The following is a 57,671-nucleotide window of genomic DNA, read 5'->3' as shown; positions in this document are numbered from 1 at the left end:
GAAAACTGGAATCGTTTTAAATACACACAATATTCCTTACGGATCTAGTATTTTTGTTAAGGATGGTGAATCAGTTACTAAAGGATCTGTGATCTGTAAGTGGGATCCATATAATGGTGTAATTGTTTCTGAATTTACTGGTAAAATTGCTTACGAGGATTTAGAGCAAGGACAATCGTTCATGGTTGAAATCGATGAGCAAACAGGATTCCAGGAAAAAGTAATTTCTGAAGCCAGAAATAAAAAATTAATTCCAACTTTATTGGTTTACGGTAAAGAAGGTGAATTGATTCGTTCGTATAACTTACCAGTAGGAGCACACCTTATGGTTGAGAACGGTGAGAAAATTAAAGCAGGTAAAGTATTGGTTAAAATCCCACGTCGTTCTTCTAAAGCAGGCGATATCACGGGAGGTTTACCAAGAATTACTGAGTTGCTTGAGGCTCGTAACCCTTCAAACCCAGCAGTTGTTTCTGAAATTGACGGTGTTGTTTCTTTTGGAAAAATCAAAAGAGGTAACCGTGAAATTGTTATCGAATCTAAATTTGGTGAGATTAAAAAGTATTTAGTTAAACTTTCTAGCCAAATCTTAGTACAGGAAAATGACTTCGTAAGAGCAGGAGTGCCATTGTCTGACGGTGCAATTACACCAGATGACATCTTAAGAATTCAAGGTCCGGCTGCTGTTCAACAGTACTTGGTAAATGAAATTCAAGAGGTATACCGTCTACAAGGGGTAAAAATTAATGACAAGCACTTTGAGGTAGTTATTCGTCAAATGATGCGTAAAGTAAGAGTTCAAGATCCAGGAGATACACTATTCCTAGAAGATCAATTGATTCACACTAAAGATTTCATCGTTCAAAACGATAAATTATATGGTATGAAAGTAGTTGAAGACGCTGGAGATTCTGCTGTATTGAAACCAGGTCAAATTATTACACCTCGTGACTTACGTGATGAAAACTCATTGCTTAAACGAAATGATAAAAATCTGGTTGTAGCCAGAGACGTAATTACTGCAACTGCAACACCAGTTTTACAAGGTATTACAAGAGCTTCGCTACAAACTAAATCATTCATCTCTGCTGCTTCTTTCCAAGAAACAACAAAAGTACTTAACGAAGCTGCTGTAGCTGGTAAAGTAGATGATTTAGAAGGATTAAAAGAAAATGTAATTGTTGGACACAGAATTCCTGCAGGAACTGGTATGAGAGAATACGATAATACTATCGTAGGATCTAAAGACGATTACAATGAAATGATGGCAAATAAAGAAGAATATATTTATTAATTAGGAAACTATGAGTAATCCGAAACAACAACAAGAGCAAATTAATATCGAGTTGGATGAGACCATTGCAGAAGGAATTTATTCTAATCTTGCAATTATCAATCACTCATCATCAGAGTTTGTTTTAGATTTTGTGAGCATTATGCCAGGTATTCCTAAAGCCAAGGTAAAGTCAAGAATTGTCCTGACACCACAACATGCTAAAAGATTATTGAAGGCTATAGGTGAAAATATTCATCGTTTTGAAGTCGCTCATGGCGAAATTAAAGACACTGAACAAGCACCAATTCCGCTTAATTTTGGTCCGGCAGGACAAGCATAAATTAGAAAAGCCCCAGTAATGGGGCTTTTTTTTTGCTTGAAATCTAAAATTAAATGCAGTTTAACCGATTTAATTTTACTTTCATCGACTAAATTTCCTTGCTAGATGACATTATTATAAATTAGTAGTTCCTAATAGAAAAAAATTATTTTTTGGAATATAATGACTTAGTAAGGTTGGTTTAATTCAAATTAAAAAAAAGCGCTAATTGTATAATTAGCGCTTTTTTTATGATATTATTTTGAAGAATTTAATCAAATTCAGAAGTGAAAAATAATTTCACACTTGGATATTTATTTTGAGTCATTTGAATTGTAAAGTCAGAATCAGCTAAGAATACCAATTGGCCATACTTATCGTGTGCTAAGAATTTTTGTTTGATTCTTTTAAATTCTTTAAACTCGTCATTTTTCGCATCGTCAGGTTTTACCCAACAAGCTTTATGAACTGGGAAGTTTTCATAAGTACATTTTGCTCCGTACTCATGTTCTAAACGATATTGAATTACCTCATATTGAAGTGCTCCAACTGTTCCGATAACCTTACGATTGTTCATCTCTAAAGTAAATAACTGAGCAACACCTTCATCCATCAACTGATCTACACCTTTGTCCAATTGCTTGGCTTTCATTGGGTCAGCGTTGTTAATGTATCTAAAGTGTTCAGGAGAGAAACTTGGAATTCCTTTGAAACTCATTATTTCTCCTTCTGTTAAAGTATCTCCAATTTTAAAATTCCCTGTATCGTGTAAACCTACAATATCTCCTGGATATGAAATGTCTACAATCTCTTTTTTCTCTGCAAAGAATGCATTCGGACTGGAGAATTTTAAATTTTTCTTTTGACGAACATGATAGTAAGGTTTGTTTCTTTCGAAAGTACCTGAAACAATTTTAATAAAAGCCAAACGATCTCGGTGTTTTGGATCCATATTAGCATGGATTTTAAATACAAAACCGGTCATTTTTTCTTCTTTTGGATCAACTAAACGAGTTTCTGAATCTTTTGGTCTTGGAGAAGGAGCGATAGTAACAAAACAATCTAACAATTCACGAACTCCAAAATTATTTAAAGCTGATCCAAAAAATACAGGCTGAATTTTTCCATCTAAATAATCCTGACGTTCAAATTTTGGATAAACTTCATCAATCAATTCTAATTCTTCACGAAGTTTTTCGGCTGCTTTTTGACCAATAATTTTATCTAATTCGGGATTGTTTTGAACATCAGAAAAAGCAATTGTTTCTTCAATATTTTTACGGCTGTCTCCGCTAAAAAGATTGATGTTCTCTTCCCATAAATTATAAATTCCCTGGAAATCATAACCCATTCCTATAGGGAAACTTAGAGGCGTAACTGTTAAACCTAATTTCTGTTCAACTTCATCCATTAAGTCAAAAGCATCTTTTCCTTCACGGTCTAATTTATTGATGAAAACAATCATCGGAATGTTTCTCATTCTACAAACTGCAACAAGCTTTTCAGTTTGTTCCTCAACCCCTTTTGCAACGTCAATAACGACAATAACACTGTCTACAGCAGTTAAAGTTCTAAATGTATCTTCGGCAAAATCCTTGTGTCCAGGTGTATCAAGAATGTTGATTTTTTTGTCTTTATAATTAAAAGCAAGTACGGATGTAGAAACTGAAATACCTCTTTGGCGTTCGATTTCCATGAAATCACTCGTTGCTCCCTTTTTTATTTTATTATTTTTTACCGCACCAGCTTCCTGAATTGCACCTCCAAACAACAGTAATTTTTCAGTTAAAGTTGTTTTACCGGCATCGGGATGCGATATAATTCCGAATGTTCTTCTGCGTTGTATTTCTTTTAAAAAGCTCATATTTTGTATAAATAGGTTTGCAAAAGTACTATTAATTACGGCTTAATAAAAATATTCACTTCTATAATTTAGAAGTCATTACTTTATAAATAGAAACTTTTAAGCAAAAAAAAGACTGTTTTTTTAAAACAGTCTTTAAATTATAGTTTTGGAGAATTATTGATTAATAGACCAAACTGAATATCCTTTTGGCGGACATTGAATTTTCACCCATTTATCTGCTTGTGTAGTTGGGTACCAAGTTGAATTTCCAGTAAAATCTTTGATTTGAGTATTCGCCCAATTAGTCTGAATCCATCTTTCTTGCCAAGCAGTTGAGTTGTTAATATAAACTACTAATCCGGGATTTCCATTATAACCATTTCTTCGTGCTACATATTCATCATTATCTGAATATAAAATAGAAGTGTTTCCAGTGGCTTTATTGTTGTGAATCCAAATCAAGTTATTTAACTTGTTTTTGTCTAGCCATTCTTCGTAATCTCGGTAGAAGATTGTTGGATATCCTTCATGGGTTAGAATGTATGAATAGGCCAATAGTTTATTTGAAATTTCGTCAGTATCATGATTTGCGACAAATGTTACAGCTTTGTATGGATTTCTTTTCCACATCATATCATCATTCAAAAGGGCTAAATTATTTCCGTCAAAAGCATCATTCATTTTGTAATAACAAGCAAAATCAAATACAGAACTGTTAGCACTATTAGCCCAGTTATTTAATATGTCTACGTTAGAGTCCCATAATTCACCAACAGAAAACCCACCAACGTTTGCATTCCAATCGTAAACAACCCAAGGAGCAAAACCTTTCACGTAGTCAAATCTCCAGCCGTCAAATTTCATGGTGTTTTTGTAATATTTACCAACTCCATCAGCTCTTTTCCATAACCAGTCTTGCACATAAGGATCTGCATGACATAAATCCGGGAAACCTCCAAAGGAGCCTTCGTCGTTATTACCGTAACTATTTTTATAAAAATTCACATAAGTACGTTTGAATTTTCCAGAAGAAACTCCATTAAAATTAGTCCAAGTGTTTGTTCCTGTAAACGGATTTGCTTCTGATTGTCCTCCGCTGTTGTGATTAATTACAATGTCTGCATATACTTTCATGTTTTCAGTATGCGCTTTTGTAATTAAACTTACTAATTCTGTTTTCGAACCAAATCGGGTTTCTGTAGTTCCGTTTTGATTGTAATCTCCAAAATCAAAATAATCTGTTGGATCGTATCCCATAGAAAATGCTCCATTTTGAGCTTTTGAAGCTGGTGGTAGCCAGATTGAACCAATTCCGGCATTCGACCAGGCCGTTACTTTTCCACTTACGGTATTCCACCAAGTTCCTCCGGCAGGCACATCCCAATAGAAGGCTTGCATCATTACGCCACCGCCAGGATTATCGACATATTTCCCTGTTAAGGATGATTTGGTCCCGGTACTAAAAGGCTTTCCATCATGATGTGTGACATTAATAATTTCAAATTGTTGACTTTGAGCTCTTGAGTCTACTTCATTAGTTTCATTAGACGAACACGAATAAAAAAAGGCCGTGATTGCCGTCATCAAATAGATTTTTACATTGTGGTTTTTCATAATTTAGATTTGGTTATGGGTTAATAAAGTTTATAATTGTCGATTTTTAAGTGTTTAAAAGAAATATCCTCAATTTTATAACATAAAAATTATTAATTACGCATCTAAAGTATATGTTTTTTAATTCGGTTTACTTTTATAAGAAAATAATTATACCGCGAAAACGTTGTAGTGTTTAAAACTTTTTTTTATTTGCTTGAAATTTAGTTATTTGTCTTTTGTTGATATTCCGAATAAAGTAATTCCTAAAAAAAAATGAGAATAAGATTTAATCCTCTTTTTAATGAATAACCATTAAGAAACTGCTTCTATTTGTGAAATTGAAATGCAAGCCATATAATTTTTTGTTAATAGTATGGCTGATAGTTGTATTATGTGATTGAATTGTTATTTTTGTTCGTTATAAGTTAAAAAGAACTAGATCTTTATTATTTAGTGATTCTTAGTTTAAAAACGAAGTACGAAGGCAAGATCTTTACATTCAAATTAAATTTAAAATAATGTTATTAAAAAAATTACAGCTAAAAACAATTGATTACAAACTAGTGTTGACAATGTGTTTTTTACTTTTTTTCAACTCAGTTGTTTCAGCTCAGGAAATCATTCCGGATGTTGTAGCTCAAAAACCAGTTGAAGTTCCTACTGGACAGAAGCTTAAAGTTGACGGTATTATTGCTACTGTTGGAGATTATATTGTTTTAGATTCAGATATTGATAAAGGATTTTTAGAAATTGCTGCTCAGGGAGGGAATGTGAAAGATATTACAAGATGTCAGATGCTTGGTAAACTTTTAGAAGATAAACTATATGCGCATCAGGCAATTCAGGATAGTATCATAGTAAGTGATGCAGAAGTAAGGGGAATGATGGAAGACCGACTGAACTATATGGTAAAACAAGTTGGTGATATTAACAAAGTAGTTGAATATTATAAAAAAAGTTCTGTAGAAGAGTTTAAAACGTATTTTGCTGATATTTTGAAAGAACAAAAATTATCTTCAGAGATGAGAGATAAAATTGTTGATGGAGTAACGATTACTCCAGAGGAGGTTCGTAATTTCTTTAAAAAAATACCAAAAGATGATTTGCCAACTTTTGGCGCTGAGATGGAAGTAGCACAGATTGTGGTAGAACCAAAAGTTTCAAAAGAAGATGAGCAAAAAGTAATCGACAGGTTAAATGCTATTAAAAAAGACGTTGTTGAAGGTTCAAGTTTTGCAACAAAAGCAGTTTTATATTCGCAGGATCCAGGATCTTCATCAAATGGAGGTTATTATAAAATGACAAGAAAAACTCCTTTCTTAAAAGAGTTCAAGGATGTCGCATTTAGTTTGCAGGAAGGTGAAATTTCAGATCCTTTTAAAACTATTTATGGCTATCATATTATAATGGTAGATAAGATTAAAGGACAAGAAGTTGAATTACGTCATATTCTGATCTCACCAACTGTTTCTGAAGATGCTTTAAAAGAGGCAAAAGAAAGAATTACTAATATCAGGAATAAGATAGTTGGTAATGAAATTTCTTTTGCAGATGCGGCAAGAACCGAATCTGATGAAAAAGAAACAAGAGCAAATGGTGGTATCCTGATAAATCCTAATACACAAGATACACGTTTTGAGTTGACTAAAATGGACCCAACATTGTACAGTCAGGTTTCAAATTTAAAGGACACTGAAGTTTCTCAGCCACTTTTAAGTACAGATGAAAAAGGAAAAAAAACGTATAAATTAATTACTGTTACAAATAGAATTGATGAGCACGTTGCTGATTATGCTAAAGATTATACAAAAATTAAAGATTTGGCATTGAAAGAAAAACAGATTGAAGCAATTGGAAAATGGTTCGATACTAAGATTAAAGATACGTACATTAAAATTATTGGAGAATACAGAGATTGTGCTTTTGCTAACAATTGGTTGAAAAAATAATTTTTATTAAATAAATAAAAAGAGTTAGTTTTATGAATTCATAGAGCTAACTCTTTTTCAATTTAAAAACATACTTAAATGTCTGACGTAACAGCAATTCATAATTTAGTTCAAAAGAGAAACGAATTAAAATCAGAAATAGCAAAAATTATTGTAGGCCAGGATGCAGTTGTAGATCAAATTTTACTTTGTATATTTTCAGGAGGGCACGCTCTCTTAATTGGAGTTCCGGGTCTGGCAAAAACGCTAATGATAAACACTTTGTCTCAGGCTTTAGGATTAGATTTTAAAAGAATTCAGTTTACTCCAGATTTAATGCCTTCGGATATTTTGGGAAGTGAAATTCTGGATGAAAACAGACAGTTTAAATTCATCAAAGGTCCTATCTTCTCCAATATTATTTTGGCTGATGAGATTAACAGAACTCCACCAAAAACTCAGGCAGCTTTACTTGAAGCAATGCAGGAGCGTTCGGTAACTATTGCAGGACAGAATTACAAATTAGATTTACCATACTTTGTATTGGCAACTCAAAACCCAATTGAGCAGGAAGGAACATATCCGTTACCTGAAGCGCAATTAGACCGTTTTATGTTTGCTATAAAATTAGAGTATCCAACTTTTGAAGAAGAAGTTCAGGTTGTAAAACGTACAACATCTGATGCTAAAACAACGATCAATCCATTGTTTACTGCGCAGGAAATTATCAATTTTCAGCATTTGATCCGCAGAATTCCTGTTGCCGATAATGTTATTGAATATGCTGTGACTTTAGTAAGCAAAACTCGTCCAGATAATAAATTATCTAACGATTTTGTAAAAAACTATTTAGACTGGGGTGCAGGTCCGAGAGCTTCTCAAAATTTAATATTAGCTGCAAAAGCACATGCTGCTTTTAATGGTAAATTTTCTCCCGATATTGAAGATGTAAAAGCTGTTGCAAGCGGAATTTTACGTCACAGGATTATTAAAAATTATAAAGCAGATGCTGAAGGAATATCTGAGGATATTATTATTCAGAAGTTGTTGTAAAGCAATATAAAATGCAATAAAAAAGCCTGACAATATTTTTAAATTGTCAGGCTTTTTTTGTTTCTGTGAGTTTTAATATTAATGAAGAAAAAGAAGTTTAAAAAGAAAGAAAAAACGCAACTATAACGTTATAAATTCTTATTTAGAAAGATTCTTAGTGAAAAACGAGGTAAAATCTCACTTCGTTTCTAACAACAAATTTCGACTTTGTTAAAGAAAAGATTTTAAAATACCAATAATTCATTATTTTAATATAAAATTGAGGTTTTGGCAAAAACAGGCGGTCAAAATCGTTTTTTAACAATAATAATTTTTGAAAAGGCGACTTCTATTATATTTTTTTTAATTCTCGGCTTTAATAGCTAAATTTGCGAACAAAAAAATAAAAATACCTAGAAAATACCTCCATTATGAACATTTATAAGGATTACATCCAAGAAATTGGAGAAAGAAAAACACAAGGGCTTCACCCAAAGCCAATCGATGGTGCAGAACTATTAAGTGATATCATCGAGCAAATTAAAGATTTGAATAATGAGTACAGAGAAGATTCTCTTAACTTCTTTATTTATAATGTGGTACCAGGAACTACTAGTGCTGCTGGTCTTAAAGCTAAATTTTTAAAAGAAATCATTCTTGGTCAATTCGAGGTTAAAGAAATAACACCTGCTTTTGCTTTTGAATTATTATCACACATGAAAGGTGGGCCTTCTATTGAAGTTTTATTGGATTTAGCGCTAGGTAATGATGTTGCTATTGCAAAAGAAGCAGCAAATGTTCTTAAGACACAAGTTTACCTTTATGAGGCAGATACAGATCGTCTAAAAGAGGCATTTAAAAACGATAACGCAATCGCTAGAGAAATTCTTGAAAGCTATGCCAAAGCAGAATTCTTTACTGCATTGCCAGAAGTAGTTGAAGAAATTAAGGTGGTTACTTTTATTGCTGGTGAAGGTGATATTTCAACAGATTTATTATCTCCTGGTAATCAGGCTCACTCGCGCTCTGATCGTGAACTTCATGGTAAATGTATGATTACTCCTCAGGCACAAGAGGAAATTCAGGCATTACAAGCAAAACATCCTGACGCTAGCGTTATGTTGATTGCTGAAAAAGGTACGATGGGTGTAGGTTCATCAAGAATGTCAGGTGTAAACAACGTGGCACTTTGGACTGGTAAGAAAGCAAGTCCATATGTTCCATTCATTAATATTGCTCCAATCGTTGCAGGAACAAATGGTATTTCGCCAATTTTCCTAACAACTGTAGATGTTACAGGTGGTATTGGTTTGGATCTTAAAAACTGGGTTAAAAAATTAGATGCAGATGGTAACGTTATTCGTAATGAAAATAACGAGCCAATTCTGGAAGAAGCATATTCTGTTGCTACCGGAACTGTACTTACAATAAATACAAAAACAAAGAAACTTTATAACGGAGACCAAGAGCTTATTGATATTTCTAAGGCATTTACGCCTCAGAAAATGGAATTCATAAAAGCTGGTGGATCATATGCAATCGTATTTGGTAAAAAACTTCAAACATTTGCAGCTAAAGTTTTAGATATTGAAGCTCCTCTTGTATTTGCTCCGTCAAAAGAAATTTCTATTGAAGGACAAGGTCTTACAGCAGTAGAGAAAATCTTTAACAGAAATGCTGTTGGAATAACTCCGGGTAAAGTATTACACGCTGGTTCTGATGTCCGCGTAGAAGTAAATATTGTAGGTTCGCAAGATACGACTGGTCTTATGACTGCTCAGGAATTAGAATCTATGGCTGCTACAGTAATTTCTCCAATCGTTGATGGTGCATACCAATCTGGTTGCCACACAGCTTCTGTATGGGATAAAAAAGCTCAGGCCAATATTCCAAAATTGATGAAATTTATGAATGATTTCGGATTAATCACAGCTCGTGACCCGAAAGGCGTTTATCATTCAATGACTGACGTAATTCACAAAGTTTTAAATGATATTACAATAGATGAATGGGCTATCATTATTGGTGGAGACTCTCATACAAGAATGTCTAAAGGTGTTGCTTTTGGTGCCGACTCAGGAACTGTTGCTCTTGCACTTGCGACTGGTGAGGCTTCAATGCCAATCCCAGAATCAGTAAAAGTGACTTTTGTTGGAGAAATGAAGGGCTATATGGACTTCCGTGACGTAGTTCACGCTACACAATCACAGATGCTTAAGAAGTTTGGTGGTGAAAACGTATTCCAGGGTAGAATTATTGAAGTTCATCTTGGAACTCTTACTGCTGACCAGGCATTTACTTTTACAGACTGGACTGCAGAAATGAAAGCAAAAGCCTCTATTTGTATTTCTGAAGATGATACTTTGATTGAATCATTAGAGATTGCAAAAGGAAGAATCCAGATCATGATTGACAAGGGAATGGACAATCATAAACAAGTTCTTCAAGGATTGATCAATAAAGCAGATAAGAGAATTACGGAGATTAAATCAGCAGAGAAACCGGCCTTAACTCCAGATTCAAACGCTAAATATTACGCTGAAGTAGTTGTTGACCTTGATCAGATTATTGAACCAATGATTGCTGATCCAGACGTGAACAACGTTGATGTTTCTAAAAGATATACTCACGATACTATCAGGCCTTTATCTTTCTACGGAGGAGATAAGAAAGTAGATCTTGGATTTATTGGTTCTTGCATGGTTCACAAAGGAGATATGAAAATCCTTGCTCAGATGCTTAAAAACATAGAAAATCTACACGGGAAGGTTGAGTTTAAAGCGCCACTTGTAGTTGCACCTCCAACCTATAACATCGTAGATGAGCTTAAAGCTGAAGGTGACTGGGAAGTTTTACAGAAATACTCAGGTTTCGAATTTGATGACAATGCTCCCAAAGGTGCTGCACGTACAGAATATGAGAAAATGTTGTATTTAGAGCGTCCAGGATGTAACCTTTGTATGGGTAATCAGGAAAAAGCTGCAAAAGGAGATACTGTAATGGCAACTTCTACGCGTCTTTTCCAAGGAAGAGTTGTTGAGGATACTGAAGGTAAAAAAGGAGAGTCATTGCTTTCTTCAACACCAGTTGTAGTATTGTCTACAATCCTAGGAAGAACTCCTACTTTAGATGAGTATACAGCTGCAGTAGATGGTATCAATTTGACCAGATTTGCACCTTCTCATAAATTATTAGTTATGTAATCATAAGATTAGTTAATTATATGCAAAAGCCCGAGTTATTCTCGGGCTTTTTCTTTTATGGCTACTCTATTTTTTGTATCTTGTCATGTTCAAAATAAAAAAAACAAAAACAATTATACTTATGGCTTTTGATATTGAAATGATTAAAAAAGTGTATGAGAACATGCCAGGTCGTGTTGACAAAGCACGCGAGATTGTAGGTCGTCCACTTACCTTAACGGAGAAAATTTTGTACAATCACCTTTGGGATGGAAATCCGACGAAGGCGTTTGGAAGAGGAGTTGATTATGTTGATTTTGCACCGGATCGTGTAGCATGTCAGGATGCAACTGCTCAAATGGCATTATTGCAATTTATGCACGCTGGAAAGCCTAAAGTAGCGGTTCCTACAACAGTTCACTGTGATCACCTGATTCAGGCAAAAGTAGATGCTGCAACCGATTTGGCGCGAGCAAAAACACAAAGTAACGAAGTTTTCGATTTCTTATCGTCAGTTTCTAATAAGTACGGAATTGGTTTCTGGAAGCCAGGAGCCGGAATTATTCACCAGGTAGTACTTGAAAATTATGCGTTCCCGGGCGGAATGATGATTGGTACCGATTCTCATACTGTAAATGCAGGTGGTTTAGGAATGGTAGCAATTGGTGTTGGTGGAGCAGATGCCGTAGACGTTATGTCGGGTATGGCTTGGGAGCTTAAATTCCCTAAATTAATTGGAGTAAAATTAACTGGTAAATTATCAGGATGGACTGCTCCTAAAGATGTTATCCTTAAAGTTGCTGGTATTCTTACGGTAAAAGGTGGTACTGGTGCAATCGTTGAATATTTTGGTGAAGGTGCTACTTCTATGTCTTGTACCGGTAAAGGTACTATTTGTAACATGGGTGCTGAAATTGGGGCTACAACTTCAACTTTTGGTTATGATGATTCTATGAGTCGTTATTTACGTTCTACAAACAGAGCTGATGTTGCTGATGCTGCAGATAAAGTAGCTTCTTACTTAACTGGAGATGCTGAAGTTTATGCTAATCCGGAAAAATATTTTGATCAGGTGATCGAAATCAATTTATCTGAATTAGAACCGCACTTAAACGGTCCTTTTACTCCGGATTTAGCTACTCCTATTTCTAAAATGAAAGAAGAAGCAATCAAAAATAACTGGCCATTACAAATTCAGGTTGGTTTAATTGGTTCTTGTACAAACTCTTCTTACGAAGATATTTCTCGTGCGGCTTCTCTGGCGAGACAAGTAAGTGCTAAAAACTTAAAAACTAAATCTCAATTCACCATTACTCCGGGTTCTGAAGTAGTTCGTTATACAATTGAAAGAGATGGGTTCATCGATACTTTCGAAAAAATTGGTGCTACTGTTTTTGCTAATGCCTGTGGGCCATGTATTGGTATGTGGGACAGAGAAGGAGCAGAGAAAGAGGAAAGAAACACGATTGTTCACTCTTTCAATCGTAATTTCTCAAAACGTGCAGATGGTAATCCAAATACTTTAGCTTTTGTTGGTTCTCCGGAATTGGTTACTGCTATGGCAATTGCAGGTGATTTAGGTTTTAATCCGTTAACTGATACTTTAATCAATGAAGATGGAGAAGAAGTAAGGCTTGAAGCTCCAACAGGAGATGAATTGCCTCCAAGAGGATTTGATGTTAAAGATCCAGGTTTTCAGGTTCCGGCAGAAGATGGATCAGGAGTTCAGGTTGTTGTGAGTCCGACATCGGACCGTCTGCAATTATTAGCTCCCTTTGATGCTTGGGATGGTAAAAATATCACAGGTGCAAAATTATTAATCAAAGCATTCGGAAAATGTACTACTGACCATATTTCTATGGCTGGGCCATGGTTGCGTTTCCGTGGGCACTTAGATAATATTTCTAATAATATGTTGATTGGTGCTGTGAATGCCTTCAATCAAAAAACAAACTCGGTTAAAAATCAATTAACAGGAGATTATGATGCAGTTCCTGCTGTGGCTCGTGCTTATAAAGCTGCCGGAGTTCCGTCAATAGTTGTGGGAGATCACAACTATGGAGAAGGTTCTTCTCGTGAGCATGCTGCAATGGAACCACGTTTCTTAGGAGTAAAAGCGGTATTAGTGAAATCTTTCGCTCGTATTCACGAAACAAACCTTAAAAAACAAGGTCTTTTAGGATTGACTTTCGCTAATGAAGCGGATTACGATAAAATTCAGGAGAATGACACTATTAATTTTACTGATTTAACGGAATTTGCTCCAGGAAAACCATTAACATTGGAGTTTCTTCACGCAGATGGTAGCAAAGATATTATTTTGGCAAACCATACTTACAATGCTGGTCAAATTGGCTGGTTTGTTGCTGGTTCTGCATTAAACTTAATTGCTGCTGGAAAAGCTTAATCTTTAAAATTCAATTATAATAAAACGCTCTGTGAAAACAGGGCGTTTTTTTAATGTTAAATTTGAATCAAATGCCACTGCGATGGATTTTTAAATTTTAAAAATAGATCAGCTAATTAGTGTTTTTTGCTAAATTTAATCCTCTTGATAAAACTTTAATCCGATTTGGTTTTGTAGTGTCAAATTCATCAATATTTATGCTGTATACATTTGCAGTAGGAGCTGTAGCATAATTTATAAATATGTTTCCTCCTGCAATATATAATTTATTGTCAAAAAAATAAATTGCCGAAGATTTCATACTTAGTTCAACTAAATATTCTTTAAGTTGTTTTGAATTTGTATCATAAACACACATTTTTCGATCTTCGAAGAAATAAATGATGTCATTATTAGATGTAACAGCTGGATTGTCATAACCAGAGAACAATTCTCCTTCAGTTTGCCATTTTTCAGTTGTTAAGTCAAAACTTTCGATATCTACTAACGATTTACCATTGTTTCCTCCAATAAGATAAATTTTATCATCAATTATTGTTCCTGATGTTTCTTTTGCAATTGGCATATCTGGAAGCTTGTACCAATAGCCAGAAGTTATATTGTAAAGATGTACTTTGTTTGTAAAATCTTTTTGCCCTTTTTCTGTTGCTTTTATAGAACCTCCTAATACGATAATGTTGTCTTTGTAAGTAAAAGAAGCAGCATTCGAAGCTTGATGCGGATAAGTTTTGTCAATAGTAATATTTTGTTTATCCAGATCAAATACTTCGATTTCATTTTCCAGATATTGAAATTTCCCATTTTTAGAAACTCTTTTACCTCCTAAAACATAAAGGTTATTGTTGTAATAATTAAGGTTATTAAAAGCCCTTTTTTTAAATTTAGCTTCAGATGATGTCCAGGAATTTTTTTTAATATCGTAAATTAACAAATCGCCTTTGTAAAATGTTGATGAATATTGAGCTGCAAGCTCATCAAGATATTTTTGCAAAAATCTAGGATCTTCAGAGTTAATGTTTTTTGCTTTTAGAGCTTCTAAAGCATTAGATTCATAACTATCACTTCCGCCTACAATATAAATTTTATCATCTTTAATGCAAGATCCAAAAGAAAAAATGGGATTTTTTAAAGATGATAATTTATTGAAAGCAAGTTTTGATTTCAATTTTAATCCAGCATTGGCAGTAATTGTCAATTCTGATAAATTTTCGACTTGATCGGAAAGAACTACTTTGTAATTTATTTTGTTTAAATCTTCTAAGCTAATTTTTAAAGTTGTAAAGCCAACATGAGAAAATTCAAGACTATCTTTTGCTTTAAAATTTGAAGGCAATTTTAAGGCAAACTCACCGTTTTTATTAGTTAATGTAAAGGCATTAGAATTTAGCGCAGTTATATTTACGTCTTCTATTTGGAGATGTTCTTTTTCAGAAATAACTGTGCCTTTAATATTTTGTCCAATTGAAATTAGAGGTGTCAAAAGAAGTATTATAAATAGTTTTTTCATAAAAATGGTCAGATTAAAGTTTAGCTTAGGTTCTTAAAAAAGACAACTTTTCGTATAAAAAAGAGTATTTGGAAAAAGGTTGAATCAACTTTTATGCCGAGTCTGTTAATTTCAACAAAATAAGTTGTTAAAAAATGTGCTTTTTGTGCTTAAAAAAGTTAAATTCGCTTTCCCCCAAAACACAATTCGTTTTTTTAGTTTGAAATAGACAGATTGAACTTAAGATTACGAAGGATTAAATTGAATAAAATGGTTTTTAGATTAATATTAGTATTGTTTTTTTTTAGTGTCTGTGCTTTTTCTCAGGAGAAATATATTAAACACAAAATTTCAAAAGGAGAAAATCTTACAGTAATTGCTAAAAAATATGGAGTAAAAGCTAAAGATATTACAGAGGCAAACCCAAATGCTCCTAAAGTTTTAAAACTAAATTCAATCTTATTAATTCCAAATATAAATCAGGTCTCTGAAATGAAACCCGCTGAAACGGTTTCAAATACTACTACGGGTTTGCATGAAATTCAGGCTAAAGAAACACTTTGGGGAATATCAAAAAAATACAATGTCTCAGTCGAAGATTTAAAAAAAGCAAATCCTTCATTAGAGACAGAAGGGCTGAAAATTGGACAGCAAATTACTATACCGTCAAAATCAATAGCAGTTTCAGAAAAACCAATTGATGATCTTAAAGTTGTAAATGATGTTGAGGTAGTTGTTGAGGTCCAGCCTAAAGAAACGAAATATGCAATTGCCAAAAGATACGGATTGACAGTTGCAGAATTAGAAAAGCAAAATCCGTTTATAAAAGGTAAATTACCAGTTGGGTATGTTTTAAAAATTCGTACTTCTAAAGAAAAAGCTGATGCGGCTCAGGTACTAATGCAGCCAACAAGTCCAGTTTTAAAAGATTCCTTATCGGTTCCGAATCAAAATGTGCAAATTGCTGAAAATTCAGAAATTAAAAAAGATTCTTCTACAATTATAAGAGTAAGTAATCATTCAGATTTAATTAACCAATTGGTAATGAATGCTACTGAAAATATTGGAGTACGATATCGTTCTGGCGGAACTACAAGAGCAGGTTTTGACTGTTCGGGTTTAATGATTTCTACTTTTAGCAATTTTGATATTAAACTTCCAAGAAGTTCTATTGAACAATCTCGAATTGGTGTAAAAGTTAATTCAGGAGAAGCTCAAAAAGGAGATCTTATCTTTTTTAGAACCAACGGCAGGCGTCAAATTAACCATGTTGGGATGGTAATTGAGGTAGCTGATGGGGAAATTAAATTTGTTCACTCTTCTACTCATGGAGGTGTTATAATCTCTTCGACTAAAGAGCCTTATTATGAAAGGACTTTTTCACAGGTAAACCGTGTTTTAGAAAAAATTTAGCCGTTCAGATAAATTTTATTTCTAAATTCTTCAATCGGGAAAGGTTTGCCTAAAAAATCTGTAACATAAATGCTTTCGCTGATTTCTTTAATTTCCTCAGGATCTAATGTAGAGGAAAGTACATAAATTTGATTATCTTTTTTTAGTTCGCTATCTAGTTTAGCATACGCGTTCAAAAATTCAAAACCATTCATAACAGGCATTTGTACGTCGAGAATAATAATAATCGATGGATAAAGTTTTTTGTTAGCAAGAAGCCACTCAATGCCTTCTTTGCCATTGTTGGTTATATGCACTTCTTCGATACAAAGTACCTTTTTTAGTAATTGTTTGATGACAAGCTGATCTATAAGATTGTCTTCAATTAGTAAAAATACATTTTTAACTGGCATAGGCGTATGGGATTGTTACAATGAATTTACTTCCAATATTGCTTTGCGAGCTTACTGAAATGTTTCCTTTAATATTTTCTACCGCCTCTTTGACTATATAAAGACCTAAGCCTGATCCTTTGTTTTTGTTGGTACCAAAGTACATTTTAAAAATATTGTCTTTGTATTCATCATTAATTCCAATTCCGTTGTCAGCCACTTCAATTTTATGAAAACCATCTATATAATAGGTTTTGATGGAGACATTCATTTCTTGCTTATTGCTGTCTGCATATTTAATGGCATTTGAGATTAAATTAGAAATGATGATTTTTAGACGTAAATTATCACTTTGAATTTTATCTATTAGCAATTCTTTGGTAAACTTAATTCGGTTTGCATTTTCGATATGCATCAGCTGAGAAATAGACTCGTCGAATATTTCCATTAGGCTTACAGGTTCCATAACGACTTCGTATCGTTTGTTTTTAGAGTAATCAATGATGTCATTAATAAAGCGATCTTGTTTGGCAAGACTTTGATCCATTAAGTTGAGATATTTTTTAATTTGATTTGGATCATCCTCTAATTGTGTTATTTCTATAAGTCCTTTTAATGATGTAATAGGGGAGCGAAGGTCATGCGATGCGCTGTAAACAAAGCGGTCAAGTTCATGATTAACAATCATTAAGTTTTCATTTTTAACTTCGATTTCTTTTTTAGAAACGATAAGACGTTTTACCATTATAGAGTAATACAAGCAAACGCTACAGACAATCATTAGGATGAAAAAAATGTTTGTTATAATAAGTAAACTTTTTATTTGTCGAGTTCCTTCTCCTAAGGTATTAGAGAAGTTACGTTCGTTAATGGTAAGTTTATCACTAATGCTGCTAATTTTCTGAAGATATTTTTGTTGATCAGTCTGGGTTAGCATGTTTCTCTTTATTTTGGCATTAATTTGTTGGCCAATAATAAATAATTCAGAAATCAATTTATCACCTTGTTCCCATTCTTTTATCGCTTTTGCCAGGAATGAAACATTCTTAAAGTTTTCAAATAGCCATATAACATCATCTAAGTCCTCTTCTTTATTTCGTCCTGTAAGTAATCCTTTTCGGGCTACTTCATTATCACCTACTTTTAAAAGTGTTATTCTAGCGATTCCGTCACCTTGAGGTACTTTTAGTTCTTCCAAGTATAATTTCCATTGATTTTGGTCTTTGTTGTACAGATAGGTAATCAGATGGCGCGAAGCATCTTTTTGCCCTTTGGAATAGTGTGATTCACCATTTATGTAAGCTCTGTTCGCAGACAGGGTTTTGATAGTAAAGTAATTGATGCATATTAAGAGAGCACAAGAAACAAATACAATCAGTAACAGAATGAAAACATTCGCAAAGCGTAATTTCTTTAAAAAAGGGAACTTCAGCATAGTTTTGTATTTGTTGGTTAATAATTTGATTTCCTGAATCCTTTATGAACATCTTACAATTTTTATATTTGAAATAATCGTTCGGGGTAGATGATTTCTTTTTTAAAAAATAAACAATTGTTAATGAAATATCTGAGTTTTGAAGACTTTTGACATCTCTTTCAAATTTAATAAAAAAAAGTGATTTAGATTGAAATAGTGAGAATTTTCTTTTTTGTCTTGTTTTTTAGGTTTCAATAATCTGATAACTAAGTATTTGAGCGATGTTTTGTTCTGGTTGTAAATTCTCTGAATTCAGAAAAAACTTCCTTTGAAATTTGGATAAATCTTATAAAAGTAAAAAAAGACATTCTAAAAAGCCTTTTTTTGTTTAACTATTTCAGTGGTTGAAAATTGTTGGAATTGTCACATACAACATCCTTGTTATGTAGATATAAGGATGGTTATTTATATATGGAATAACATCTCAGGTACAATTAAATCTGAAATCAAATGTTATTTATGTAATATAGGATTTTGAGAAAAGATACTTTTCTGGTTGCTTCGATGAAAAAAAATAGTAACGTTCTGCAGCTATATTTAAAAGCTTATTTTGGTAAATATTGACTGGTATCGTCTTTGTTAAATTTATTAGTTATAATTTCTTCTTTAGCAAAACTTACTTTGGGATCCGTATCAGTTTCTTGAAATTGTGAGTTTGAAATTGTCTAATTTTTAATTTTGTTTATTGCTTTCTTTTGAATAATTAGTTTAGATTTCGTTGAAAACTAAGAATTAACATTTATCAGTCCTTTAAAAAACTGAATACCGCCAAATAAAATGGCGCCCCAAAAAATAAAGCCAATGTCAGCTAAGGTTAAAATGGTGCCACCACAAAACCACAATGCACCATAAACCATATCTTTTCTGGCTTTTTCGTGTTTTGCTTCCTGTATTTCGATTTCTACGTTTTCTACTATCAATTCTGCAATTTCATTGCTTAGTCCTTGCGCGACAAGCTGGTTTTTAGCTTCGTGAGCTGATTTGTTTTCGTTTAAAAGTAAATTTGCTACATAATTGTAATGATGATTTGCTACATCTGGTATTTCTAAATTGTTGGTTTCCATAAAGTGGTTAGTTTTGGTTGGTTAAGTTTTATAGTTTTGATTTTCAAATATAAATAGTTGAAATTGTATAATGTTACGGGAAGACGTAAACTGTTAAAATTTTATTCTTCAAGTTGACACTAACCCAATGCTACGTTATTTTTGAGCATAAAAAAACTGCAATTTTTAGATTTGCAGTTTTTTGTTAGCTAGCTTTGTTTTTATGTCTATTCTATTCTTTCGAATCCGCTACCAATACCATCGTAGTTATTATCATCAATCGAAAGTTTATTTTGCTCATAAATTTTAATGATACCGTTTGTCACAAAATATCTGCCGTCTGGGTTATTGCTCATATCGCATGTTATGTACTTTTCCATCTCTCCGGTATAAATTGATTTTATCGTGGTAAGTTCATATTTTCCAATCATCACTTCTTTTCCATCTTTAAGTATAGTAAAAGTGTAATTTTTCATTAAATTCAATTGAAGAGTAGTTTCGGTCGAGGCAGGTGTTTCGTGTAAATGATCGGCAAAACCTCCGTGAGTTCCGGTCCATTTCCATTTTCCAACAAAATCGGAGTTTTGAACTTTATTTTCACTTTCGGCACCGCAGGAAATAAATGTAATTGCAGTAATTAAGATGGCAATAAACTTTCTCATGATCTTTGGTTTATTATAAGATGAAAGAATTTTGAATTGGTTGCGTTTGTAGCTCTACTATTTTGAAAATAAATGAGTTGAAGCCTAAGGTCTGTTTAGTTTTTTAATAAATTTCATGCCAAAAGTGCCCACAACCATTTTTGCACTCAGTATTTCTTCTTTCCGTGTCTGTAATTTTAAAAATCCAAAGCAATGCTGTTATTGTTTTTATATTTTCTCTTTTAGGAAGTAGAGGTAACTTGCTCATTGCTATTTTAGCTGGATAGGTCTTTAGAATTACAATGGGAGTATAAGTCGGCTTTAACGGAATTGTTGCTAATGCATTTTGGTACGCTTCTGTATTATAATCTGTTTTATTTGGAATAGAATTGATTATATAATTATTTAGAGTCACAAAAAGTTCATCAAAATTATATGGTAATAATTGTTGAAGACCGATTTTAAAATCTAATTTATCTTGTGCAATTTTATTGATTATTTCTTCCATTTGGAGTTTACTTTTAATTAAATTTTTTAAAAATAAAAGAATCAATAAGAATAGGTAAGAGCATTGTTCCGATTGATATCACAAAAGTATATAGGTAGTCAATTTTATATTTTGGAAATTTTCCAATTTCTGGTTCTCTATTGAATATTTTGAAATAAATATTTCTTGTAATCTTCTGAAGAATTAGAAAAATAAAAAGCATTTGGGAACCGAAATAACTAATATTTCTCATTTCATTATTAGAGTTGTCTTCAATTAATATTCCAGTAATAATTAATAGAATTGCAATTGAAATCCAAATGGTAAATATCTTTTTCTCGTTTAATCTTTCTATTTGAAATCCCACAATAAGAAGAGGAATTGTAAAAATTATAAAAAGTAAAATATCAATATTCATTTTTTTGTTTTCGAATTATTCTAGCTAAAGTATGAAATATCCTTTTAAATTTTAAATAGAATATCTTCTTATGAAACTGAAACCCGCATGAGAGATAGATGCGGTATCTCCCGATTTAGAAAGACAAGGCTTTTGAGCCGTAGTTTTTGTTAATCGGGATTATAGCTGCCCGACCCGGAGGGACATGCCTAAATTATTATATTAAAGATTCTTATTTTTAATTGGAAATTGGAATTTTCAAAATTTGGAATTCGAAATCATGAGATTTCAGAAAAAAGTATATCTTTAACCAACCCAAAACCAATAAAATGCAAGAAAACGAACAAGACCAAGAACATTTTAAAAGAGAACTCGGATTACTAGACGGAACCATGCTTGTCGTGGGCTCTATGATTGGCTCCGGGATTTTTATCGTAAGCGCCGATATAGCCAGACAAGTAGGATCTGCAGGCTGGCTAACTTTAATTTGGCTAATCTCAGGATTAATTACCATTATTGCTGCTGTAAGTTACGGCGAGCTAAGTGCCATGTTTCCAAAAGCTGGTGGACAATACGTTTACCTGAAAGAAGCTTACAACAAACTAATTGCGTTTTTGTATGGCTGGAGCTTTTTTGCCGTAATTCAAACCGGAACAATTGCTGCCGTTGGGGTGGCTTTCTCAAAATTTGCGGCTTATATTTATGAACCGCTAAGTGACGAAAATATATTATTCGAATTAGGTTCTTTTAAACTCAATGCAGCACAATTAGTTTCTATTTTTACTATTATTTTATTGACTTATATTAATAGTCGTGGAGTGAAAAACGGAAAAATTCTGCAAACTGTTTTAACGATTATCAAAATTTTATCATTGTTAGGCTTAATTGTTTTCGGATTAACACTAGCTGCAAAAGCTTCAATTTGGGATGCCAATTGGGCGGATGCGTGGACAACTCGTTCATATAATGCTGAAAGTGGATCATGGCTTCCTATAAGCGGAACAGCTTTGATAACCGGAATTTCGGCTGCGATGGTTGGGTCTTTATTTTCAAGTGATGCATGGAACGGAGTAACTTTTATTGCTGGTGAAATTAAAAACCCAAAACGTAATGTTGGTTTCAGTTTATTCTTAGGAACTTTTATTGTAACAATAATTTATGTTTTAACGAATTTGATGTATTTGGCCGTAATTCCGCTTGACGAAATTGCAACTGCAAAATCAGATAGAGTAGCGGTTGTGGCTTCACAATATATTTTTGGAAATATCGGAACATTGATTATTGCAATCATGATTATGATTTCGACTTTTGCCTGCAACAACGGATTAATTATGGCCGGTGCAAGAGTTTATTATACAATGGCAAAAGATGGTCTGTTCTTCAAAAAGGCGGCTGTGTTAAATGAATCTAGTGTTCCTGCGTGGGCACTTTGGGCACAATGTATTTGGGCTTCGGCTTTGTGTCTGACAGGAAAATACGGAGATTTATTAGACTTCGTAATCATCATCGTATTGATTTTCTACATTCTGACTATCTACGGAATTTTCATTTTACGTAAAAAAATGCCAGATGCCGAAAGACCCTATAAAGCTTTTGGATACCCGTTTTTACCTATGTTATACATTATTATTGCAACAGCAATTTGTATTTCATTGTTATTAACTAAATTCTCAACTTGTGGTTGGGGAGTGTTGATTATGCTAACAGGAATCCCAGTTTATTACTTAACGAAACCAAAGGAATCATAGAAGTTGCTAAGGTACTAAGATGCTAAGACTCTAAGTTTTTTTGTAAATATAGAATACGCCTTGTTAATAGCAAGGCGTTTTTTTTGTATCGAAAAACTGGTAAATCTGCGTGAGAAAATAATCTCCCAGTCAGAAAGAAAAGTAAACTTTGTGTCTTTTCGTCTTCGTGGCAAAAAAAACTTGCGAACCTTGAGTAAATCCTTGCGCCCTTTGCGGTTAAGTTTCAGCGCATTTCAAAAAAATTATACATTTTGAAAATCAGCATTAATCTTATCTTCAGTTGGTCTTAAAAAGATAAGATAAGCTATAGCAATTAATCCAAATAGTACTAAATCAGGTTTTGAAAATAAAATAACAAAAGCAACTCCTTCAAGAATTGCCCAACGGATAATGGAAGCAGTTTGATAAACAGGCAGTTTTTCTTCGATTTTTAGATTTTGATCCGCTTGTTTTAATTGCGATTTAAATAGAAAGTTACCCACAAAAATGGCTAGGAAAGGTAAGACTGCAAATACAATTGAAGAAGAATCAAGAATTGGAATTTTTAATGTTTCCATTGAGAAGCCTCCAAGCATGATGTAAGTAATAATTACCCCTGCACAGATAGCAAGATGAATAGTTTTAAGAATTTTGATTTTTTCGTTCATTAGTTTTTTGATTTTATAAATGCGAATATAGAATTATTTCTGTTGAAAAATCAAAATTTGAATATGAACTAAAAACGAATATGGAAAGGTCTGGAGGGAAAATAATATTGTAAAGTCAGAAGGAAAAGTAAACTTTGTGTCTTTGCGTCTTCGTAGCAAAAAAACAAAAAAAAAGACACTGCTTATTTCTAACAGTGTCTTTTGATTTAAATAATCCAGAAAACAATTTGGTGATTAAACCATTTCAGTTTCTACAGAAGATTTTATAGTTGAATTAATAATATTCAAAGTAAGAGGATCGGTTTCTCCAGAGAAAAAAGCATCTAATATTTCCTGAAATACGGGATTAGTGTTTTCTGCCAAAGAAAAAAGTGTCATCGACGAACGTAATTTACGAGCGTCTAAATCTCCTAAAATTCCGTCAGCTGATTTTCTTTTAAAAGTCAAAAACAGTTCAGAAATTTCAATAAGATGTTTCCCTAAAATAGGATGTTCTAAAAATTCAGTCGCTTCTTTTAGATCATTAATAGCATAAAGATTCGCTGTATCACTACTTCCTAATCCTTTAATCTGAGGAAAAATGAACCACATCCAGTGTGTTTCTTTTTTTCCTTTTTTGATTTCAGAAAGAGCAGTAAGATAAAGTTTGTTTTGCGCATCTAAAAAACGCGATAAATCATTGTTTGAGTAAGCCATTATGGTATTAAATATTAAAAAAGGGTTGCAAAAATACTAAAAAAGATAAGGTCTGCCTAATAAAAGGTTCACGCAATGAGTAATTTAACTTTTTGTGGAAGAATTTTCCTTATGGTTACGAAATAGAAAACAATGTCATTTTCAGACCTTTATAAATCATAAACTTCGATGTGTTTGCCTAAAAGTTAAATTAATTCTTGGCAAAACATCCCGCGCCGTTTTAGGAACCTGATGCTGCCAAAAACTATTTGTTGTGCCGGACATCAGTAAAAAGGAACCATGGTGCAGCGGAATTTCAACCTGCGGAATTTCTTTACTAAATTTATGACGAAGCCTGAACATTCTGGTTTCTCCAAAAGTCACTGAAGCAATAACAGGGTTTGGCCCCGTATTATGCTCTTTGTCGCTGTGCCAGCCTACGCCGTCATTTCCATCTCTGTATAAATTAAGGAGTACACTATTAAAATCACGTTGTGTTTCTTTTTCTACACGGCCTCTAATGGTAAGCAATTCGTAATTCCAGTCAGGACCGTTTTGATCTGCTCCGGGATTATCTTTGTCTTCATACCAGGAAATCATTCGGGGAACGGTATAAACCTTATCGTAAATTTCCATTTCATATTCTCTCCATTTGGTCTTGCGAAGTAATCTCTCATAAAAATGATCAGACTCTTCTTTTGTGAAAAAATTATCAATCAAAATCAATTCAGAATCAGGAATATCAAACACTTTTTTTCCTGCCAAACCAGTTGCAAATAATTCGGTGTCGTTAAATAATGTCATTGTTTTCTCCTTTATTTTTTGTCAATTTCAATCCATACTGGTGCATGATCGCTTGTTTTTTCCCAGCCTCGAACGTGACGATCAACGCCGCCCGAGCGCAAAGCTGCAGCTATTTGCGGACTCAGTAAAAAATGATCAATTCGAAGTCCCGCATCTCGCTCGTAAGCATTTCTGAAATAATCCCAAAAGGTGTAAATTTTCTCATCAGGGTATAATTTTCGGATCGCATCTGTCCATCCTTGCGAAACAATAGCCGCAAAAGCTTTTCTAACTTCAGGTAAAAAAAGAGCATCTTTAACCCATTTTTCAGGTTTATAAACGTCCAATTCTGTTGGCATAACATTGAAATCTCCAACCAATATTACAGGAGTATTTAAACTCAATAAGGTTTTAGCGCGATGAGCCAAGCGATCAAACCATTTCAACTTATATTCTAATTTAGGTCCCGGCGCAGGGTTTCCATTTGGCAAATAAAGACAGGCAATTACGATTCCGTTTATCAAAGCTTCAACATACCGACTTTGAATATCTTCTTCATCTCCCGGAAGAACGCGCGTTACTTCTTCAATTTCCATATTTCGGGCAAGAATAGCAACACCATTCCATTGTTTTTGTCCGTGCCAAATAGCGTTGTAGCCTGCATCATTAATCGCTTTAAGAGGAAAATTATCCTGAGGCGCTTTTAATTCCTGCAGACAAACAATATCAGGTTTGGCTTCTTCCAACCAGCGCAGTAATACATTTAATCTTCCGTTGACTCCGTTTACATTATAAGTGGCTATTTTCATAGTAGATTTAATTAGTTGTGCTATTAAATTTACAGCTTTTTAAACATATATATTTACACAGTTTCCTATTCTTATTTCAAGAACTGTTTGTTAAAGAATACTTTACCCGGATATTTTTCTGCGTAAGCAAAAATTAACTGCACCATATATTGATTGCTTTTATACTGTGTGACATAATTTTTTACTTCGGATGGATCAGTAATTGCCACATCTGACGGAATATAACCCATACCATAAAAATGACCATTTTCAACCCAAATACAACTGCGTTCCTCTTTTGACCTTCCTTTATCTATAATGGCAAAAGTAGGTCTGTTGCTTAATAGAAAAGCAATTGCATTGTCTACTTGCTCGTTGTGAAACAAAACATCTGGCAGACTTTTGATTTCATTATTTTGAAAAAATTCGCCTTCTTCCGGTCTGGAATATTTGCAGAATCTTTGGTCAATTTCAAATTGCTCAGAAAGGCTTCTCAGTAAATCTATCGCATTATACAAACTATTAAATTCATGAATACAAGTCTGAAATTTGCTTAGTTTTCCAACAGCCAAATATTTATATCCGTTTCTTGCTTCATATTGATAAATGCCGAATTTCGCTTCAAAGCGTTTTAATGCTCTATTGTAGGTTGGCCAAAGTTGTTTTATTTCGGTACATTCTAACAAAAGCGCCATTAATTCGGTAGGACAGATTTCAAAGGAAATACTATAGATATCTCTTAAAAAATGCTGTCTTTGCGGATTGATTTTATGACCGGTAAAATGAGAAGCCACACGTTTTTTTAAGTTGATCGCTTTTCCAACATAGATTACCTTATTCATTTGATTATAAAAATAATAGACACCGGGTTTTTCGGGTAAATTATTAAAATCTTCTGGAGGCAGGTTAGGTGGTAAACGCTGATCTTGTGAGGTCATTTTAACCATTTTTGCTATTTCACCTTCCTCGTCCCATTCGAGTAATCGGGAAAATAATATTGCCGTAGCATCTGCATCCCCGCCAGCACGATGTTGATTCTCTAAAGGTATGTCTAGTGAATGGCAAAGTTTTCCCAAGCTGTAGGATGCCAATCCCGGTTTTATTTTTCTTGCTGCGCGGACGGTGCACAATTTCCTTGCAGTCCATTTAAATCCGGCTTGTTCCAATTGATGGCGTACAAAAGAATAATCGAAGTTGACATTATGTGCGACAAAAATACGATCGGTCAACATCTCTAACACTTTCTCTGAAATAGCATCGAAGATTGGAGCATTGGCAACCATTTCATTGTTTATACCAGTCAAACCAAAAATAGAAAGTGGAATTTCTTTTTCAGGGTTAACAAGCGTTTCGAAGCGGTCGATAACCTTTTCGCCGTCATGAATAATGATGGCAATTTCTGTAATACGACTGCCACTAGCGTTTCCACCTGTGGTTTCGATATCTACTATGGCATATTCCTGCTTTTTCATCTCTTTACTATAACGCAAAACCTCTTTTTGTTCTTGTAAAATCATCGGTGGTTATTTTTGAAATTTCATTCGGTGTCTTGGTAAGTTGATTTCATGTCCCTGCGGATACGGTTCGCGATGCGTTGAACTCACATCTTCTTTAATCTGCCGTTGTGTTTTAAACTGATCTTTAGCATCCATATAGCGTGGATCTGGAATAAAAGGCATTTTCGCCATTTTAATAATAGTAATTGTTGGAAAATGATAATCAACTTCAACATTTCCTAACAAAAGATAACAGCCTCCGCCCTGAAAAGGGTATTGTGCCAGACAATCCGGAAAATGTGCCGTATCAAAATAAGTACCTTCATGATCGATCCAGGTTCCGAAATACATGTTCCCTTTTTTGGTTGGGACTTGTTTTCTGGAAATTAAATACGCCAGCATTTTAACCTGTTTTTTATGATACGTTACTAAATCCTTAGCCATAATATCGCCACGGTATTTAATCTGAAGCAAATCAAAAACAGTACACGAAACTGGAAAACTCAACAATTCAATTTCATCAAAAGCATCTTCAAATAAAGAACGTTCCAAAACAGGAAGTTTGTATTCTTTAACTGGTTCCTGCAATAGCATTAAATTTCTGTTTTCAGGTTTGAAGTTGTTTAAAAGCAAACTGGCAATCACTAAAAGTTGATTTTTAGTTTTTCCTGTAAAACGAAAAGCACCAATAAAAATCAATATTTTGATGCTTTCAATTCCAATCGGAATTCGGTTGATGAAATTTTCCAAAGAAAGATACTCGCCATTTTTCTCTCTTTCTGATTCAATCAAATGAGCTGTTTTCGCTTCCAGACTCTGCAAATGCATAAATCCCAAATAAATGTCAGTGCCATAAACGGTAGTTTGATATTCACTTTTGTTCACACACGGATTTAGGATTGTACCGCCAGACATGCGTGCTTCGTGTACATATACTTCGGTTCTGTAAAATCCGCCCTGATTGTTGATGACCGCCACCATGAACTCAACAGGATAATTAATTTTTAGATACAAACTTTGGTAACTCTCTACCGCATAAGAAGCCGAGTGCGCTTTGCAGAATGAAAATCCGGCAAAAGATTCAATCTGGCGGTAAATTTCCTGGCTCAGCATTTCAGGATGTCCTTTTTGTGCGCAACAGAGAAAGAAATTGTCTTTTACTTTTTGTAAAGCTTCTTTAGATCGCCCTTTTCCGGACATGGCACGGCGCAATACATCACCGTCTGCGGCAGGTAATCCGCCATAATGTAATGCGATTTTGATCACATCTTCCTGGTACACCATAATGCCATAAGTTTCACCAAGATGCTCTTTGAAAACCTCATGGAAATACTCGAATTGATTTGGATTATTATGACGAAAAATATATTCTTTCATCATTCCCGACTGTGCTACGCCGGGACGAATTATTGAAGATGCGGCAACGAGAATTTTATAATTATCACAATTCAGTCGGCGTAATAAACCGCGCATGGCTGGACTTTCAATATAAAAACAGCCAATCGTTTTGCCTTGTGCCAAATGAACATTACATACTGCTTCATTTTTAGAAATGGAAGTATCACGAATATTTAATTTAATTCCTCTGTTTTTCTCGATCAGTTTTACACTGTCATCAATATGACCAATACCACGCTGACTCAGGATATCGAATTTCTCAAAACCAATTTCTTCTGCAATGTGCATGTCAAAAAGCACAATTGGGAAACCTTTTGGAGGCATTTCCAGAGGTGTATAATTGGTAATGGGTTCTTCAGAAATAATAATTCCACAGGCATGCATACTGCGTTGGTTGGGATATTTTCCGAGCATCATTCCATATTCCTGAACCAACTTTACAATAGAATTAGTCTGGTGTAATTCCATCGGATTTTTGGCCAGCATATCTAATTCTTCTTTCGGAAGACCAAAAACTTTTCCGACTTCCCTAAAAATAGAGCGATATTTAAATTCGACATTGGTTCCGCAGAAAGCAACATGATCACGACCGTATTTATCGAAGATATATTCTAAAATGGTATTACGTTCTTTCCAGCTCCAATCGATATCAAAATCGGGTGGACTTTTACGATTTAAATTCAAAAAACGCTCAAAATACAAATCCAATTCTAATGGGCAGATATCTGTAATTCCCAAACAATAGGCGATAATACTATTGGCACCGCTTCCTCTGCCAATATGCATAAATCCCTGACTGTTGCTGTAGCGAACAATATCCCAAGTGATTAAAAAATAACCGCTAAATTCTAAATGGTCAATTACTTTAAGCTCTTTTTCGACACGCTTTTTTGCCAATTCATGATTTTTGCCATAACGCCAAATCAAGCCTTCCTGAGCCAGTTCGGTTAATTTTTTTATATCGCCTTCACGGTTTTCAGTAAAGAATTTTTTGTTTTTTGGCGTCTCAAAATCGTATTGAAAATCGCAAGAATCGATTATTCTCTGTGTGCTGGCTATAATTTCAGGATAACTTTCATAAAAAGGTAAAAGCGATTCTAAAGGCAGCATTTTCTCTGAAGTTCTACAATAATCAGCCTCTGTTAGTTTTGATAAAATAATATTAGTGTCGATAGCACGCAGAATTTTATGCAGATTAAATTCTCTTTTATTACTAAAAGTTACGGATTGCAGCACAATCATTTTAGCAATTTTAGTTGTATGTTTCGAAGTAAGAAGCTTTAAAACTTCGTCTGGACGAACTCCGATAAATTCATTTTTCCCAAGAGTTTCTGGAGTATTTTCTAAAGTATAAATGACATAAACCGATTTGAATTGAGGAGCAATTACAGGCAAAGCTTCTCCGCTGAAATTATGGTTTGTTAAAAACCGATTCATTTCGCCTAAACCTTCAGCATTTTTAGCCAGGCCAATATATCGGAATTGATGATGGCAACGAAACTCCATTCCGACAAGCGGTTTGATTCCCACTTTATCGCATTCTCTTATAAAATCATAAATTCCCGTAACGGTATTAATATCAGTCAATGCCATCGCTTTTACACCATGTAAAACAGCATCTTTAACCAATTCCGTAAGCGGAATGGTGCCGTAGCGTAATGAATGATAAGAATGACAGTTGAGGTACATGATTATTTATTGCGTTTTAGAATTTCGTCTTTATTGTTAGGTTTGAAATGAGCTCCGGCACAACGCATTACGGCATCAAAACCATAACGACTTTTCATTTTGTCCATTGCGGCGTAGAGCGACAACATTTCCTCAGTATCTTCAAAAAGATTAATTTGATACGTACCGCGAACCAGTCCGCTAAAGCGAATACCAATTAAGCGCAATCGCATTCGACGTTGATATACTTTTTCAAAAAGCTCCATTACACTTTTGGTCAGAATATGATCTGCTGAGGTGTAGGCGATTTTACATTGTTTGGTTTCGGTATCAAAATTGGCGTAGCGTATTTTAACCGCAATTGTTGAGGTTAACCATTGCTCAGATCGAAGCTGGAAAGCCAGTTTTTCAACCATTCCTATCAGTAATCTTTTGAGTTTTTCGATGTCAATTGTATCCTGAGAAAAAGTATGTTCAGTCGAAATTGATTTTCTTTCCGTATAAGGTTCTACGGGCGTATTATCGATTCCGTTGGCTTTTTTCCAAATATCCAATCCGTTTTTGCCAATCATCTGCTGTAAAACTTCAGGAGGCATTTCAGATAAAGTTTGGATTTTGCGAACGCCAATTCGCGATAAAAGTTGAAAAGTCACTGTTCCGACCATCGGAATTTTTTGAATCGACAACGGATTCAAAAAAGCCTGTACACCATTTTCCGGAATTTCTAAATTCCCTACTGGTTTGCCTTCGCCGGTAGCAATTTTAGAAACGGTTTTATTGACAGATAATGAAAAACTAATTGGCAATCCGGTTTCCTTAATAACAGATTGTGCGAGTTCATTTGTCCATTTATAACTACCGTGAAATTTATCCATTCCGGTAATATCAAGATAAAATTCGTCGATGCTGGCTTTCTCCATAATTGGTGCTTTTTCCTGAATGACCTGCGTAACATCATGTGATAATTGTGAATATAATTCCATATCGCCTTTAATGATTTTGGCTTGCGGACAAAGTTTCATCGCCATGTGAATAGGCATCGCAGAACGCACTCCAAAGTAGCGTGCTTCATACGAACAAGAGGCTACAACACCGCGATCGCCACCACCAATAATCAACGGAATGCCGTTTAATTCTGAGTTAGTTAGCCTTTCGCAGGATACAAAAAAGGTATCCAAATCCATGTGTACAATTGCCCTTGCCATTTCCTTTGTTTTTGTACAACAAAATTAATACAGATAATAACAATTTTTTGTATATTTGGTGTTCCAAATTATAACAAATTAATTATGTCCTTATTTTCAGATAACATTAGAGCACTAAGGGTTAAGCATAAAATATCACAAGAGAAATTAGCTGGAAACCTTAAAATTACACGAGGAAGATACGTTAAGTACGAAGACGGAACTTCAGAAGCACCGTATGATATTTTAAAGCAGATTGCTTTATATTTTCATATGAGTATTGACTTGATATTGTCTGTCGATATACGCAAAATAGATGTGGAAAATTTGATAAAACTAGAAGGAAACCGACTCATTTTACCCATACAAGTCGATAAATTCGGAGAAAATTTTATCGAAATTGTAAGTCAAAAAGCAAAAGCAGGTTACCTAAACGGCTATGCCGATCCGGAATATATTGAAAGTTTACAGCAGGTTTCACTTCCGTTTTTAGGACCAGGTAAACACAGAGGTTTTCCTGTAGAAGGAGATTCAATGCCGCCACATGAAGACGGTTCTATTATTATTGGTCGTTATGTAGAAAGGCTGGGCGAGGTTATGGATGGAAAAACCTATATCCTAATTACCAAAAATGAAGGAATGGTTTACAAACGTCTGAATAAAAATAAAAAGAATGCTTTAGTGTTAGAATCAGACAATCGTTTTTATCCGAATTACGAAGTTAAAGCCTCAGATATTTTGGAAATCTGGGAATACGAATGTAATATAGGACGAAGCGATAGACGTCATGAGCAGACAGAATCTCAAAGTATGAAAGATTTGCTTTTAGAAGTAAAAAGAGAAGTTATGGAGATTAAGAATAATACTTCGAATACATAATTTTTCAATTTCAAATTTCAATTTCAATTGCAATATAAAAGTCCCAGCGGGACGATATGTTTATAGAAAAATTTCATCACATTTTAATAAACCCCATCGGGGTGGCATGTTTATAATCAAGATGATGTCGCTCCGACGAAGCTTTAAATAGGGAATGTATAATTATCTATAAATATTACGCTCCGCTGGAGCTTTATTTGAAAATTTTTATCCCAATGGCACATACTTTGTGTGAACTGGACTGAAGTCCAGCCCTACAATATAATTTGAGCCTATGGCTCTTTTTACACTTTTAGTGCAAACCAAAACGTACTTCCCAATCCTAAATTACTTTCTACGCCAACGCTTCCGTTTTGAGCTTCAATAAATTCTTTGCTGATCGCTAATCCCAATCCGGTTCCGGACTTTTGACTTCCGGGAACCTGGAAATATTTATCAAAAACTTTTTCTTTATATCTGGCATCAATTCCTTTTCCGGTGTCGATAACCTGAAAAACAACTTGATTATTTTCTTTTTTTAATTGGATGAAAATGGTACTTTTTTCTGAAGAATAGCGTATTGCATTCGACAAATAATTAATCAAAACCCAACCTGTTTTTTCGCTGTCGGCTTTTACGTCTTCCAGATTTTCATCGGCATTAATAACCAATTTAATTTGCTTTTGATCTGCCTGAACTTTTACCGCTTCCACAGCGTAATTTACAATTTCATAGGGGTTGCTTTTTTCGATATTTAACTGAATATTTCCGGTTTCCAACTGCGATAAATTCAGCAATTCACCTGTGATTTTTAATAATCTTTGACTATCATCTTTTATACTTTCAACCAATTGTTTTTGATCGTCATTCATATCGCCGGTTTTGGCATTTTCAAGCAATTTAAGACTTAGTTTTATAGACGCAATTGGGGTTTTTAATTCATGCGAAACAGTCGCAATAAAATTGGTTTTGGCAAAATCAAGTTCTTTAAAAAGCGTAATATTTCGCAGAATAATCACATCGCCAATATTGATTTCTTTTTCTTCGCCCGTTGGGATTATCGTAATATTTAGAATTTCTTTTTCGAAATAACTTTCTTTAGCGTTAGCGAAAATCTTCATTGGTTTCTTTTTTTGAGAATCGGCATCTAACTCTTTCAAAATTAAAGATCGCATTAAATCATTCGACAAAGCTAAAGTCGAAGCGGATTTTCCGATAACATCTTCCAATTTCAAACCAATAATTTTCAAAGCTTCATCATTCGCAAACAAAATAATTCCATCATTATCCAAACCTATAATGGGATCGTGCATATTGTTGATAAGAGTTTCCATTCTTTTCTTTTCAAATAGCAATTTTGATAAATTACTATCGTGATATTCTTCTAGCTTTTGCGCCATCGTATTAAACGATTTGGCCAAATCACCATATTCGTTATGATTGGTAAAATGCACACGTTCTGAATAATTTTTATTAGCAATTTCTTTAATACTTAACGTCAATTCCTTAATTGGGTTCGCAATATTATTTGGTAAATTAACGAGTAAATTAAAAGCAATTAAAAAACATAAAGTTCCCACAATAGCAATCCATAAATTGGCAGTTTCAGCGGTATGTTTGGCGATATCACTTTTCTGTTTTATGGCATTCATATTGAGTTTCATAATCCCAAAAATATTTTGCCTGATCTGCATTTTTAAAGTTTCATCAGAGCTGTTTTTTTCTAAAAGAGCAAAATTGCTTTTAAGATTATCGGTTCCTTTTTTCTCACCGGCTTCCGTAACGTTCTGTGTTTGCTTTTGCAGATTTTCTTTAAAAGTAGTAATAGCTTTATCTTTATTGGTGCCAATTTCATCTAATGCCAAAAGCATATTTCTGGAATATTCAAGCGTATTGTAATTTGCTCTCAGAATGTTTTCAGTGTCTTTTTTTATCGAAAAAATATAAAAGGCACTCACTAATGTTAGTATTATTATTAGTACGAATAATAACCCAACGCCTAGATTTAATTTAGTTTTAATTCTCATGATGTTTGTTTTAAAAACATTTTATTTTTTTGAACCATATAAGTAATATAAGAAAATATAATAATGCGCAATAGCGATGCAAAGTATAGAAAATATAAGAAAGCTTTGTGTACTTGCGCTCGCGAGCAAAAACTTTAATGAACTTTGCGGTTAAAATTCAACGTCCCGAATTAAAATGAACTTATATAACTTATATGGTTTAAATAATTTTACTACGATAAAATAACAAGGTCGACATTCGATAAAGACAGGCGATTTAATAAACGTCTGAAAATCGTTGTAGACAAAATTACTTTAAATAAATTCAAATGCGGTTTTCCGATGCAGACAGTTGTAATTTGTTTTTCTTCTACCGCAATTAAAATCGCATCGGCAATATTTTTATGCTCTAATTTGATAACTTCCGCGCCTAATTGTACGGCCAGTTTAAAGTTATTAATTAAATGTCTTTGTTTGTCTAATGCAATTTTGGTACTGCTTTCTTTTGGTGTTTCTACATACAAAACATACCAGCTTCCGTTATAATAACTCGCCAGTCGAGCCGCTTTTCTAATTACAATTTTTGCCGTTTTATCATTACTGCTAATGCATGCCAAAAGCTTTTCATGGCGCAAAGCATGAAGTTGAGGTACTTCATTTTCGACTTTCCGAACTACCTGACTTGCTACTTCTTTCAAAGCCAATTCGCGCAATTGTAAAATTTGTTCCGATTTAAAAAAGTTCGTCAAAGCGGTCTGAATTTTATCCGGAGTATAAATTTTACCTTCTTTCAAACGCGCAATCAAATCTTCCGATGTCAAATCGATATTCACCACTTCATCAGCCAGACGCAAAACATTATCCGGAATTCGTTCCTGAACATCAATTCCTGTAATCCGTTTTACATCCTCATTCAGACTTTCAATATGCTGAATATTAACCGCAGAAATCACATTGATTCCCGCATCTAAAATTTCTAAAACATCTTGCCAGCGTTTTTCATTTTTGCTCCCTTCAACATTCGTGTGTGCCAATTCATCAACAATTACAACTTCAGGTCTGAGGTTGATAATTGCCTGTACATCTAGTTCTTCCAGCTGTTTCCCTTTATAGAAAATGGTTCGCCGTGGAATCACAGGCAAACCAGCTAAAAGTTCATGCGTTTCCTTCCGCATATGCGTTTCAATGTAACCAATTTTCACATCAATTCCATTCTTCAACAACGAATGCGCTTCCTGAAGCATACGAAAAGTCTTCCCCACACCGGCACTCATCCCAATGTAGACTTTAAACTTTCCTTTCCGTGATTTCTGAATTAAATCGAGAAAGTGCTGTGCGTTATTTTCTTTTTTCTGTTCCATATAGTTTTGCCACGAAGGCACTAAGTCGCAAAGTTTTTTTTATTTTACCATTAAGATATTAAGTTAATAAAGTCAAAGCTTAATGTTTCTCAGCAAAGGCCCATTAAGGCAATGCTTAACTTTCTTAATATCTTAATGATAAAAATCAATTTTTAATAATTAAACCATTAAGATATTAAGTTAATAAAGGCCAAGCTTAATTTTCTAAAATAGCTCATTAAGATAAAGCTTAACTTTCTTAATATCTTAATGGTAAAAAAAAAAAATTTAATGTTTAAAAACTAATCGCCAAAGATGTCGTTACAAACGTATTCGTATCCGTCGGAAGATTGTCTTTTGTAAATATTTCATCTTTACTCGAAAGATTTCTGGCTTCAATTCTAAACATTACATTATCAGTAACTAAGTAATCAAAGTTAGCCGAAAATCCGTAAGTTTTAAAACCGTTTTCAGTTTCTGTTGCGATAATTACACCTTTTTCGTCACTATAATATTCGCCTCTTACTGCAAGTTGAATTTTGTCAGCTGGTTTGTATTGTAGAATCAAAACTGGCGAAAACCAAGTATCATATTTGTTACTGCTTTTAGCCGATTGTTGCGAACCAACATCAACACCAGCCGTAATATTTGTTTTGTCTGTTACTTTAAATTGTCCGTAAAAGTTGTTGAAGTAACGCCATTTTTTGTCGATGTCCGGCTGTTCATTTCCAACATACGTACTCCAGTTCAAAACCACTTTATCAGTTGGTTTATACGTAATTTGCGTTCCAAAAGCAGGTGTATGATTTCCGTCTACTTTCTGAATACGTTGCCAGCCATTCAAATACATTCCGGCCAAATACCATTCTCCAGATTCAGAGGTGTAACCAATTTTTACTCCAGCTTCATAATAAGGAGAATTTTCAGCCAAAATGCTTCGGGTCAAAGTTTGGCAATCTTTTCCAATCGCACTTTCAAAACCAATATGTGCAGGCATAATTCCCGCATCAATCCACAAATTATGACTTTGCGAGATCTTTACACCAACATTGGCTTCATATACATTTTTCAATAAATCCTGTTCAGCCGACATATTGTATTGTGCATAAGTTCCAGCCATCAAAGCAAAATTCCCGCGAATATTATCTTTTGTATAATTCACTTTTGCCATACCTAAATTCAAGTTGACTTCATTACTACGGTTATAATTATAAAAAAATCCGGGGCGAGTATGATTATCCGGTTTCCCGAAATCATAACTGTAATATGTTTCTACATAACCTGAAAATGTCAACGGACTTTTTGATTCTTCTTGTGCTTGTAAATTGCTAAAACCGAATGCGATTAAAGCAGTAAGTATTATTTTTTTCATTTTTGTTTGTCATTGCGAGGAACGAAGTAATCTCGTCCTCATTATTTATTTAGATTTTTTTAGGGTAAAAAAGGCATTTTATTATCCTAACAGGTTTCTAAAACCTGTTAGGTATTATTAATTTTTCTTAGTAGGTTTTTAAGGAGCTATTTCCCGCTATCCGTTCCAATCTTTTGTGTCTCGTTAAAGAAACGAGACACAAAAGGATTTCCACTCCTATCGGGGCTAGGGCACTCAGGGTAAAAGGACGCTTTTCGTTCTAATTTTTCCATCCAGTTTGTCATTGCGAGGAACGAAGCATTCTCACTAATAATGGAACGTAAAGTTGATTTTGTAAATGTGGTTGCTTCGTTCCTCGCAATGACCAAAATTGACGAAAATCTTTGTCATACCTACAAGGTTTTGAAAACCTTGCAGGAAAAAAACCTTAGAACCTTAGCGACTCAGAACCTCAGAACCTTGTTTTAGCGAAGCTCATCCAAAGCCATATTCAATTCCAAAACATTAACTGTTTCAGGACCAACAACAGCCGTATTAATTTTAGATTCAACCAAAGCTTTTACTTTAGCTTCGGCTAATTTTCGTTCTTTAGCAACACGTTTTACCTGAATCAAAGCACCTTGCGGAGAAATATTTGGATCCAATCCACTTCCGGAAGCCGTAACCATATCTGATGGAATATCAGATTTTTTCAAGTACGGATGAACTAGTAAAAGTGTATCAATTCTTTTTTGAACCAAAGCTAAATAATCAGCATTGCTTGGTCCTTTATTGCTTCCTGCACTTCCTGCAGCGTTGTAATCAACAGCCGAAGGTCTTCCCCAGAAATAATTCGACTTATCGAATTTCTGACCAATTTTTTGGTAACCAACCACTTTTCCGTTAACCGAAACAGTTTCTCCTTTTCCTTGATTCGGAGCAATTTGTGCGATTCCGTAAATCGCAAGAGGATAAATAACTGCAAATAGAATAACAATAAGCAGCGTCAATTTTAATAGTGAAAATATATTTTTCATCTTTTTTCTTTTTAGAGGTTCTATGGGACTAAGGTTCTGAGGGCCTAAGAAAAAAACTTAGCACCTTAGCGTCTCAGAACCTTAGCAACTTTTTTTTTTACATAAATAAAGCAACAAGTAAATCAATCAGTTTAATCCCGATAAATGGAATAATCAATCCGCCTAAACCATAGATCAAAAGATTTCTTTTTAGGATCGCGCTTGCTCCGATTGGTTTGTAATCAACACCTCTCAATGCTAATGGAATCAAGATCGGAATGATAATCGCGTTAAAAATTACCGCAGATAAAATGGCACTTTCCGGGCTATGTAAATGCATAATATTTAAACCTTGAAGCGCAGGAATCGCAGTAATAAAAAGAGCAGGAACAATAGCAAAATATTTCGCAACGTCATTTGCAATAGAAAAAGTAGTTAAAGTTCCACGAGTCATTAAAAGCTGTTTTCCAATTTCAATAATCTCAATAAGTTTCGTTGGGTCATTATCAAGATCGACCATGTTTCCGGCTTCTTTGGCCGCCTGAGTTCCACTGTTCATCGCAACACCAACATTGGCTTGGGCAAGGGCAGGAGCATCATTCGTTCCGTCTCCCATCATGGCAACCAATTTACCAAGATTTTGCTCATTTTTGATGTAGTTCATTTTATCCTCAGGTTTTGCCTCGGCAATAAAATCATCAACTCCGGCAGCTTCTGCAATAAACTTAGCTGTTAACGGATTATCACCAGTAACCATTACCGTTTTTACACCCATTTTTCTCAATCGGTCAAAACGTTCTTTCATTCCGGTTTTAATGATATCCTGTAATTCGATAACACCCTGAACCTGATTGTTTTTAATAACCACTAATGGCGTTCCTCCGTTTGAAGAAATGTCGATTACTTTTTGTGCAGTATCTTCAGGAAAACTATTTCCTGCCTGAGCAGCAATATTTTTTGCAGCATCCTGAGCACCTTTTCTAATATTAGTTCCGTCTTTTAAAACAACTCCGGAAGTTCTGGTTTCTGCGGTAAATTTTATTAAAGTAGCACCTTCAATTGATAATTTATTGGCCGTTTCGGCTCCTGCCAATTCCACGATACTTTTCCCTTCCGGAGTGTCATCTGCTAGTGAACTTAATACAGCAGATTTTATAAAATCTTCTTCAGAAACGCCTTTTGTAGGATAAAAACTGGTCGCTTTTCTGTTTCCGATAGTGATGGTTCCGGTTTTATCCAAAAGCAATACGTCAATATCTCCAGCAGTTTCTACCGCTTTTCCAGATTTTGTAATTACGTTGGCACGCAAAGCTCTGTCCATTCCGGCAATACCAATTGCAGAAAGTAAACCTCCAATTGTAGTTGGAATCAAGCAAACAAAAAGAGCAATAAAAGCCGCAATCGTGATGGGTGCATTTGCATAGTCGGCAAACGGTTTTAGCGTAACGCACACAATCACGAAGATTAAGGTAAATGCGGCTAATAAAATGGTTAAGGCAATTTCGTTTGGCGTTTTCTGACGGCTTGCACCTTCAACTAAAGCAATCATTTTATCTAAAAAGCTTTCACCAGGTTCAGAAGTTACGATTACTTTTATTTTATCAGACAGTACTTTTGTTCCTCCGGTTACAGATGATTTGTCACCTCCAGCTTCCCGAATTACGGGAGCACTTTCTCCGGTAATGGCACTTTCGTCAATGGTTGCCAAACCTTCGATAATTTCTCCGTCAGTTGCAATTAGATCACCTGATTCGCAATAGAAAATATCTCCTTTTTTTAATTGCGAAGAACTGATATTTTTGATTTCTCCGTTTGGTAAAATCTGTCTTGCAGGCGTTTCTTCACGTGTTTTTCGTAAACTGTCGGCTTGTGCTTTCCCTCTGGCTTCGGCAATAGCTTCGGCGAAATTGGCAAACAAAAGTGTTGCTAGTAAAATTAAGAACACAATTAAATTATAAGTAAAACTGCCCTGATCTGTTGCTCCCATCAAAATGGAAACACAAACAGCAAACATAATGGCAGTTCCAATTTCTACGGTAAACATTACCGGATTTTTGATCATCAATTTTGGATTAAGCTTCACAAAAGACTGCGCTAAGGCTTCTTTTACCTGTTTGCTTTCAAACAATGATGCGGATTTATTAGTTGTCATTTTTTTGAATGTTATTTATTAAGCTAATATTTGTTTTAAACACATAGAGACATAGATTTTTACTTTGAGAGTTAGGCGTTTCACTTGCATGTAAACACATAGCTATGTGTGAAAAACTAGTTTTTTTAATACTCTTTCTGTCTGTTTTGTTTTGCTATGTTTCTATGTGTTTAAAATATTCAGCATTTTTATTTTAGTGTGAAATATTCAGCCAATGGACCTAGAGCAAGTGCTGGAAAGAAGGATAAGGCAGCAATAATTGCGATCACGGCAAAAACCATTACTCCGAAAATTGTTGTGTCAGTTTTTAAAGTCCCTGCGCTTTCCGGAATGTATTTTTTATTAGCCAATAATCCGGCAATTGCCAATGGCCCAATAATCGGAATGAAACGGCTTAACAGTAACACAATTCCTGTAGTGATATTCCAAAACGGATTATTATCTCCTAAACCTTCAAAGCCAGAACCGTTGTTGGCAGCGCTCGAAGTATATTCGTATAACATTTCTGAGAATCCGTGATTGCCAGGATTGTTCAGCCAGCCTGTTGCGTTGCCGCTAAACCAGTAGCCCATTGCAGTATCATGCGCAGCAAAATAAGAAGCTATCGCTGTTCCTGCTAAAATCAATAAAGGATGAAGAATCGCAATAAAAGCAGCAATTTTAACTTCCCGAGCTTCGATTTTCTTTCCTAAAAATTCAGGAGTTCGACCTACCATTAATCCGGAAATAAATACAGCAAGAATAATGAATACATAAAAATTCAGGATTCCAACTCCACAACCTCCGTAAAAGGCATTTACCATCATAGCAAGTAATTGCATCGCTCCGGAAATCGGCATAGAACTATCGTGCATACTGTTTACCGAACCTGTAGAAATTACGGTTGTAGCAATACTCCAGAATCCGGAAATCGCTGGACCAAACCGAACTTCTTTTCCTTCCATCGCCCCGGTTGCCTGGGCAATTCCCATTTTTTCTATCGCTGGATTTCCGTTAAGTTCACTGACAACAGTCGGAATAACAAGGAGTAAAAAACCAACTGTCATTACGCCAAAGATTACGTAGGCTAGTTTCTTTTTCTTTAGATAAAAACCTAAAGCAAAAATCATCGCAAATGGAACTATCAATTGTGCCCAAAGTTCAACAGCATTAGTAAAATAAGTAGGGTTTTCTAATGGATGTGCTGAATTTGCTCCAAAAAATCCACCACCATTTGTACCGATATGTTTGATAGCGATAAAAGCTGCTGCCGGTCCGCGAGAAACTTGTACTGAATCGCCTTGTAAAGTGGTAATGGTATCTTTTCCTTCAAACGTCATAGGAGTTCCGCTAAATAATAGCGCAACTGCTACAATAGCTGAAAGTGGCAACAAAATACGAGTACAACTTTTGATGAAATAATTATAGAAATTTCCTAGTTTTTCTGTAGTTCTTTCTTTCATTGCAGTAAAAATCATTGCTGCGGCAGCCATTCCGACACCAGCGGAAACAAATTGCAGGAACATTAAAGTTATTTGTGACAAATAAGAAAGTCCGGTCTCGCCTGAATAATGCTGTAAATTACAGTTTACTAGAAATGAAATAGCAGTATTAAATGCCAAATCAGGCGTCATAGATGGATTATTATCCGGATTAAGGGGTAAGGAACCTTGAAACAATAAGATGAAAAAGCAAAGGAAGAACCAAATCATATTTACACTCAAAAGTGCTTTTAGATGTTGTTTCCAGTTCATCTCTTCAGTAGAATTAATTCCGCTGATTTTAAAAATAAATTTTTCAATTGGATTGAAAATCGGGTCAAAAAGGGTTTTATCTCCCAAATAAACTTTAGCAATATATTTTCCTATCGGAATTGCTAAAACTATCGAAATGATAAAAATGCTAATGACACCAAATAACTCTGTGTTCATATTTTGTTTGTTAGAAATTAATTAAAATTGGGGCTTTTACAAAAACGCGATAAGCGTTATAAAGGCTAATGTCCAAGCCACAAAAACATATAATAGTAGCTTTTTTCCTGACTGTGACTTTTTCATTTTTTTAGAATTTTTCTGGTTTGATTAATACATAAACCAAATAGCCAAAAACAGCGATAGAAATAATAAATAGTGCAATCATGATTTAGATTTTTTCAAAGAATTCAACTGATTTAAAACAAATGGCAAAAAGCACAACGGCCAATGCGAGTAAAAGAAAAGTGATCATAATGTTATTTTAGATTTAAGAGTTTAGATTTTAGATTGTCATCCGATTAAACGATTAAACAAAAAACCGATTAAACATTTTTATACGCCTGAAGCATTAATCTGCTTGATATATTCCGCTTTAAGCGTTTGTGGAAAAAGATGTGAAATGTTGCAGTGACGTACTTCCATAAAAGAAGAAACGGAGAAAACATACACATTAGAAATAGCATTTTTAGTTTCGATGCTTCCGCTAATGAATAGGCGTTCAGCAAGTGCCAGACATTTTTTTGCACGAACTATATTTCCAGAAATAATAGATTTTTTGGTTATCTCGGCAAAGCGTTCCGCTTGTTTGTAGATTGAGGTTACTTTATTTTTCATGAGAATGAATTTTTATGTTCTTCCTCCTTATGCCAAAATATGTTCCGAAAAAGTTGAGGTATAGCTAAAGTGCTGTCAATAAAAGGAATGTAGTTTTGTGCCAAAAATCAGGCATAAAAAAAGCCTATCAAAATGATAAGCTTTTATTGAAATGATAAGGTCTGTTTCAGATTCCTGCAAGGTTTTCAAAACCTTGTAGGTATTATATTTAAAGTATTTAAAATTTAGACCTACAAGGTTTTGAAAACCTTGCAGGACGGCGTTCTATAAGTTATATTCCTCCAATTTCCTATACAACGTCGCAATCCCAATTTCAAGCAATCGCGCTGTCTCGGCTTTATTGCCTTTGGTATAATTTAAAACCTTCTGAATATGGAGCTTTTCAATACTCTGCATAGAAAAAGCCGACATCGATTTTGTTGCTTTTTCAGGTTGATGTTGCATTTCGTAAGGCAGAACATCAGAGGTTAAAGTATCACCATTACTCAAAATAACCGATCTTTCGATGATATTTTTAAGTTCACGGATATTTCCAGGCCAGGAATAATTTTCTAATTTCTGAAGAAAATCATCTGCAATATTTAAGGCTTTTTTATTCGTTTTTTCAGAAAACTGTTTGACGAAATAATGCGCCAATACTGAAATATCTTTGATTCTTTCTCGCAAAGACGGCAATTTGATTTCGAAAATATTCAATCGAAAATATAAGTCCGAACGAAAACGATGTTCATCACTTTCTGTTTTTAAATCACGGTTTGTAGCAGCAATCAATCTGAAATTTGATTTTTTTGGAGTCGTATCGCCAACAGGAATATATTCTGAAGTTTCTAGAACGCGTAATAATTTGGCTTGAAGATCAATTGGCATTTCTCCAATTTCATCTAAGAATAAAGTGCCGCCGTTGGCTTCTTCAATAAAACCTTTTTTATCTTTTAAAGCTCCGGTAAAAGCACCTTGTTTGTGACCAAAAAGTTCGCTTTCTAAAATTTCTTTGCTAAAAGTACTGCAGTTCAAAGCCACAAAAGATTTTCCAACACGATTACTATTTTCATGTATGGCCTGTGCAAAAACCTCTTTTCCGGTTCCGGTTTCACCCGTTAATAAAACAGTCGAATCTGTTTTGGCTACTTTTTGGGCTAAATCAATAACTTGTTCGATTCCTTTAGATTTTCCAATAATGGTATTAAAAGAATATTTATCTCCAATACGTTTTTCGAGTTGCTGTACTTTTTTCTGCAATTGTACTTTTTCGACAGCTTTATAAAGAAGCGGAATAATTTTATCGTTGTCATCGCCTTTTACAATATAATCAAAAGCGCCGTTTTTCATGGCTTGTACGCCGTCAGGAATATTTCCGAAAGCAGTAAGTAAAACAACTTCTACAAAAGGAAAACTGCTTTTTATATTCTGAACGAAATCAACACCATTTCCGTCAGGTAATTTTACATCACACAGAACGACTTCAATATCAGTTTGTTCTAGTTTCTTAAAACCTGATTTTAAATCTTTGGCTTCAAAAACTTCAAATCCTTCCGATTTTATAATACGTGCCAGAAGACTTCTAAGTTTTTCTTCGTCGTCTATAATTAAAATTTTGTGTGTCATTTGAGGGAAAGGCTAGAATCGAAATTTATTTTCGTGATACAAATTTAGGTTTTAAATCATTTGCCTTTTTTGATTTATCGGAAATTCTCTTGAAAATTCAATTTTTAAAATAGTTCCATTATTATTTTCCATTGTAAATTTTGCTTCCAAATCATCACTTAAACCCTTTATCAGACTCATTCCGAATGAGTTCGCTTTTTGATCAGTAAAATCAGTTTCGGCTCCAATTCCATTATCTGAAATTGTCAGCAAGTAGCGGTTTTCTTCAAGTGTTTCAAGTTTAATGAAAATCATTCCGGTTAGATCATTTGGGAAAGCATATTTTATGGAATTTGTAATAGCTTCATTCAAAATAAGACCAAGTGGTACAGCCTGTGCAACATCTAATTCTAAAGGGTCAATTTTTACCTCAAAACGAATTCTCTGTCCAAGCGAAAACGAATCTTTTAAATATTCGACCAATTCTCTGATATAATTCGGCATATTAATCGTCGCAATATTCTCAGAATTATATAATTTTTGATGAATCAATGACATCGAATGAATCCTGTGCTGACTGTTTTTTATAGCTGATAAAGCCATGTCATTATCCAAATAAGCAGATTGCGAATTCAGCAGACTAATTACGGTTTGAAGATTGTTTTTTACTCGATGATGAATCTCTTTCAAAAGCCATTCTTTCTCATCTAATAAATGTCTTAGGTTGAGGTTTTTTTGATTGATTTCTTTTTCTTTTAATTCTAATTTAGCATGATTTCGCTGTTTTAAGCGATAACGATTGTAAAGCAAGCCAATCGTAATTAATAGCAAAATCAAACTCCCAATCGCTAAATTATTTAAGAGTTTTGATTTTTGTAATTCACTTTCCTGAAGTTTAGACTGCTCGTTTAAAAGCGCAATTTTCTGTTCTTTATTTTTGGTTTCATAAGCTATTTTCAATTCTTCAATTTGTTTGTTTTTAGCAGTCCCATTAATTGAATCGCTTATTCTTTTAAAATTTTTAAAGTGGTCTAATGAACCTTTATAATTGCCATTAATAGAGTCAATTTTGTATAATAAACGCTGAAATGCTTCTGAATTATAAGTTGCCTTATTGATTTTAAAAAGTGCAAATATTTTATCTGTATACAATTTAGCTTTCTGAACTTTATTTATATTGATATAAAATAAAGACATCATGGTATATTGGTGGGCAAGTTCCCTAAAGGTTTCAGGAGTATTTAATTGTTTGGCATAATAATCCGTTTCATTAAAATACTTTTCAGCTCGAACATTATCTTTAAGTGCCTCGTAACAATTGGCTTTTATATATGCCACAGACATCTTATCAAAAGTAGTTTTTGGTGGATATTTTGCTGTTAGCGAATTTATGTAGGCAATGGCTTCTTTATTTTTTCCTTTTATTGATAAAGCAGCAACAGCACCATAAAAACTTTTATACCAAGTACCGCTATCTAAGGTTTGCTGTCCAATTTCGATACTTTTTTTATATAGTTCTAATGCTTCTTCACTATGGCCTATAAAATTATAAACATCACCTAATCGCATATAGAAAATATCTCCAAAAGTGTAGTCCTTCTGGGCTTCCATTCTTTTTACGCTTTTTAGCGCATAATACATAGCACTTTTCATATTGTGCTGATACAAGTTAATATAAACTATTGTGGTTTCTGCAAATTGCTGATGCGTGAAATTAATTTTTCGTAAATCGATTAAATTTTGATAAAGTCTTTTTTCAGCTTCATTGATTCTTCCTGTCCAAAAACAGATAGTCGTAATTTTCATATAAGACTCTATCCTTTTTTCTTCTAGTCCTAGAGCTGCATAAAGAGAAACAGCTTCCTGCAGCATTTTTTCTTTCTCAGGATCTAAATTTGACAAGAGTGTTGCGTACGCATCCAGAGCATCAGCAAGGCCACTTTTGTCGTTTGCTTTTCGGCATTCGCTTATAACATGCAAAAAATAGTTTTTACCTTCAATTTGATTATTGGCCTGAAAACAATATTTACCTAATAGTAAGGAACTTTGATACTGCCATTTTTTTATTTTAAGCTGATTACTCAAATCAACGGCCTGCTTAATATATAAGGAAGCATTTTGTAAATCTTCTGGTTTCGTTCCGGGTTTGAAAAGAAAAAAGTTTCCAAGTTGAAAGAGTAATTTAATGCGGTCTTCATTTTTTGTTTTTGCTAAAAGACGAATGGCAGAATTGGTATTTCCTTTGTCAATCAAATCATTTCCAATTAAACTCGAGCCATCGTTAAAACCTTCGTCATAAGCTAAAGAAACAGGTAGCTTATAAGCTTTGCAGGCCAAAACCACAGAACTGTCTACATCGATAGCACCTTGATTGGCATTATATAGATATATTGACGAGCATTGTATGAGTAGCCTTTTTTTCTTTAAATCATATTTGGCAATAGAAGGCGAAATTTGCGAGTAAGATTGCAATACAATTAACAATAAAAAAGAGATAGAATACAATTGTTTCATATTGGCTTGGAGATTAGATTATTGGTAAACAAATATAGAAATAAAGGTTTATGGTTCTTTAGAATAATATCAGGAAAATTCACATAAAAGATATTTTTTTTGATTTAAATTTTGAATTTTTCCTGTTTTAGTTCTAATAATTAACTAATTTTATACCAATCTATTACGCTAGTTATAATACTAAAAATACCACATTTATGGAAACGGTTTTTGACCAACACCTCAAATCCTCTGAAACCACTTTAAAAAAACGAATTTTAATCGTTGAAGATCAATTTATTGAAGCACATGATTTGCAATTAATTCTAGAAAAGGCAAATTATGAAGTGATGGGAATTGCACGTTCAGTTGATCAGGCTTTGGAACAAATTGAGATTGAAAAACCGGATTTAGTTTTTCTGGATATCATGCTGAAAGGAAATCGTAACGGAATAGAATTAGCCCAAATTCTCAAGGAAAATTATATTGGTTTTATATTTATATCAGCTAATTCAAGTAAAAATATTTTAGATCAGGCGAAAATTACACAACCGTACGGATTTATAGTAAAACCTTTTAGAGAACAAGATGTTTTAACCACTCTTGAAATCGCTTTTTACCGTCAGGAATATAGTTTAGAATCGCAATTAATGCAGCAAATGCAGTTGCAAAAAGATATGAATGAGATTTTAAATTCAAATCTTAAATGGGAAAACGCATTATTAGCATTCGGAAGAATGATACAAAATTATATTTCGTTTGATTATGCAGAAGTTGGTTTTGCGAACACTACTCATTATGCGAATCTCGGAATCATGCGTAGAAATATAGACGATTATCAAATCATCAGCGCAGAAAAGTTCTCTAAAATAGCAGATATTTCAATTAAGGAATTAAATGAAACCTATAAAAAATCGAAAATAGATGTAGAACCTGTAATCTATAGTGAAGAATCTTTAATAAATAATTTTCAGGTAGCGCCAATAAAAAGCCTGATTTCGCATAATTTCGGAATTAAATCATACTTGGTATTTCCGGTTCCAATTGAAACAATTCAAAGATTTTATTTTACTTTCTATAGCAGAAATTTTAATGTTTACTCCGCAGAAAATTTAAAAATTTTGTCGAATCTCGAAAACACATTTGCGCAATTTGTTACCAAAATGTATCCAACAACAGTTTCTGGGGCAGACCAAAAAGAAGCTATTACTAAAGAAGTAAAACCGTTGCATAAATCAATTGGTTTTGAAGGTATTATTGGTAATAGTCCGCAAATGATTACCGTTTTTGATTACATTAGAAAAGTGGCGCCATCAGATACATCAGTTTTGGTTTTAGGTGAAAGTGGTACAGGAAAAGAGAAAATAGCGCAAAGTATTCATGCTTTATCACCAAGAAAAGACAAACCATTGATTATTATCAACTGTGGTGCGATTCCTGAAAACCTGGCTGAATCCTTGCTTTTTGGTCATGAAAAAGGAGCTTTTACAGGTGCAGTAGAAAAGCGAATCGGTAAATTTGAATTGGCTGACGGAGGTACCATTTTTCTGGATGAAATAGGAGAGATGCCTCTGGAACTTCAGGTGAAATTGCTACGTGTTTTGCAGGAAAGAGAAATTGAACGCATTGGTGGAAGATCTTCGATGAAAATTGATGTTAGAATTATAGCCGCAACTAATAAAAATCTTGAAGAAGAAGTTGCAGCCGGAAGATTCAGAATGGATTTGTATTATCGTTTGCATGTTTTTCCAATTTTAGTTCCATCATTAAAAAAACGAAAAGAAGATATTCATGACTTAGCACATCATTTTATAAAAGTATACAGCGAGAAAATGGGCCGAAAAGCACCAAATCTTTCCGATTTTGCTTTGCAGCAAATTATAAATTACAATTGGCCGGGAAATATTAGAGAATTAGAACACGTAATCCAACGTGCCATTTTATTAACTGACGGAAATACAATCAAAGAAATCGAACTTTCGACATCTTCAAAAATGCATGCAGAACAAGCCAGTGAATCGTTTTCTATAAAAACCATTCTGGAAAACGAAAGAGATTATATATTGTATATTCTGAAAAAATGTAACGGAAAAATTTCTGGAATTGGAGGTGCAGCAGAGATTTTAGACATTCATCCTTCTACTTTAAATTCAAAAATCAAAAAACTAGAAATTAAAAGAGAATTAAATTAATTGATTTTTTCCAGCCAATTGGCAATAAATTCGGCTCCTTCTTTCCAGTCAATTTGCCCTAAGACAAAATGGTTATGATGCTTGAATTCCTTATAACAAGTAATGGAATGAATGTTTCTATACTTTTTAAAGTTGGAATAATTAAGTGACGACGGAATAATATTATCGTCAGAACCTGATAAAAACAGCAATGGAACATGTATTTTTTTAAAATTAATTTTGGCTGTACTGGTTAATGCGTCGCGCATAGCAAGTTTAGATTCGGGAATTACTAATTTTTCATACGATTCTTTTTGCTCTTCAAAAGACATTGCGTTTGTAAAGGCAAATTGCCATTCTTTAAACGTCATTAAATACGTTTTTTCTGTGGATGTAAAATATCCTAAAGGTTTCCAAACTGCTTTGTAAAAGGAAAATCTCGACGTGTAAATTCCCTGTGGAGGAACTGAATGAATACATATTCCGGCTGAAGCTAATTCTCTCTGAACTAATAATTGGGTCAATAATCCTCCGTAAGAGTGTCCAATTAAAATGGGTTTTTCGGGAAGTTTTTCTATAATTTCAGTGTAATAATCAATTAAAATTGATAACCGTAATGTTGCTATTTTAGAATTTGGATGTTCCTTTCTTAAAATTTCCGGCACTTCATTTTTATGTGGCCACGGTGGCGCAACTGTTTTATATCCTTTATCGTCAAAAAAAACAATCCATTCTTCCCAACAAGAATGGCTTACAAATGCTCCTGTAATAAACACAATCGTTTTTGTATTAGATAGGTACATAATAAGACAGTTTTAAGTTTGGCAGTCTAATAAATAACAAACCACATACCTTGTTTGTAAAGCGTTGATTATTAAAGGTTTGTTTATTGTTTGTGCGATAATAGCTATTTATATATCGTTAAATATGTTTTTAAACTATTGAAATATCATTTTTTAAATGAGATTTTTTTTAAAGAAGAGTATCTTTAAAAACTCTAAATCAGATCTTTCAAATGAAAATAACACAAGTCAGAATAAAAGCATTTTTATTCATTTTCGTTTTTACAATCTATTCGGCTTCATGTTGTTTTAGCCACAATGTTATTTCAAAAGTAGATTCATCAAAAACGAAAATCATATCTTTTAAAATAAAACTGAAATCAGCCGAGAAAGTGAAAATTCAGGCTGCAGATTTAAAATTCAACAAACATTTAGCCTATAGTTTCACGGTTGATGATGGTTATAGATCGGCTTATTTAACTGCTTTCCCATTATTTAATGGAGGCAAAATAAGTTCATCAATGATAAACGAATGGAAAAACGATCAAGGAGGAGATGGAACAACTTCAAAAGGGCTTTTTTACTCAGATGGTTTAGGGAATAAAATTCCGTTTAAGTTTGGTTTGGCAATTAACGGTGGAGCTATTGGAGATTTACCTGCAAATCGTGGACATCTTTCATGGCCAGAAGTAAGGGAGTTATACAATGCTGGCTGGGATATTTTAAATCACGGTTTTCATCATGCGACGAAACACGGAACTAATTTCCTGACTGAAGTAACGGAAAATACAACTTCTATACAACAAAATTTAGGATTTACAATGTCACATTTTGTAGTTCCTGGCGGAGAAAGTGATCCGGGATATCATTTAGAATATGAAAGAGATGCTTTGACAAATGGTTCTTTTTCAGTAGCCTCTTATGCTGGTGATGGACCCGTTATTAAAGTTGATAATAAAGTAAATTTAGATAAAATGATTTATGCGCGAACTTTTGTTCAAAGTTCCCAAGATACAATCGGATTTAAAACCATGGATCGTTTTCTAGCTACTTTTGATTCAGTTACAAAATTATCAGGACCCATTTGGTACAACGAATTCACACACGGTGTCGGAAATTCAAATTTGTGGAATTTAAGTATGCGTTTTCCAGATTTCAAATATTATATGACAACAATTGCCAATAAATATGGTGCAAACGGAAACGATTCAATATGGATGGCGCCGTGGCAGGAAGTTTATGAATATATCTGGATTCGCGATCGAATTAAAATTAATTATGTACAAAATGGAAAAGAAGGCACAATAACAATTGAGGTTCCTGAAATTCCGGAAACCTTTCGTTACAGAGATATTTCATTATTTGTTGATTCAAATTCAAAATTTGAAATTGAATCGAAGCAAACAGATTTTAAAATTACTGATGATGGAAAAACGAAACATAAATTGATTACAATTCAATTGAAATAAAAAGTATTGAAAAGGGCTCTACTTATTAGAGCCCTTTTTTTAGTTGATTTCCTTTTCGTTGTCTTTAATAAAAGTGTCGATATTTTTTAAATAAGGATCTACAACAATTAGTTGAGGTTTGGTTTTGATTTTAATTTTTCCTTGAGTGTTATTGTTTTTTAGAGGAAAAGGATAACAAAATAATTTTCCGTTTTCATCATAGATACCAATGTCAATTATCTTGTCATTGTCAATTAATTTTCGTTTTCCAACGGCATTTTCAGTATATTTTTCAGAATTAACTTTAAATGTAATTTCATAAAATCCATTCTTTTTATGACTTTCAACTGAAACGATTTTTGAAGAATAAGTAATAATCTTCTTGAACATTTCATCTAATTTCCAATGCAGTTTAGGATCTGTTACAGCATAAATTTCCATTAATAAATCTTCCGAGTCCGGACTTTTATTCGGATATTTATAATGATTCAGAAAATTTTTCAAAGCCTGATTCACTTTTTCTTCTCCAATTAAAAGTCTTAATTGATGCATAACAAGCATTCCTTTGTCGTACGGCAAATGCGGTGTTTCGTAATTTGTTTTATATAAAGAAGTTTCCGGATCGTAACTTCTGGCGCTTAAATATAAATCTAAATGAATTTTTAAAGTTTGCAAAGCTTTTTCCAAACCGTGTTCTTTTTCATATAACATCAACTCGGTATATTGTGCCAGGGTTTCGGTCAAAATCCAGCTTCCTTCCTTTTGTTCCGGAGCAATTTGGGCATTTCCCCACCATTCGTGCGACAATTCATGAGCTGTCAATTGATTGATAACATCTTCTTTATCTTTATTTGACAAATCGCTGTAAAAACCAAAATTCTCTTTCATGAAAACCGTTGACGGATAGGAAGTCGCGGCAAACCCATCGGCGAAAGCGGAGACTTCGGCATAACGAATAGTTTTATAAGGATATTTCCCAAAATTGGTCTGGCAATAATCTATCGTGTTTTGAATACCACTTATTAGTTTTTCGATATTTCGGGAATGTCTTTTGTCGTAATAAACTTCAATAGAAATTCCTTTATAAAGAATCTTTTTAATTTGATATTCCGCGGAAGCGAAAGCAAAACGAAACGGAATTTTCCCATTTGATTTATAATGAAAATAATTGCGATCTCCTTTTTTCCATTTTCCAATTAAATCTCCCACACCAATTGCAGTTTGGGTTTTTGATGTTGAAACGACTGCATCATAATCAATAAAATCATATGGAATTATCGTTTTATCTTCTAATTTTTTAAGCGGATTCTGAGCTGTTAAATGTCTTTTTTTACGTTCTTTTTTGCTTTTAATTTCATTCGAAACCTGATAACCAAAAATTGGAAAGTAACGGCTGATTCTCATAAAAGAACCATTTTCGATTATAGAATTAAAAGCGGTATGTCCTTTAAACGGCGACCATGAAGATTGAAGCGAGAAACTCATTTTTAATTTCTGCCGGGGTTTCAAAGGTTTTGCTAAACGATACCAATAATGATTGAATTGTGAAACATCATCTAATTTTTCGGCATTTTGAATTTTAATAGAAGTCAGTTTCGAATTTCGATCTATATATAGGAGTAAACTATCAATCGCTTTTTCTGAATTATTGATTAATTCATACGATCCGGAAACTTCATAACGATTTTCATCTGGAAATAAATCTACCTTACTTTTCAGGGCCGTGATGGTCGGCTGTGTTAAGTCAGCATATTTTTTAAGCTTCAGTTCGTATTGTTCGCTCCAATTATTTTGATCTTCTTGGGTTATATAGGGATATTCAATATTTGTTTTGTAAAAAAGATAACTTCCAAAACCAATAAAAAGAAGAGTTCCCAAAATGAAAATAGCTTTTTGAATCGCATTAAACGAATTTCGTCGAAATGATTTAAAAACAGAGGTATTTCGTTTCCATAAAATAGATGTAGATACTATTAGAATTAATGCTAAACCAATGTTGTATAATATCGAAATGTGAAATGAAAAAGTATATTTACCAAAACCATTCAAATCAAAATATTCCCTTTTAAAAGCGTCGCCAAATCTTAATAAGGGATGTGAAATTCCTAATTGATCCCCAATTCCGGAGCTAATTAAAACAACCGTAAGTGTTGCAACCGAAAGCCCTAAATATTTGTTTTTGATGAGAGTTTGAATAAAAACAATTAAAATAGAAATAAGTAAAATAGGAAGTCCGAGATAATAAAGCATCGAAAAATACAATCCAAATTCAATTAGAGCATTTGCATTAATGATTTGAAAACTGCATCCTATTAAAATAGAAACGCCAATGATAATTAATGCAATAGAGAAAAGTGAAATCAATTTTGCAATCAAAACCATTATTTGCGAATAAGGCGTTGAGTCTTCAAGCATATCAAATTTTGAATTCTCGCTTCTGTTTACTAATTCGCTGCTGTAAAAAAGAATTATCAGGATTAAAATGAAAGGCAAACGATCCATTATCGTGCTGATCATTAAAGCAGTATTGGTTATATTTTCCGCTAGTCGAATTCCACCATCAATTTCATCTGAAATTTCAATTAATAAGAGTCCTGAAAATAAAAGAAGAATCAGGATAAATGGAATTCCTTTTACAATTAAAAAGATATCCATTTTGATATTGCTTTTTAAAACAGCTACATTATGTTTCAAAGTTCTAAATTCTATTTGTTTTGGCGCTTCCGCAGAAAAAGAAATGCTGCCAATTTCTACTTTTTTGGACTTGCTTTTTTTGGTTTTCGATTTTCTAAAGGAAAAAACTTTATAAGAAATAAAAACTAAAAGAAGAGAAATACACAGCCATAGTATTCGGTTGACTAAAAAATTACCGTTCAATAAAAGTAAATTGCTGTTCTTTTCAATAGACGTCCAATATCTTGTTTGTTCTAAAAAAGCCGCTAAACCAAACGGATCTATTTTTGCAGCAAAAGACATTTGCGTGGCTGATGATGGAGAAGCATTCGCAAAAATAGGAGAGTTAGAAAACAGAGATCCTGCAATATATAAGATGTAAATTAAGAAGCCACCAACATATATCATCAATTTGCTTCGCGTTGTCCACGCCAGAGCGGTTAATATCGAAAGGCATAGAAAAATGTTGGGCAAAACAATTACAAGGTAAGGCCAGAAATAGTTGATTAGTTCGAAAGAACCAATTTCGTCTTTTGAAAGCCATGACATCTGATGACCAAAGATCATCCCTAAGATAAACATCAAAAAGGAAAGTGCAGCAATTGCAAAGGCAGTAATAAATTTGCTTGCCAAATATTTGAATTTTGAAATTGGAGCGGTGAAAATAATGGCATCAAATTTAGTTTCGTATTCCTTCAAAAAACTTTGTGCAACTTGTAGGGTAATCGAAAATATGGTAGTCAATGAAATCAGACCTATTGCGTATGTTAAAACATAAGGGCTATTTTTATAAGCACCGGAAAAAGAGAAATTGGCAAAAGCACTCACAAAAAAGCCAAATATCAGATACAGAATAAAAGATGCATAAAAAGTCCAGTTTCTGGTATTGTTATGCCATTCAAATTGAAGTAATTTAGAAAACATAGGACTATTTTTTGAGTTGATTTTGCGATAAAACATTGAAATAAACATCACTTAAATCAGGAGAAATTAAATCGAATCCAGAATCAGGACGTTGATCAGAGAAAACATGAATATTGAGTTTTCCAGAATTCAAATGAGATGAAATAATGTTGAAGTTGTTTTTATAGTCCTTCAGTTCATTTTTATGAATGGCTTTCATCCAAATTTGGTCTTTTAAAGAATCTATCTCTTCATTTGGATTTCCTTCTAAAATCAATTTTCCGTTAAAGATTATGGCCATTTTAGTGCATAAATCACGTACATCTTCGACAATATGAGTTGATAAAAGCACAATTATACTTTCGCCTATTTCACTCAAAAGATTATTAAAACGGTTTCTTTCTTCAGGATCAAGTCCGGCAGTTGGTTCATCGACAATAATAATTTTGGGATTTCCCAACAAAGCTTGTGCAATTCCAAAGCGCTGGCGCATACCTCCAGAAAAAGAATGTACCGCTTTGTCCTTATGCTGTAGTAAATTGGTTTGGTTTAATAAATTCAAAATCTGGTCATGTCTTTCTTTTTTGTTGACAATACCTTTTAAAATTGCCAAATGATCCAAAAGACGATAAGCGGAGATTTTTGGATAAACACCAAATTCCTGCGGAAGATAACCTAGATTTTCCCGAATAAACATTGGGTTTTCCAGAATATTGATTCCGTTAAATTCAATTATTCCAGATGTTGGTTCCTGTAAAGCAGCGATAGTTCGCATCAAAGTAGATTTTCCTGCACCGTTTGGACCTAGTAATCCAAACATTCCATTCCCGATTTCAAGCGATAAATTGTCAATTGCTTTAACGCCGTTCTCGTAAGTTTTACTGAGATTTTTGATTGATAAACTGTTCATTTTTTGATTGATTTAGATGATTATATAATGATGATTTTGGGAAAAAATAGGCAATAGAATGCCAGTCAGCCTATAAAAGCCGATTTTTATGTCAATAAGATTTAGATTTAAAAGAGCGCTATTCGCTTACATACTCCAGAATATCGCCAGGCTGGCAGTCCAAGATTTTACAAATGGCTTCCAGGGTATCAAATCTGATTCCTTTCGCTTTACCAGTTTTAAGTATCGATAAATTAGCAGGAGTTATTTCAAGTTTTTCTGCCAATTCTTTACTTTGCATCTTGCGTTTGGCAAGCATTACATCAACATTTACAATTATTGGCATAGTTATATAAATAAGTCTTGTTCGTTCTGAAGGTTTAGCCCCTGTTTAAAAATTGCAGCAAGAAAATAAGCAAAAACACCCAGCATTCCATGCAATACTATAAAAATAGAGACTTCATTGTCAAGCGGCACAAAAAAGAAAGCAATAAACAGCACAATACTTGGAATAAGCAAATTGCATAAATAAAAACGCCTTAAATGCTGGATGCCATTTTGAGTAAATAATTTTGGCTGATAAAAAAGTTTAAAAACATTACTGCTTAATAAAAAGAAAAGTCCATAAAGACTCAGAGGAGCTAAAAAATCAAAAAGAATATACGGGAGATTATAATCACCAAGCATTACCGGATGTGTAGTAAAGGGATAACAAACCTGAAAATATTTTCCACCGTCTTTAAAAGTTAAGCTCCAGCCTGTAATTAATGTTAGAAGAGAGTAGCTTGCCAGTCCAAAATATACAACAGACAAAAATCGTGTAAAATAAAATAAAACTCTGGATACGATATGAGTGGTTTTCATTTAATGTAAAGTTAGAATTATATCGCAAATGTATAATTAATTATCGTAAAACAATAATTAATTATCATTTTTTGTATTTTTTTATCACAAGGGAAATATTATAATTCTCTTAACACTGCAAAATAAAAGGCATCAGTATAAATGAAGTAATTTTGTAGAAAGTAAAAATATATATGAAAAATCCAATTTCAATCTCCATATTAGAACTCGCTATTATTACTCAGGATAGTAACGCAACCGAAACATTTCAAAAAACAAAAGATATAGCACAACTGGCTGATAATTTAGGTTATAAGCGTTTTTGGCTGGCCGAACATCATAATATGGCACACGTTGCGAGTACGGCTACAGTTGTTTTAATAGGATATATTGCTGGTCACACTAAAAATATTCGGGTAGGTTCTGGTGGAATAATGTTACCCAATCATTCTCCTTTAGTAGTAGCAGAACAGTTTGGAACCTTGGAAACACTTTATCCAAACCGAATTGATTTAGGCTTAGGTAGAGCACCCGGAACAGATCAGCCAACTGCCGAAGCCATTCGAAAAGACTTTTTTGAGCAGGCGCAAAGATTCCCTCAAAATGTAACCAAACTTCAGGATTATTTTTCTGAAGAGAATGCGACAGCAAAAGTTCGCGCTTTTCCAGCCGAAGGTAAAAATATACCCATCTGGATTTTAGGTTCAAGTATGGAAAGTGCTGCCTTGGCCGCTGCTTATGGATTGCCGTATGCGTTTGCCGGACATTTTGCACCACGACAAATGATTCAGGCATTTGAATTCTATCGCGAAAATTTCCAGCCATCAACGGTTTTAGACAAACCAAAAACAATGGCCTGCGTTAATATTATTGCTGCAGACACAAATGAAGAGGCTGAATTTCTTTCAACCAGTTTATATCAAATGTTTTTAAACCTAATACGAAATGATCGTAAAGGTCTGCAGCCGCCGGTTCCGTCATTGGATGATATCATGGGCGAAGAAGAACGTTTTCATGTCAATCAAATGACCGCTTGTACGTTCACAGGAAATAAAGAGCAATTAGAAATCGATCTTAAAAAGTTTATTAACTACGCTCAAATAGATGAACTAATGGTTACAAGTCCAATCTATGATCATCAGGCAAAGCTAAAAAGTATACAAATTACCAAAGAGGTTATTGATAGTTTAAATAGTATACATATATAAGTACATTTTTCTACTATTATATATAAGGTACATTTTAGATCGACCCGACAGTTTTACAAAAACTGTCGGGTTTGTTTTTATACATATATATATAAGGAC

At 33.8% G+C, this 57,671-nt stretch carries 44 protein-coding genes (1 of these 44 running past the window's edge); 13 read left to right on the top strand and 31 right to left on the bottom strand.

What is annotated here, in order from left to right; genetic code table 11:
- Positions 1 to 1,294, top strand: the 3' portion of a protein-coding gene (gene rpoC, locus IRZ99_RS19630; protein WP_194659062.1) for a DNA-directed RNA polymerase subunit beta'. Its footprint begins 3,017 nt before the window's first position; 1,294 of the gene's 4,311 nt are visible here — the last part of the coding sequence; the start codon falls outside the window, past its left edge; its stop codon occupies positions 1,292 to 1,294.
- Positions 1,295 to 1,304: 10 nt separating this feature from the next.
- Positions 1,305 to 1,616, top strand: coding sequence for a DUF3467 domain-containing protein (locus IRZ99_RS19625; protein ID WP_026985797.1), 312 nt, complete (start codon positions 1,305 to 1,307; stop codon positions 1,614 to 1,616).
- 250 nt (positions 1,617 to 1,866) lie between these two features.
- Here the strand turns inward: IRZ99_RS19625 and IRZ99_RS19620 are convergent, their stop codons facing one another.
- Both IRZ99_RS19620 and IRZ99_RS19615 read right to left on the bottom strand, forming a co-directional pair.
- Positions 1,867 to 3,459, bottom strand: coding sequence for a peptide chain release factor 3 (locus IRZ99_RS19620; RefSeq protein WP_194659060.1), 1,593 nt, complete (start codon positions 3,457 to 3,459; stop codon positions 1,867 to 1,869).
- 156 nt (positions 3,460 to 3,615) lie between these two features.
- Positions 3,616 to 5,055 (bottom strand): alpha-amylase, encoded by a 1,440-nt coding sequence (locus IRZ99_RS19615; protein ID WP_194659058.1) that lies wholly within the window; start codon positions 5,053 to 5,055, stop codon positions 3,616 to 3,618.
- A gap of 500 nt (positions 5,056 to 5,555) precedes the next feature.
- Between IRZ99_RS19615 and IRZ99_RS19610 the strand changes: the two genes are divergently transcribed.
- The 4 genes from IRZ99_RS19610 (at position 5,556) to IRZ99_RS19595 (ending at position 13,586) form a co-directional block, all read left to right on the top strand.
- The gene (locus IRZ99_RS19610) at positions 5,556 to 6,986 is read left to right on the top strand and encodes a peptidylprolyl isomerase (RefSeq protein WP_194659056.1); all 1,431 of its coding nucleotides are present in this window, start codon (positions 5,556 to 5,558) and stop codon (positions 6,984 to 6,986) included.
- Between the two features lie 78 nt (positions 6,987 to 7,064).
- Complete coding sequence (locus IRZ99_RS19605; protein WP_194659054.1) at positions 7,065 to 8,018, top strand: MoxR family ATPase; 954 nt, start codon at positions 7,065 to 7,067, stop codon at positions 8,016 to 8,018.
- 410 nt (positions 8,019 to 8,428) lie between these two features.
- Positions 8,429 to 11,200, top strand: a complete 2,772-nt coding sequence (locus tag IRZ99_RS19600; RefSeq protein WP_194659052.1) for a bifunctional aconitate hydratase 2/2-methylisocitrate dehydratase — start codon at positions 8,429 to 8,431, stop codon at positions 11,198 to 11,200.
- A gap of 121 nt (positions 11,201 to 11,321) precedes the next feature.
- Complete coding sequence (locus tag IRZ99_RS19595) at positions 11,322 to 13,586, top strand: aconitate hydratase (protein ID WP_194659050.1); 2,265 nt, start codon at positions 11,322 to 11,324, stop codon at positions 13,584 to 13,586.
- A gap of 112 nt (positions 13,587 to 13,698) precedes the next feature.
- Here the strand turns inward: IRZ99_RS19595 and IRZ99_RS19590 are convergent, their stop codons facing one another.
- On the bottom strand, positions 13,699 to 15,093 hold the full coding sequence (locus IRZ99_RS19590) for a kelch repeat-containing protein (RefSeq protein WP_194659048.1): 1,395 nt from the start codon (positions 15,091 to 15,093) through the stop codon (positions 13,699 to 13,701).
- A 249-nt stretch (positions 15,094 to 15,342) separates the two neighbouring features.
- Here IRZ99_RS19590 and IRZ99_RS19585 point away from each other — a divergent pair, with 249 nt between their 5' ends.
- Complete coding sequence (locus IRZ99_RS19585; RefSeq protein WP_194659046.1) at positions 15,343 to 16,485, top strand: C40 family peptidase; 1,143 nt, start codon at positions 15,343 to 15,345, stop codon at positions 16,483 to 16,485.
- On the opposite strand, the gene IRZ99_RS19580 is transcribed toward IRZ99_RS19585, so the two are convergent.
- The 6 genes from IRZ99_RS19580 to IRZ99_RS19555 all read right to left on the bottom strand — a co-directional run bounded on the left by IRZ99_RS19580 (position 16,482) and on the right by IRZ99_RS19555 (position 20,922).
- Positions 16,482 to 16,877, bottom strand: a complete 396-nt coding sequence (locus tag IRZ99_RS19580) for a response regulator (RefSeq protein ID WP_194659043.1) — start codon at positions 16,875 to 16,877, stop codon at positions 16,482 to 16,484. The genes IRZ99_RS19585 and IRZ99_RS19580 overlap by 4 nt on opposite strands.
- Positions 16,867 to 18,291 (bottom strand): HAMP domain-containing sensor histidine kinase, encoded by a 1,425-nt coding sequence (locus tag IRZ99_RS19575; RefSeq protein WP_194659040.1) that lies wholly within the window; start codon positions 18,289 to 18,291, stop codon positions 16,867 to 16,869. The genes IRZ99_RS19580 and IRZ99_RS19575 overlap by 11 nt, the downstream gene beginning before the upstream one ends.
- Positions 18,292 to 19,058: 767 nt before the next feature.
- Positions 19,059 to 19,397: a hypothetical protein gene (locus IRZ99_RS19570; RefSeq protein WP_194659038.1), complete on the bottom strand. Its 339-nt coding sequence runs from the start codon at positions 19,395 to 19,397 to the stop codon at positions 19,059 to 19,061.
- Positions 19,398 to 19,603: 206 nt separating this feature from the next.
- Positions 19,604 to 20,038, bottom strand: coding sequence for a hypothetical protein (locus IRZ99_RS19565; RefSeq protein WP_194659037.1), 435 nt, complete (start codon positions 20,036 to 20,038; stop codon positions 19,604 to 19,606).
- A gap of 103 nt (positions 20,039 to 20,141) precedes the next feature.
- Positions 20,142 to 20,525 carry a DUF5958 family protein gene (locus IRZ99_RS19560; protein ID WP_194659035.1) on the bottom strand — a complete coding sequence of 128 codons (384 nt, stop codon included), beginning with the start codon at positions 20,523 to 20,525 and terminating at the stop codon, positions 20,142 to 20,144.
- 13 nt (positions 20,526 to 20,538) lie between these two features.
- Entirely contained in the window at positions 20,539 to 20,922 is a 384-nt protein-coding gene (locus IRZ99_RS19555) for a hypothetical protein (RefSeq protein WP_194659032.1), read from the bottom strand.
- 308 nt (positions 20,923 to 21,230) lie between these two features.
- Here IRZ99_RS19555 and IRZ99_RS19550 point away from each other — a divergent pair, with 308 nt between their 5' ends.
- Positions 21,231 to 22,649: an APC family permease gene (locus IRZ99_RS19550; protein WP_194659030.1), complete on the top strand. Its 1,419-nt coding sequence runs from the start codon at positions 21,231 to 21,233 to the stop codon at positions 22,647 to 22,649.
- A gap of 242 nt (positions 22,650 to 22,891) precedes the next feature.
- On the opposite strand, the gene IRZ99_RS19545 is transcribed toward IRZ99_RS19550, so the two are convergent.
- The 7 genes from IRZ99_RS19545 to dinB form a co-directional block, all read right to left on the bottom strand.
- Positions 22,892 to 23,296 carry an MFS transporter gene (locus IRZ99_RS19545; RefSeq protein WP_194659027.1) on the bottom strand — a complete coding sequence of 135 codons (405 nt, stop codon included), beginning with the start codon at positions 23,294 to 23,296 and terminating at the stop codon, positions 22,892 to 22,894.
- Positions 23,297 to 23,530: 234 nt separating this feature from the next.
- Positions 23,531 to 23,992 (bottom strand): DUF1810 domain-containing protein, encoded by a 462-nt coding sequence (locus IRZ99_RS19540; RefSeq protein ID WP_194659025.1) that lies wholly within the window; start codon positions 23,990 to 23,992, stop codon positions 23,531 to 23,533.
- 156 nt (positions 23,993 to 24,148) lie between these two features.
- A complete protein-coding gene (locus IRZ99_RS19535) occupies positions 24,149 to 24,775 on the bottom strand; it encodes an alpha-ketoglutarate-dependent dioxygenase AlkB (protein ID WP_194659023.1) in 627 nt (208 codons plus the stop codon).
- Positions 24,776 to 24,786: 11 nt separating this feature from the next.
- Entirely contained in the window at positions 24,787 to 25,563 is a 777-nt protein-coding gene (gene xth, locus IRZ99_RS19530; protein WP_194659022.1) for an exodeoxyribonuclease III, read from the bottom strand.
- A 71-nt stretch (positions 25,564 to 25,634) separates the two neighbouring features.
- Complete coding sequence (locus tag IRZ99_RS19525; RefSeq protein WP_194659120.1) at positions 25,635 to 27,014, bottom strand: exonuclease domain-containing protein; 1,380 nt, start codon at positions 27,012 to 27,014, stop codon at positions 25,635 to 25,637.
- Between the two features lie 51 nt (positions 27,015 to 27,065).
- On the bottom strand, positions 27,066 to 30,125 hold the full coding sequence (locus IRZ99_RS19520) for a DNA polymerase III subunit alpha (RefSeq protein ID WP_194659019.1): 3,060 nt from the start codon (positions 30,123 to 30,125) through the stop codon (positions 27,066 to 27,068).
- Between the two features lie 2 nt (positions 30,126 to 30,127).
- On the bottom strand, positions 30,128 to 31,309 hold the full coding sequence (gene dinB / locus IRZ99_RS19515) for a DNA polymerase IV (RefSeq protein ID WP_194659017.1): 1,182 nt from the start codon (positions 31,307 to 31,309) through the stop codon (positions 30,128 to 30,130).
- Between the two features lie 84 nt (positions 31,310 to 31,393).
- Between dinB and IRZ99_RS19510 the strand changes: the two genes are divergently transcribed.
- On the top strand, positions 31,394 to 32,167 hold the full coding sequence (locus IRZ99_RS19510; protein WP_072975048.1) for a LexA family transcriptional regulator: 774 nt from the start codon (positions 31,394 to 31,396) through the stop codon (positions 32,165 to 32,167).
- Positions 32,168 to 32,451: 284 nt separating this feature from the next.
- Here IRZ99_RS19510 and IRZ99_RS19505 read toward each other — a convergent pair whose 3' ends face one another.
- The 3 genes from IRZ99_RS19505 to IRZ99_RS19495 form a co-directional block, all read right to left on the bottom strand.
- Positions 32,452 to 34,173 carry an ATP-binding protein gene (locus IRZ99_RS19505; RefSeq protein ID WP_194659008.1) on the bottom strand — a complete coding sequence of 574 codons (1,722 nt, stop codon included), beginning with the start codon at positions 34,171 to 34,173 and terminating at the stop codon, positions 32,452 to 32,454.
- Between the two features lie 212 nt (positions 34,174 to 34,385).
- Positions 34,386 to 35,513, bottom strand: coding sequence for a sensor protein KdpD (locus IRZ99_RS19500; RefSeq protein ID WP_194659006.1), 1,128 nt, complete (start codon positions 35,511 to 35,513; stop codon positions 34,386 to 34,388).
- Between the two features lie 274 nt (positions 35,514 to 35,787).
- The gene (locus tag IRZ99_RS19495; RefSeq protein WP_194659004.1) at positions 35,788 to 36,864 is read right to left on the bottom strand and encodes a porin; all 1,077 of its coding nucleotides are present in this window, start codon (positions 36,862 to 36,864) and stop codon (positions 35,788 to 35,790) included.
- Between the two features lie 312 nt (positions 36,865 to 37,176).
- Between IRZ99_RS19495 and IRZ99_RS19490 the strand changes: the two genes are divergently transcribed.
- The gene (locus tag IRZ99_RS19490) at positions 37,177 to 37,332 is read left to right on the top strand and encodes a hypothetical protein (RefSeq protein WP_194659002.1); all 156 of its coding nucleotides are present in this window, start codon (positions 37,177 to 37,179) and stop codon (positions 37,330 to 37,332) included.
- Here the strand turns inward: IRZ99_RS19490 and IRZ99_RS19485 are convergent.
- The 7 genes from IRZ99_RS19485 to IRZ99_RS19455 all read right to left on the bottom strand — a co-directional run bounded on the left by IRZ99_RS19485 (position 37,329) and on the right by IRZ99_RS19455 (position 46,676).
- Entirely contained in the window at positions 37,329 to 37,880 is a 552-nt protein-coding gene (locus IRZ99_RS19485) for a K(+)-transporting ATPase subunit C (protein ID WP_194659000.1), read from the bottom strand. The genes IRZ99_RS19490 and IRZ99_RS19485 overlap by 4 nt on opposite strands.
- 97 nt (positions 37,881 to 37,977) lie before the next feature.
- On the bottom strand, positions 37,978 to 40,011 hold the full coding sequence (gene kdpB / locus IRZ99_RS19480) for a potassium-transporting ATPase subunit KdpB (RefSeq protein ID WP_194658998.1): 2,034 nt from the start codon (positions 40,009 to 40,011) through the stop codon (positions 37,978 to 37,980).
- 188 nt (positions 40,012 to 40,199) lie between these two features.
- The gene (kdpA, locus tag IRZ99_RS19475) at positions 40,200 to 41,921 is read right to left on the bottom strand and encodes a potassium-transporting ATPase subunit KdpA (RefSeq protein WP_194658996.1); all 1,722 of its coding nucleotides are present in this window, start codon (positions 41,919 to 41,921) and stop codon (positions 40,200 to 40,202) included.
- Between the two features lie 130 nt (positions 41,922 to 42,051).
- A complete protein-coding gene (kdpF, locus tag IRZ99_RS19470; RefSeq protein WP_133527276.1) occupies positions 42,052 to 42,129 on the bottom strand; it encodes a K(+)-transporting ATPase subunit F in 78 nt (25 codons plus the stop codon).
- A gap of 167 nt (positions 42,130 to 42,296) precedes the next feature.
- On the bottom strand, positions 42,297 to 42,578 hold the full coding sequence (locus IRZ99_RS19465) for a hypothetical protein (RefSeq protein WP_194658994.1): 282 nt from the start codon (positions 42,576 to 42,578) through the stop codon (positions 42,297 to 42,299).
- A gap of 264 nt (positions 42,579 to 42,842) precedes the next feature.
- Positions 42,843 to 44,183: a sigma-54 dependent transcriptional regulator gene (locus IRZ99_RS19460; protein WP_194658992.1), complete on the bottom strand. Its 1,341-nt coding sequence runs from the start codon at positions 44,181 to 44,183 to the stop codon at positions 42,843 to 42,845.
- A gap of 51 nt (positions 44,184 to 44,234) precedes the next feature.
- Complete coding sequence (locus IRZ99_RS19455) at positions 44,235 to 46,676, bottom strand: sensor histidine kinase (protein WP_194658990.1); 2,442 nt, start codon at positions 46,674 to 46,676, stop codon at positions 44,235 to 44,237.
- A 197-nt stretch (positions 46,677 to 46,873) separates the two neighbouring features.
- On the opposite strand from IRZ99_RS19455, the gene IRZ99_RS19450 reads away from it, so the two are divergent.
- Positions 46,874 to 48,847 carry a sigma 54-interacting response regulator gene (locus IRZ99_RS19450; RefSeq protein WP_194658988.1) on the top strand — a complete coding sequence of 658 codons (1,974 nt, stop codon included), beginning with the start codon at positions 46,874 to 46,876 and terminating at the stop codon, positions 48,845 to 48,847.
- Here IRZ99_RS19450 and IRZ99_RS19445 read toward each other — a convergent pair.
- A complete protein-coding gene (locus IRZ99_RS19445) occupies positions 48,844 to 49,629 on the bottom strand; it encodes an alpha/beta hydrolase (protein WP_194658986.1) in 786 nt (261 codons plus the stop codon). The genes IRZ99_RS19450 and IRZ99_RS19445 overlap by 4 nt on opposite strands.
- A 212-nt stretch (positions 49,630 to 49,841) precedes the next feature.
- On the opposite strand from IRZ99_RS19445, the gene IRZ99_RS19440 reads away from it, so the two are divergent.
- Positions 49,842 to 51,077 (top strand): polysaccharide deacetylase family protein, encoded by a 1,236-nt coding sequence (locus tag IRZ99_RS19440; RefSeq protein WP_194658984.1) that lies wholly within the window; start codon positions 49,842 to 49,844, stop codon positions 51,075 to 51,077.
- Between the two features lie 39 nt (positions 51,078 to 51,116).
- On the opposite strand, the gene IRZ99_RS19435 is transcribed toward IRZ99_RS19440, so the two are convergent.
- The 4 genes from IRZ99_RS19435 to IRZ99_RS19420 form a co-directional block, all read right to left on the bottom strand.
- Positions 51,117 to 54,653 carry a M1 family aminopeptidase gene (locus tag IRZ99_RS19435; RefSeq protein ID WP_194658982.1) on the bottom strand — a complete coding sequence of 1,179 codons (3,537 nt, stop codon included), beginning with the start codon at positions 54,651 to 54,653 and terminating at the stop codon, positions 51,117 to 51,119.
- 4 nt (positions 54,654 to 54,657) lie between these two features.
- Positions 54,658 to 55,542: an ABC transporter ATP-binding protein gene (locus tag IRZ99_RS19430; RefSeq protein ID WP_194658980.1), complete on the bottom strand. Its 885-nt coding sequence runs from the start codon at positions 55,540 to 55,542 to the stop codon at positions 54,658 to 54,660.
- Positions 55,543 to 55,660: 118 nt separating this feature from the next.
- Positions 55,661 to 55,867, bottom strand: a complete 207-nt coding sequence (locus tag IRZ99_RS19425; protein ID WP_072975024.1) for a helix-turn-helix transcriptional regulator — start codon at positions 55,865 to 55,867, stop codon at positions 55,661 to 55,663.
- A gap of 2 nt (positions 55,868 to 55,869) precedes the next feature.
- On the bottom strand, positions 55,870 to 56,385 hold the full coding sequence (locus IRZ99_RS19420; protein WP_194658978.1) for a DUF2975 domain-containing protein: 516 nt from the start codon (positions 56,383 to 56,385) through the stop codon (positions 55,870 to 55,872).
- A gap of 173 nt (positions 56,386 to 56,558) precedes the next feature.
- On the opposite strand from IRZ99_RS19420, the gene IRZ99_RS19415 reads away from it, so the two are divergent.
- Positions 56,559 to 57,572 (top strand): LLM class flavin-dependent oxidoreductase, encoded by a 1,014-nt coding sequence (locus IRZ99_RS19415; RefSeq protein ID WP_194658976.1) that lies wholly within the window; start codon positions 56,559 to 56,561, stop codon positions 57,570 to 57,572.
- Positions 57,573 to 57,671 lie beyond the last annotated feature (99 nt).

Origin of the sequence: Flavobacterium sp. LC2016-12, from assembly GCF_015351595.1 — a bacterium.
Taxonomy (GTDB): Bacteria; Bacteroidota; Bacteroidia; order Flavobacteriales; family Flavobacteriaceae; genus Flavobacterium.
The sequence above is the reverse complement of the archived record's forward strand: the minus strand, read 5'-3'. Positions and strand labels throughout refer to the sequence as shown.

Coding starts and splice junctions, on each gene's coding strand:
- IRZ99_RS19625 (WP_026985797.1), top strand. CDS start 1,305: ATGAGTAATCCGAAACAACAACAAGAGCAAATTAATATCGAGTTGGAT.
- IRZ99_RS19620 (WP_194659060.1), bottom strand. CDS start 3,459: ATGAGCTTTTTAAAAGAAATACAACGCAGAAGAACATTCGGAATTATA.
- IRZ99_RS19615 (WP_194659058.1), bottom strand. CDS start 5,055: ATGAAAAACCACAATGTAAAAATCTATTTGATGACGGCAATCACGGCC.
- IRZ99_RS19610 (WP_194659056.1), top strand. CDS start 5,556: ATGTTATTAAAAAAATTACAGCTAAAAACAATTGATTACAAACTAGTG.
- IRZ99_RS19605 (WP_194659054.1), top strand. CDS start 7,065: ATGTCTGACGTAACAGCAATTCATAATTTAGTTCAAAAGAGAAACGAA.
- IRZ99_RS19600 (WP_194659052.1), top strand. CDS start 8,429: ATGAACATTTATAAGGATTACATCCAAGAAATTGGAGAAAGAAAAACA.
- IRZ99_RS19595 (WP_194659050.1), top strand. CDS start 11,322: ATGGCTTTTGATATTGAAATGATTAAAAAAGTGTATGAGAACATGCCA.
- IRZ99_RS19590 (WP_194659048.1), bottom strand. CDS start 15,093: ATGAAAAAACTATTTATAATACTTCTTTTGACACCTCTAATTTCAATT.
- IRZ99_RS19585 (WP_194659046.1), top strand. CDS start 15,343: ATGGTTTTTAGATTAATATTAGTATTGTTTTTTTTTAGTGTCTGTGCT.
- IRZ99_RS19580 (WP_194659043.1), bottom strand. CDS start 16,877: ATGCCAGTTAAAAATGTATTTTTACTAATTGAAGACAATCTTATAGAT.
- IRZ99_RS19575 (WP_194659040.1), bottom strand. CDS start 18,291: ATGCTGAAGTTCCCTTTTTTAAAGAAATTACGCTTTGCGAATGTTTTC.
- IRZ99_RS19570 (WP_194659038.1), bottom strand. CDS start 19,397: ATGGAAACCAACAATTTAGAAATACCAGATGTAGCAAATCATCATTAC.
- IRZ99_RS19565 (WP_194659037.1), bottom strand. CDS start 20,038: ATGAGAAAGTTTATTGCCATCTTAATTACTGCAATTACATTTATTTCC.
- IRZ99_RS19560 (WP_194659035.1), bottom strand. CDS start 20,525: ATGGAAGAAATAATCAATAAAATTGCACAAGATAAATTAGATTTTAAA.
- IRZ99_RS19555 (WP_194659032.1), bottom strand. CDS start 20,922: ATGAATATTGATATTTTACTTTTTATAATTTTTACAATTCCTCTTCTT.
- IRZ99_RS19550 (WP_194659030.1), top strand. CDS start 21,231: ATGCAAGAAAACGAACAAGACCAAGAACATTTTAAAAGAGAACTCGGA.
- IRZ99_RS19545 (WP_194659027.1), bottom strand. CDS start 23,296: ATGAACGAAAAAATCAAAATTCTTAAAACTATTCATCTTGCTATCTGT.
- IRZ99_RS19540 (WP_194659025.1), bottom strand. CDS start 23,992: ATGGCTTACTCAAACAATGATTTATCGCGTTTTTTAGATGCGCAAAAC.
- IRZ99_RS19535 (WP_194659023.1), bottom strand. CDS start 24,775: ATGACATTATTTAACGACACCGAATTATTTGCAACTGGTTTGGCAGGA.
- xth (WP_194659022.1), bottom strand. CDS start 25,563: ATGAAAATAGCCACTTATAATGTAAACGGAGTCAACGGAAGATTAAAT.
- IRZ99_RS19525 (WP_194659120.1), bottom strand. CDS start 27,014: ATGAAAAAGCAGGAATATGCCATAGTAGATATCGAAACCACAGGTGGA.
- IRZ99_RS19520 (WP_194659019.1), bottom strand. CDS start 30,125: ATGTACCTCAACTGTCATTCTTATCATTCATTACGCTACGGCACCATT.
- dinB (WP_194659017.1), bottom strand. CDS start 31,309: ATGGCAAGGGCAATTGTACACATGGATTTGGATACCTTTTTTGTATCC.
- IRZ99_RS19510 (WP_072975048.1), top strand. CDS start 31,394: ATGTCCTTATTTTCAGATAACATTAGAGCACTAAGGGTTAAGCATAAA.
- IRZ99_RS19505 (WP_194659008.1), bottom strand. CDS start 34,173: ATGAGAATTAAAACTAAATTAAATCTAGGCGTTGGGTTATTATTCGTA.
- IRZ99_RS19500 (WP_194659006.1), bottom strand. CDS start 35,513: ATGGAACAGAAAAAAGAAAATAACGCACAGCACTTTCTCGATTTAATT.
- IRZ99_RS19495 (WP_194659004.1), bottom strand. CDS start 36,864: ATGAAAAAAATAATACTTACTGCTTTAATCGCATTCGGTTTTAGCAAT.
- IRZ99_RS19490 (WP_194659002.1), top strand. CDS start 37,177: ATGGAACGTAAAGTTGATTTTGTAAATGTGGTTGCTTCGTTCCTCGCA.
- IRZ99_RS19485 (WP_194659000.1), bottom strand. CDS start 37,880: ATGAAAAATATATTTTCACTATTAAAATTGACGCTGCTTATTGTTATT.
- kdpB (WP_194658998.1), bottom strand. CDS start 40,011: ATGACAACTAATAAATCCGCATCATTGTTTGAAAGCAAACAGGTAAAA.
- kdpA (WP_194658996.1), bottom strand. CDS start 41,921: ATGAACACAGAGTTATTTGGTGTCATTAGCATTTTTATCATTTCGATA.
- kdpF (WP_133527276.1), bottom strand. CDS start 42,129: ATGATTGCACTATTTATTATTTCTATCGCTGTTTTTGGCTATTTGGTT.
- IRZ99_RS19465 (WP_194658994.1), bottom strand. CDS start 42,578: ATGAAAAATAAAGTAACCTCAATCTACAAACAAGCGGAACGCTTTGCC.
- IRZ99_RS19460 (WP_194658992.1), bottom strand. CDS start 44,183: ATGACACACAAAATTTTAATTATAGACGACGAAGAAAAACTTAGAAGT.
- IRZ99_RS19455 (WP_194658990.1), bottom strand. CDS start 46,676: ATGAAACAATTGTATTCTATCTCTTTTTTATTGTTAATTGTATTGCAA.
- IRZ99_RS19450 (WP_194658988.1), top strand. CDS start 46,874: ATGGAAACGGTTTTTGACCAACACCTCAAATCCTCTGAAACCACTTTA.
- IRZ99_RS19445 (WP_194658986.1), bottom strand. CDS start 49,629: ATGTACCTATCTAATACAAAAACGATTGTGTTTATTACAGGAGCATTT.
- IRZ99_RS19440 (WP_194658984.1), top strand. CDS start 49,842: ATGAAAATAACACAAGTCAGAATAAAAGCATTTTTATTCATTTTCGTT.
- IRZ99_RS19435 (WP_194658982.1), bottom strand. CDS start 54,653: ATGTTTTCTAAATTACTTCAATTTGAATGGCATAACAATACCAGAAAC.
- IRZ99_RS19430 (WP_194658980.1), bottom strand. CDS start 55,542: ATGAACAGTTTATCAATCAAAAATCTCAGTAAAACTTACGAGAACGGC.
- IRZ99_RS19425 (WP_072975024.1), bottom strand. CDS start 55,867: ATGCCAATAATTGTAAATGTTGATGTAATGCTTGCCAAACGCAAGATG.
- IRZ99_RS19420 (WP_194658978.1), bottom strand. CDS start 56,385: ATGAAAACCACTCATATCGTATCCAGAGTTTTATTTTATTTTACACGA.
- IRZ99_RS19415 (WP_194658976.1), top strand. CDS start 56,559: ATGAAAAATCCAATTTCAATCTCCATATTAGAACTCGCTATTATTACT.